Source organism: Novosphingobium sp. AAP1 (genome assembly GCF_001295765.1).
In the GTDB taxonomy this organism is placed as follows: Bacteria; Pseudomonadota; Alphaproteobacteria; order Sphingomonadales; family Sphingomonadaceae; genus Novosphingobium; species Novosphingobium capsulatum.
This window is the reverse complement of sequence record NZ_LJHO01000004.1, coordinates 398,635-455,502: the sequence shown is the minus strand read 5'-3', so window position 1 is coordinate 455,502 and position 56,868 is coordinate 398,635. Positions and strand designations below refer to the sequence as shown.

At 66.5% G+C, this 56,868-nt stretch carries 51 protein-coding genes (1 of these 51 only partly in view); 33 read left to right on the top strand and 18 right to left on the bottom strand.

Annotated elements, in window-relative coordinates; genetic code table 11:
- Window positions 1-162: 162 nt before the first annotated feature.
- A complete protein-coding gene (locus IP65_RS11740) occupies window positions 163-1,572 on the bottom strand; it encodes a short-chain fatty acyl-CoA regulator family protein (protein ID WP_054131823.1) in 1,410 nt (469 codons plus the stop codon).
- 135 nt (window positions 1,573-1,707) lie between these two features.
- Between IP65_RS11740 and IP65_RS11735 the strand changes: the two genes are divergently transcribed.
- From IP65_RS11735 to IP65_RS11710, 6 genes are all read left to right on the top strand, one after another.
- Window positions 1,708-3,234: an acyl-CoA carboxylase subunit beta gene (locus IP65_RS11735; RefSeq protein ID WP_054131822.1), complete on the top strand. Its 1,527-nt coding sequence runs from the start codon at window positions 1,708-1,710 to the stop codon at window positions 3,232-3,234.
- 16 nt (window positions 3,235-3,250) lie between these two features.
- On the top strand, window positions 3,251-3,688 hold the full coding sequence (gene mce, locus IP65_RS11730) for a methylmalonyl-CoA epimerase (protein WP_054131821.1): 438 nt from the start codon (window positions 3,251-3,253) through the stop codon (window positions 3,686-3,688).
- Window positions 3,675-5,921 carry a methylmalonyl-CoA mutase gene (gene scpA, locus IP65_RS11725; RefSeq protein WP_054131820.1) on the top strand — a complete coding sequence of 749 codons (2,247 nt, stop codon included), beginning with the start codon at window positions 3,675-3,677 and terminating at the stop codon, window positions 5,919-5,921. The genes mce and scpA overlap by 14 nt, the downstream gene beginning before the upstream one ends.
- 17 nt (window positions 5,922-5,938) lie before the next feature.
- A complete protein-coding gene (locus IP65_RS11720) occupies window positions 5,939-7,960 on the top strand; it encodes an acetyl/propionyl/methylcrotonyl-CoA carboxylase subunit alpha (RefSeq protein WP_054131819.1) in 2,022 nt (673 codons plus the stop codon).
- An 82-nt stretch (window positions 7,961-8,042) separates the two neighbouring features.
- The gene (locus IP65_RS11715; RefSeq protein ID WP_054130344.1) at window positions 8,043-8,789 is read left to right on the top strand and encodes an electron transfer flavoprotein subunit beta/FixA family protein; all 747 of its coding nucleotides are present in this window, start codon (window positions 8,043-8,045) and stop codon (window positions 8,787-8,789) included.
- A complete protein-coding gene (locus IP65_RS11710; protein WP_054131887.1) occupies window positions 8,789-9,721 on the top strand; it encodes an electron transfer flavoprotein subunit alpha/FixB family protein in 933 nt (310 codons plus the stop codon). The genes IP65_RS11715 and IP65_RS11710 overlap by 1 nt, the downstream gene beginning before the upstream one ends.
- 125 nt (window positions 9,722-9,846) lie before the next feature.
- Here the strand turns inward: IP65_RS11710 and IP65_RS11705 are convergent, their stop codons facing one another.
- Window positions 9,847-10,311 (bottom strand): GNAT family N-acetyltransferase, encoded by a 465-nt coding sequence (locus IP65_RS11705; protein ID WP_054131818.1) that lies wholly within the window; start codon window positions 10,309-10,311, stop codon window positions 9,847-9,849.
- Window positions 10,312-10,361: 50 nt separating this feature from the next.
- On the opposite strand from IP65_RS11705, the gene IP65_RS11700 reads away from it, so the two are divergent.
- On the top strand, window positions 10,362-11,303 hold the full coding sequence (locus IP65_RS11700) for an isoaspartyl peptidase/L-asparaginase family protein (protein ID WP_054131886.1): 942 nt from the start codon (window positions 10,362-10,364) through the stop codon (window positions 11,301-11,303).
- Window positions 11,304-11,309: 6 nt separating this feature from the next.
- On the opposite strand, the gene IP65_RS11695 is transcribed toward IP65_RS11700, so the two are convergent.
- The 7 genes from IP65_RS11695 to IP65_RS11665 all read right to left on the bottom strand — a co-directional run bounded on the left by IP65_RS11695 (window position 11,310) and on the right by IP65_RS11665 (window position 18,739).
- The gene (locus tag IP65_RS11695) at window positions 11,310-12,239 is read right to left on the bottom strand and encodes an RDD family protein (RefSeq protein ID WP_054131817.1); all 930 of its coding nucleotides are present in this window, start codon (window positions 12,237-12,239) and stop codon (window positions 11,310-11,312) included.
- Window positions 12,239-13,288, bottom strand: a complete 1,050-nt coding sequence (locus tag IP65_RS11690; RefSeq protein ID WP_054131816.1) for a stage II sporulation protein M — start codon at window positions 13,286-13,288, stop codon at window positions 12,239-12,241. Before IP65_RS11690 ends, IP65_RS11695 begins: the two co-directional genes overlap by 1 nt.
- On the bottom strand, window positions 13,285-14,661 hold the full coding sequence (locus IP65_RS11685; RefSeq protein ID WP_054131815.1) for a DUF58 domain-containing protein: 1,377 nt from the start codon (window positions 14,659-14,661) through the stop codon (window positions 13,285-13,287). The genes IP65_RS11690 and IP65_RS11685 overlap by 4 nt, the downstream gene beginning before the upstream one ends.
- Window positions 14,662-14,683: 22 nt before the next feature.
- Window positions 14,684-15,670: a MoxR family ATPase gene (locus IP65_RS11680; protein ID WP_054131814.1), complete on the bottom strand. Its 987-nt coding sequence runs from the start codon at window positions 15,668-15,670 to the stop codon at window positions 14,684-14,686.
- A gap of 13 nt (window positions 15,671-15,683) precedes the next feature.
- Entirely contained in the window at window positions 15,684-17,033 is a 1,350-nt protein-coding gene (locus IP65_RS11675) for a hypothetical protein (protein WP_054131813.1), read from the bottom strand.
- A complete protein-coding gene (locus tag IP65_RS11670; protein WP_231627668.1) occupies window positions 17,030-17,761 on the bottom strand; it encodes a hypothetical protein in 732 nt (243 codons plus the stop codon). Before IP65_RS11670 ends, IP65_RS11675 begins: the two co-directional genes overlap by 4 nt.
- Window positions 17,762-17,830: 69 nt before the next feature.
- Entirely contained in the window at window positions 17,831-18,739 is a 909-nt protein-coding gene (locus IP65_RS11665; protein ID WP_054131812.1) for a prephenate dehydratase, read from the bottom strand.
- Between the two features lie 225 nt (window positions 18,740-18,964).
- Here IP65_RS11665 and IP65_RS22120 point away from each other — a divergent pair, with 225 nt between their 5' ends.
- Window positions 18,965-19,915 (top strand): cytochrome c family protein, encoded by a 951-nt coding sequence (locus tag IP65_RS22120; protein WP_082350095.1) that lies wholly within the window; start codon window positions 18,965-18,967, stop codon window positions 19,913-19,915.
- 70 nt (window positions 19,916-19,985) lie between these two features.
- A complete protein-coding gene (locus tag IP65_RS11655) occupies window positions 19,986-21,341 on the top strand; it encodes an Nramp family divalent metal transporter (RefSeq protein ID WP_231627667.1) in 1,356 nt (451 codons plus the stop codon).
- A 30-nt stretch (window positions 21,342-21,371) separates the two neighbouring features.
- On the opposite strand, the gene IP65_RS11650 is transcribed toward IP65_RS11655, so the two are convergent.
- Window positions 21,372-22,571, bottom strand: a complete 1,200-nt coding sequence (locus IP65_RS11650; protein WP_054131884.1) for an LL-diaminopimelate aminotransferase — start codon at window positions 22,569-22,571, stop codon at window positions 21,372-21,374.
- A gap of 245 nt (window positions 22,572-22,816) precedes the next feature.
- Here IP65_RS11650 and IP65_RS11645 point away from each other — a divergent pair, with 245 nt between their 5' ends.
- The 3 genes from IP65_RS11645 (at window position 22,817) to clpS (ending at window position 26,719) form a co-directional block, all read left to right on the top strand.
- Window positions 22,817-24,712, top strand: a complete 1,896-nt coding sequence (locus IP65_RS11645; RefSeq protein ID WP_054131810.1) for an alpha/beta hydrolase — start codon at window positions 22,817-22,819, stop codon at window positions 24,710-24,712.
- A 219-nt stretch (window positions 24,713-24,931) separates the two neighbouring features.
- Window positions 24,932-26,011, top strand: coding sequence for a TIGR01841 family phasin (phaP, locus tag IP65_RS22175; RefSeq protein ID WP_082350094.1), 1,080 nt, complete (start codon window positions 24,932-24,934; stop codon window positions 26,009-26,011).
- Between the two features lie 381 nt (window positions 26,012-26,392).
- Complete coding sequence (gene clpS, locus IP65_RS11635) at window positions 26,393-26,719, top strand: ATP-dependent Clp protease adapter ClpS (RefSeq protein WP_028657709.1); 327 nt, start codon at window positions 26,393-26,395, stop codon at window positions 26,717-26,719.
- Window positions 26,720-26,749: 30 nt separating this feature from the next.
- Here the strand turns inward: clpS and IP65_RS11630 are convergent, their stop codons facing one another.
- Complete coding sequence (locus IP65_RS11630; RefSeq protein WP_156306549.1) at window positions 26,750-27,181, bottom strand: hypothetical protein; 432 nt, start codon at window positions 27,179-27,181, stop codon at window positions 26,750-26,752.
- Between the two features lie 471 nt (window positions 27,182-27,652).
- Between IP65_RS11630 and lptF the strand changes: the two genes are divergently transcribed.
- Window positions 27,653-28,894, top strand: a complete 1,242-nt coding sequence (gene lptF, locus IP65_RS11625; protein WP_022675681.1) for an LPS export ABC transporter permease LptF — start codon at window positions 27,653-27,655, stop codon at window positions 28,892-28,894.
- Window positions 28,884-29,984 carry an LPS export ABC transporter permease LptG gene (gene lptG / locus IP65_RS11620; protein ID WP_054131808.1) on the top strand — a complete coding sequence of 367 codons (1,101 nt, stop codon included), beginning with the start codon at window positions 28,884-28,886 and terminating at the stop codon, window positions 29,982-29,984. The genes lptF and lptG overlap by 11 nt, the downstream gene beginning before the upstream one ends.
- 64 nt (window positions 29,985-30,048) lie before the next feature.
- Here lptG and IP65_RS11615 read toward each other — a convergent pair whose 3' ends face one another.
- Window positions 30,049-31,209, bottom strand: a complete 1,161-nt coding sequence (locus tag IP65_RS11615) for a fatty acid desaturase (RefSeq protein ID WP_054131882.1) — start codon at window positions 31,207-31,209, stop codon at window positions 30,049-30,051.
- Between the two features lie 156 nt (window positions 31,210-31,365).
- Between IP65_RS11615 and IP65_RS11610 the strand changes: the two genes are divergently transcribed.
- On the top strand, window positions 31,366-32,523 hold the full coding sequence (locus tag IP65_RS11610) for an N-acetyltransferase (RefSeq protein WP_054131881.1): 1,158 nt from the start codon (window positions 31,366-31,368) through the stop codon (window positions 32,521-32,523).
- 142 nt (window positions 32,524-32,665) lie between these two features.
- Entirely contained in the window at window positions 32,666-33,115 is a 450-nt protein-coding gene (locus IP65_RS11605; RefSeq protein ID WP_054131807.1) for a response regulator, read from the top strand.
- Window positions 33,116-33,366: 251 nt separating this feature from the next.
- Here IP65_RS11605 and IP65_RS11600 read toward each other — a convergent pair whose 3' ends face one another.
- Window positions 33,367-34,059: a Crp/Fnr family transcriptional regulator gene (locus tag IP65_RS11600; protein WP_051146283.1), complete on the bottom strand. Its 693-nt coding sequence runs from the start codon at window positions 34,057-34,059 to the stop codon at window positions 33,367-33,369.
- Between the two features lie 283 nt (window positions 34,060-34,342).
- Here IP65_RS11600 and IP65_RS11595 point away from each other — a divergent pair, with 283 nt between their 5' ends.
- Window positions 34,343-34,699, top strand: a complete 357-nt coding sequence (locus IP65_RS11595) for a response regulator (RefSeq protein ID WP_054131806.1) — start codon at window positions 34,343-34,345, stop codon at window positions 34,697-34,699.
- Between the two features lie 122 nt (window positions 34,700-34,821).
- A complete protein-coding gene (locus IP65_RS11590; protein WP_022675674.1) occupies window positions 34,822-35,622 on the top strand; it encodes a response regulator in 801 nt (266 codons plus the stop codon).
- A gap of 127 nt (window positions 35,623-35,749) precedes the next feature.
- Here the strand turns inward: IP65_RS11590 and IP65_RS11585 are convergent, their stop codons facing one another.
- Window positions 35,750-37,384: a CHASE domain-containing protein gene (locus IP65_RS11585; RefSeq protein ID WP_231627672.1), complete on the bottom strand. Its 1,635-nt coding sequence runs from the start codon at window positions 37,382-37,384 to the stop codon at window positions 35,750-35,752.
- Window positions 37,385-37,746: 362 nt separating this feature from the next.
- On the opposite strand from IP65_RS11585, the gene IP65_RS22215 reads away from it, so the two are divergent.
- The 3 genes from IP65_RS22215 to IP65_RS11575 all read left to right on the top strand — a co-directional run bounded on the left by IP65_RS22215 (window position 37,747) and on the right by IP65_RS11575 (window position 40,083).
- Window positions 37,747-38,004, top strand: a complete 258-nt coding sequence (locus tag IP65_RS22215; RefSeq protein WP_369801282.1) for a NepR family anti-sigma factor — start codon at window positions 37,747-37,749, stop codon at window positions 38,002-38,004.
- On the top strand, window positions 37,997-38,623 hold the full coding sequence (locus IP65_RS11580) for a sigma-70 family RNA polymerase sigma factor (RefSeq protein ID WP_028657704.1): 627 nt from the start codon (window positions 37,997-37,999) through the stop codon (window positions 38,621-38,623). Before IP65_RS22215 ends, IP65_RS11580 begins: the two co-directional genes overlap by 8 nt.
- A gap of 188 nt (window positions 38,624-38,811) precedes the next feature.
- Window positions 38,812-40,083: an AI-2E family transporter gene (locus IP65_RS11575; protein WP_231627666.1), complete on the top strand. Its 1,272-nt coding sequence runs from the start codon at window positions 38,812-38,814 to the stop codon at window positions 40,081-40,083.
- Between the two features lie 75 nt (window positions 40,084-40,158).
- On the opposite strand, the gene IP65_RS11570 is transcribed toward IP65_RS11575, so the two are convergent.
- Entirely contained in the window at window positions 40,159-40,773 is a 615-nt protein-coding gene (locus tag IP65_RS11570) for a superoxide dismutase (RefSeq protein WP_022675669.1), read from the bottom strand.
- A 136-nt stretch (window positions 40,774-40,909) separates the two neighbouring features.
- Window positions 40,910-42,199: a dicarboxylate/amino acid:cation symporter gene (locus IP65_RS11565; protein WP_082350093.1), complete on the bottom strand. Its 1,290-nt coding sequence runs from the start codon at window positions 42,197-42,199 to the stop codon at window positions 40,910-40,912.
- A gap of 79 nt (window positions 42,200-42,278) precedes the next feature.
- Here IP65_RS11565 and glmM point away from each other — a divergent pair, with 79 nt between their 5' ends.
- The 3 genes from glmM (at window position 42,279) to IP65_RS11550 (ending at window position 45,430) form a co-directional block, all read left to right on the top strand.
- Entirely contained in the window at window positions 42,279-43,619 is a 1,341-nt protein-coding gene (gene glmM, locus IP65_RS11560) for a phosphoglucosamine mutase (RefSeq protein ID WP_028657638.1), read from the top strand.
- Between the two features lie 14 nt (window positions 43,620-43,633).
- Window positions 43,634-43,858: a DUF1272 domain-containing protein gene (locus tag IP65_RS11555; protein WP_022675443.1), complete on the top strand. Its 225-nt coding sequence runs from the start codon at window positions 43,634-43,636 to the stop codon at window positions 43,856-43,858.
- A gap of 333 nt (window positions 43,859-44,191) precedes the next feature.
- The gene (locus IP65_RS11550) at window positions 44,192-45,430 is read left to right on the top strand and encodes a DUF3422 domain-containing protein (protein ID WP_022675442.1); all 1,239 of its coding nucleotides are present in this window, start codon (window positions 44,192-44,194) and stop codon (window positions 45,428-45,430) included.
- Window positions 45,431-45,466: 36 nt separating this feature from the next.
- Here the strand turns inward: IP65_RS11550 and IP65_RS11545 are convergent, their stop codons facing one another.
- Window positions 45,467-46,627, bottom strand: coding sequence for an aminotransferase class I/II-fold pyridoxal phosphate-dependent enzyme (locus IP65_RS11545; protein ID WP_054131804.1), 1,161 nt, complete (start codon window positions 46,625-46,627; stop codon window positions 45,467-45,469).
- A gap of 171 nt (window positions 46,628-46,798) precedes the next feature.
- Between IP65_RS11545 and IP65_RS11540 the strand changes: the two genes are divergently transcribed.
- From IP65_RS11540 to IP65_RS11525, 4 genes are all read left to right on the top strand, one after another.
- Window positions 46,799-47,263: a hypothetical protein gene (locus tag IP65_RS11540; protein WP_054131803.1), complete on the top strand. Its 465-nt coding sequence runs from the start codon at window positions 46,799-46,801 to the stop codon at window positions 47,261-47,263.
- Window positions 47,264-47,364: 101 nt separating this feature from the next.
- A complete protein-coding gene (locus IP65_RS11535; protein WP_054131802.1) occupies window positions 47,365-48,522 on the top strand; it encodes a hypothetical protein in 1,158 nt (385 codons plus the stop codon).
- A gap of 166 nt (window positions 48,523-48,688) precedes the next feature.
- Window positions 48,689-51,022 carry a TonB-dependent receptor gene (locus IP65_RS11530; protein ID WP_062783587.1) on the top strand — a complete coding sequence of 778 codons (2,334 nt, stop codon included), beginning with the start codon at window positions 48,689-48,691 and terminating at the stop codon, window positions 51,020-51,022.
- A 107-nt stretch (window positions 51,023-51,129) separates the two neighbouring features.
- Window positions 51,130-52,431 (top strand): serine hydrolase, encoded by a 1,302-nt coding sequence (locus IP65_RS11525; protein ID WP_082350091.1) that lies wholly within the window; start codon window positions 51,130-51,132, stop codon window positions 52,429-52,431.
- Window positions 52,432-52,462: 31 nt separating this feature from the next.
- Here the strand turns inward: IP65_RS11525 and IP65_RS11520 are convergent, their stop codons facing one another.
- Window positions 52,463-53,785, bottom strand: a complete 1,323-nt coding sequence (locus IP65_RS11520; protein WP_054131800.1) for a sensor histidine kinase — start codon at window positions 53,783-53,785, stop codon at window positions 52,463-52,465.
- A gap of 202 nt (window positions 53,786-53,987) precedes the next feature.
- On the opposite strand from IP65_RS11520, the gene rpmH reads away from it, so the two are divergent.
- The 5 genes in view from rpmH to yihA are tightly spaced (at most 43 nt apart) and all read left to right on the top strand, a layout consistent with a single transcriptional unit that may run on beyond the window.
- Complete coding sequence (gene rpmH / locus IP65_RS11515; protein ID WP_028657364.1) at window positions 53,988-54,122, top strand: 50S ribosomal protein L34; 135 nt, start codon at window positions 53,988-53,990, stop codon at window positions 54,120-54,122.
- Between the two features lie 20 nt (window positions 54,123-54,142).
- Window positions 54,143-54,622, top strand: coding sequence for a ribonuclease P protein component (rnpA, locus tag IP65_RS11510; protein ID WP_369801279.1), 480 nt, complete (start codon window positions 54,143-54,145; stop codon window positions 54,620-54,622).
- Between the two features lie 4 nt (window positions 54,623-54,626).
- Window positions 54,627-54,836 carry a membrane protein insertion efficiency factor YidD gene (yidD, locus tag IP65_RS20860; RefSeq protein ID WP_082208922.1) on the top strand — a complete coding sequence of 70 codons (210 nt, stop codon included), beginning with the start codon at window positions 54,627-54,629 and terminating at the stop codon, window positions 54,834-54,836.
- Between the two features lie 43 nt (window positions 54,837-54,879).
- A complete protein-coding gene (gene yidC / locus IP65_RS11505; protein WP_054131799.1) occupies window positions 54,880-56,685 on the top strand; it encodes a membrane protein insertase YidC in 1,806 nt (601 codons plus the stop codon).
- Between the two features lie 35 nt (window positions 56,686-56,720).
- Window positions 56,721-56,868 carry the beginning of a ribosome biogenesis GTP-binding protein YihA/YsxC gene (yihA, locus tag IP65_RS11500; RefSeq protein ID WP_171793292.1) on the top strand. It continues 479 nt past the right edge of the window, so 148 of the gene's 627 nt are visible here — the first part of the coding sequence; it begins with the start codon at window positions 56,721-56,723; its stop codon lies off the right edge, out of view.

Sequence of the window (56,868 nt, the reverse complement as noted above, 5' to 3'; positions counted from 1 at the left end):
GGTTAACAAATACCTTCGCATGCCCTGCAGCATGGCAGAAAGCCCCCGGTTTTGCGAGGTTTTGTGACGGTAACGAAAATTAATCGACCCTAATTTGACCAACCGCCGCGCCAGGCATGGCGTCAACCAAAGGCAGCCAAGCGCCGATTCGGCCCTGCCGGACTAGCCCGTCACGATGCGATAGGGCACGCGATCGCGCTGGGCGGGATCGACGGCGATGGCCCGGTCGCTAGGCGGAAAGGCGCGCTGATCGCAGGTATCGCGCGGGCAGGTGCGGCACGATGCGCCGATCCGCGCCACCGCCTCGTCGCTCGCCAGGTTGAGCCCATCGGCATAGACGAACTCGCTGGCCAGCGCCGCTTCGCAGCCCAGCGCCACGGCATAGCGGCGCGACGGGCGGTAATAGGAACCCGATGGCTTCACCAGACCCTTGGCGATCGAGACATAGCGCACGCCATCGGGCATTTCGGCCAGTTGCACATGAATGCGATCGGGAATGGCCACCGCCTCGTGCACGATCCACAAGGGGCAGGCCCCGCCATAGCGGCCGAACTGCAGCCGCGTGGCGGAATGGCGCTTGGTCACGTTGCCGGCCATGTCCACCCGGCAGAAGAACACCGGAATGCCGCGCGCCTGCGGGCGTTGCAGCGTGGACAGGCGGTGGCACACCTGCTCGAAACTGGTGTGGAACGGCTGGCGCAGCCGATCGACATCATGGCGCAGGGCCCGCGCCGCCTGGGCAAAGGCGGTATAGGGCATGGTCAGCGCGCCAGCGGCATAGTTGCCCAGGCCCACCGCCAAAAGGTGCCGCGCCGCTTCGCTGCGCAGGGGCGCATGCGCCACGATCTGCGCGATCGCATCGGCCAGCGCAATGGCGCAGACCTGATAGGCAAGCTGGAACCGGCTGGATTCGAGCGGCTGGGTGGAATCGAGCGTGAGCGTGCGGCGCGGCGCATCATAGCGCCGCACCGGGCCGCCGCCGCGCCACACCACGCTCACCCCTTCGCCCGCCAGCCAGGCCTGCATCTGGGCAATATCGGGCGACGGCTCGCCCTGCCCGATCCGCGCCGCCAGGTCTTCGGCCCCGCGATCGAGCGCATCGACATAGTTGCCGGCATGGTGGAACCAGTCGCGCACTTCCTCCCACGGCAGGCGCCCGCCCGCAGCCAGGCTCGCGCCGATGGTCTCGTCCATCATGTCGAGCCTCTGGCGGGTTTGCGTATAGAGCCCGTGCAACTGCACCACCTGCCGCGCCAGATCGGGAAACTGCCGGGCCAGCCGCTCGATCTGTTCGCCCGGCGGGCTGGCAGAGAGATGCGGATCGGCCAGCGCCCCGCGCAGTGCCTCGGCCAGGTCATCGGCTGCGGGCGGCGCCAGGTCTGCCCAATCGACCGGGAACGTTGCCATCAACGTGTCGGTAAGCGCGGGCGTCAGCGGCCGCTCGTCGTTTTCCAGCTGCGAGAGATAGGACGCGCTGATGCCGAGCATGCCGGCCATATCGGCCTGGCGCAGGGCGCGGCGCTGGCGCAGCGCGCGCAAGGGTTGCCCGGCAAAGAGAGGACGGCGTGCCATGGTGCCATGCGGGCTATCACGCAGCCCGCGCTTTGCAAAGTATCGCTTCGCAACTTTACAGATTAACATTGGACAGCGCCCCCGCCCTGCGGCATCGCGGGGGCAATTCTGCAAACTTGCAAAGCGAGAGATGCCATGTCAGCCAACATTGCCGAGATGGAACGCCGGCGCGCCGCCGCGCGCCTGGGCGGCGGCCAGCGCCGGATCGATGCCCAGCACGCCAAGGGCAAGCTGACCGCGCGCGAGCGGCTCGACATCCTGCTCGACGAAGACAGCTTCGAAGAGATCGACGCCTATGTGGAGCACAACTGCGTCGATTTCGGCATGCCGGAAAACACCATTCCCGGCGATGGCGTGGTGACCGGATCGGGCACCATCAATGGCCGCCTGGTCTTCGTGTTTTCGCAGGACTTTACCGTGTTCGGCGGCGCGGTGTCCGAACGCCACGCGATGAAGATTTGCAAGATCATGGACATGGCGCTGAAAGTCGGCGCGCCGGTGATCGGCATCAACGATTCGGGCGGCGCGCGCATCCAGGAAGGCGTCGCCTCGCTCGGCGGCTATGCCGAGATTTTCCAGCGCAACGTGCTGGCCTCGGGCGTGGTGCCGCAGCTGTCGCTGATCATGGGGCCGTGCGCGGGCGGCGCCGTCTATTCCCCGGCGATGACCGACTTCATCTTCATGGTGAAGGATTCCAGCTACATGTTCGTCACCGGCCCCGACGTGGTCAAGACGGTGACCAACGAGATCGTCACGCAAGAGGAACTGGGCGGCGCGATCACGCATTCGACCAAGACCTCGGTGGCCGACCTGGCGCTGGAAAACGATATCGAGGCGCTGCTGACGGCGCGCGAATTCTTCGATTACCTGCCGCTCACCAACCGCACCGGCGTGCCCGAGCGGCCCACGTCCGACCCGTGGGACCGCCTGGATGAAAGCCTCGACACGCTGATCCCGGCCTCGCCCACCCAGCCTTACGACATGCGCGAGGTGATCACCAAGGTGCTGGACGAGGGCGATTTCTTTGAAATCCAGCCGGGCCACGCGGCCAATATCCTGTGCGGCTTCGGCCGGATCGAAGGGCGCACCGTGGGCGTGGTGGCCAACCAGCCGCTGGTGCTGGCCGGCGTGCTCGATATCAACTCGTCCAAGAAGGCCGCGCGCTTCGTGCGGTTCTGCGATGCGTTCGACATTCCCATCCTGACCTTTGTCGACGTGCCCGGCTTCCTGCCCGGCACCGCGCAGGAATTGGGCGGCATCATCAAGCACGGTGCCAAGCTGCTGTTCGCCTATGGCGAGGCCACCGTGCCCAAGATCACCGTGATCACGCGCAAGGCCTATGGCGGCGCCTACGACGTGATGGCGTCCAAGCACCTGCGTGGCGATTTGAACTATGCCTGGCCCACGGCCGAAATCGCGGTCATGGGCGCCAAGGGCGCAGTGGAAATCATCTTCCGCGGGCTTGGCCCCGAAGAGATCGCGGCCAAGACCAAGGAATACGAAGACCGCTTTGCCAACCCGTTCGTGGCCGCGAGCAAGGGCTTTGTCGACGAGGTGATCCACCCGCATTCCACGCGCCGGCGCATCGCGCTCGCCCTGCGCAAGCTGCGCGGCAAGAGCCTCGAAAACCCGTGGAAGAAGCACGACAACATTCCGCTGTAAGAAGGCGCGCAATCCCATGAAGCTTGGTCGTTTGAACCACGTCGGCGTGGCGGTGCCCTCGATGCACGACGCCATCGCCTATTATCGCGATGTGATGGGCGCGAGCCTGATCACCGCGCCGTTCGACATGCCCGAGCAGGGCGTGAAGGTGGCGTTCGTCAACACGCCGGGTGAAGCGGGCACTGCCGGCACGCAGATCGAACTGATCGAACCGCTGGGTGAAACCAGCCCGATCGCCGGCTTCATTGCCAAGAACCCGGCCGGCGGGCAGCACCACCTGTGCTACGAGGTGGCAGACATCGAGGCCGCGCGCGCGTGGTTCACCGCGCAGGGCAAGCGCATCCTCGGCCCTACGCGGATAGGCGCGCACGGCACCCCGATCTTTTTCCTGCACCCCAAGGACATGCTGGGCCAGCTGACCGAAATCATGGAGACGCCCCGTGGGGACCATTAAAGACTGGGAAGCCCTCGCCGCCAAGGAGGTGAAGGGCAAGGACCTCACCTGGCACACGCCCGAAGGCATCGTGGTCAAGCCGCTCTATACCGCCGATGACGTGGCGACAGACCCCGGCCTGCCCGGCTTTGCCCCGTTCACGCGCGGCGTGCGCGCCAGCATGTATGCCGGCCGCCCCTGGACGATCCGGCAATATGCCGGCTTCTCCACGGCCGAGGAATCCAACGCGTTCTATCGCCGCAACCTGGCCGCCGGGCAAAAGGGCCTGTCGGTGGCGTTCGATCTGGCCACCCATCGCGGCTATGACAGCGACCATCCGCGCGTGGTGGGTGACGTGGGCAAGGCCGGCGTGGCGATCGACAGCGTCGAGGACATGAAGATCCTGTTCGACGGCATCCCGCTCGACCAGATGTCGGTGTCGATGACGATGAACGGCGCGGTGATCCCGATCCTGGCATTCTTCATAGTCGCGGGCGAGGAACAGGGCGTTCCCACCGAAAAGCTGGACGGAACCATTCAGAACGACATTCTGAAGGAGTTCATGGTCCGCAACACCTATATCTATCCGCCCGAACCCTCGATGCGGATCATCTCGGACATCTTTGCCTTCACCTCGGCACGGATGCCCAAGTTCAATTCGATCTCGATTTCCGGCTATCACATGCAGGAAGCCGGCGCCACGCAGGTGCAGGAACTGGCCTTCACCATCGCCGATGGCATGGAATATGTGAAGTACGGCGTCGCCTCGGGTCTCGACATCGACAGGTTCTCCGGGCGGCTGTCGTTCTTCTTTGCCATCGGCATGAACTTCTTCATGGAAGTGGCCAAGCTGCGCGCCGCCCGCGTGCTGTGGCACCGCGCGATGACGCAACTGGGCGCCAAGGACGAGCGCAGCAAGATGCTGCGTACCCACTGCCAGACCTCGGGCGTCAGCCTGCAGGAGCAGGACCCCTACAACAACGTCATCCGCACCACGATCGAGGCGATGGCGGCGATGCTGGGCGGCACGCAGTCGCTGCACACCAATGCGCTCGATGAAGCGATCGCGCTGCCGACCGACTTTTCCGCGCGTATTGCCCGCAACACCCAGATCGTGATCCAGGAAGAAACGGGCATGTGCAACGTGGTCGATCCGCTCGGCGGGTCGTACTACATCGAAGCGCTTACCGCACAGCTGGTCAACCAGGCCTGGGCCATCATCGAGCGCGTCGAGGCCGAAGGTGGCATGGCCAAGGCCGTGGCCGCCGGCTGGCCCAAGGCGATGATCGAGGAAGCTGCCGCCGCCCGCCAGGCCCGCGTCGACAAGGGCGAAGATGTGATCGTCGGCGTCAACAAGTATCGCCTCGCCACCGAAGACCGCATCGAAACGCTCGAAGTGGACAACCACGCCGTGCGCGCCGGCCAGATCGCCCGCATCAACGCGGTGCGCGCCAGCCGCGACGAAGCTGCCGTGCAGGCTGCGCTCAAGGCCATTACAGAGGCGGCGCGCGCGGGGGCTTCGACAAGCTCAGCCCGAACGGATGGGGGGAAACAAGATTTCCCCATCACGGACGGTGCGGAACAGAACACCGTTCGCCCTGAGCCTGTCGAAGGGCCTATCCAAACCACCCCCGATCTCACCCACAACCTCCTCGCCCTGGCCGTCGAAGCCGCGCGCCATCGCGCCACGCTGGGCGAGATTTCCGATGCCATGGAGGCGGTGTTCGGCCGCCACGGCACCACGCCCACCCCGGTCAAGGGTGTCTATGGCGCGGCCTATGCGGCCGACAAGCGCTATGCCCAGGTGATCGAGGGCGTCGAGGCCGTGACCCGGCGCCTGGGCCGCAAGCCCCGGCTGCTGGTGGCCAAGATGGGCCAGGACGGCCACGATCGCGGCGCCAATGTCATTGCCTCGGCATTTGGCGACATGGGCTTTGACGTGACCAGCGGCCCCCTGTTCCAGACGCCGGAAGAAACCTGCGTCCTGGCGCTTGCCACCGACGTGGATGCGATCGGCGCCTCGTCCCTGGCGGCTGGGCACAAGACGCTGATCCCCGAACTCATCGCGCGCCTGCGCGAGGCCGGGCGGGGAGACATCAAGGTGGTGGCGGGCGGCGTGATCCCGCCGCAAGATTATGATTTCCTGCGCGAAGCCGGGGTTCAGGGCATCTATGGCCCGGGATCGAACGTGGTGGAATGCGCTGCCGATATGCTGCGCCTGCTGGGCCACAACATGCCGCCGCTCGACGCGTGACGGGACGGGAGAGGACGATGTTCAAGAAGATCCTTATCGCCAATCGCGGCGAAATCGCCTGCCGCGTGATCAAGACCGCGCGCCGCATGGGCATTGCCACCGTGGCCGTCTATTCCGACGCCGACGCGCGCGCGCCGTTCGTGCAGATGGCCGATGAAGCCGTGCACATCGGCCCGGCCCCGGCCGCGCAATCCTATCTGATTGCCGACAAGATCATTGCCGCATGCAAGGCCACCGGGGCCGACGCGGTGCATCCCGGCTATGGCTTCCTGTCGGAACGCACCAGCTTTGCCGAGGCACTGGCCGCCGAAAACATCGCGTTCATCGGGCCGCCCGTCGGCGCGATCGCCGCGATGGGCGACAAGATCGAATCCAAGAAGCTGGCCAAGGCCGCCGGCGTCAACGTCGTTCCCGGCTATGTCGGCGAGATTGACGATACCGACCATGCCGTGCGCATCGCCAACGACATCGGCTATCCGGTGATGATGAAGGCCTCGGCCGGCGGTGGCGGCAAGGGCATGCGCCTCGCCTTTTCCGAAAAGGACGTGCGCGAGGGCTTTGAAAGCGTGAAGCGCGAAGGGCTCAATTCCTTTGGCGACGATCGCGTGTTCATCGAAAAGTTCATCGAGAACCCGCGCCACATCGAAATCCAGATCCTGGGCGACCAGCACGGCAACATCCTCTACCTGAACGAGCGCGAATGCTCGATCCAGCGCCGCCATCAAAAGGTGGTGGAGGAAGCGCCCTCGCCCTTCGTCAGCCCGGAGATGCGCAAGGCCATGGGCGAACAGTGCGTCGCCCTGTCGCGCGCGGTGGGCTATTATTCGGCCGGCACGGTCGAACTGATCGTTTCGGGCGCGGACAAGACGGGCAAGTCGTTCTACTTCCTGGAAATGAACACGCGCCTTCAGGTGGAGCACCCGGTTACCGAGGCGATCACCGGGATCGATCTGGTCGAACAGATGATCCGCGTGGCCGCCGGGGAAAAGCTGGCCTTCACGCAAGACGATATTGGCATTGATGGCTGGGCGATCGAAAACCGCGTCTATGCCGAAGATCCCTATCGCGGCTTCCTGCCCTCCACCGGGCGCCTGGTGCGCTATCGCCCGCCGCTTGCCGGCTGGACCGACGATGGCCAGGCCAATGGCCGGCGCGGGGTGGACGGCGTGCGCGTGGACGACGGCGTCTATGAAGGCGGCGAAGTCTCGATGTTCTACGATCCGATGATCGCCAAGCTGGTCACCTGGGGCAAGACGCGCGACGAGGCCGCCGATCGCCAGGTTGCCGCGCTCGACGCGTTCGAGATCGAGGGCCTTGGTCACAACATCGATTTCGTCAGCGCGATCATGCAGCATCCGCGCTTCCGTTCGGGCGAACTCACCACTGGCTTCATTGCCGAGGAATATCCCGAAGGGTTCCACGGCGCCCCCGCCGACGAAGCCCTGCAGCGCGCGCTGGCGGGCATTGCCGCGTTCCTGGCGACGGCGCGGGCCGATCGCGCCCGGCGGGTGGATGGCCAGTTGGGCAAGCGGCTGCGGCCGCCATCGGCATGGTCGGTCACCTTGGGTGGCCAGGTTTTCGCCGTGGCGCTGGCAGGTGACGAGGTTACCGTCGATGGCACGCCGCTCGATCTGGCGATGGAATATACCCCCGGCGATACGCTGGTAGAGGCTGAGGTCGACGGCGCGGTGCTGGGCGTGAAGGTCAAGCCGACGCGCAGCGGTTTCCAACTGACCACGCGCGGCGCGATCCACAAGGTGCAGGTCCTGCCCGCCCGCGTGGCGCCCTATGCCACGCACATGATCGAAAAGGTGCCGCCCGATCTCTCGCGCTTCCTGATCTGCCCGATGCCCGGCCTGCTGGTGTCGCTCAACGTGGCCGAAGGCGACAGCGTGGAAGCGGGGCAGCCGCTTGCCGTGGTCGAGGCGATGAAGATGGAAAACATCCTGCGCGCCGAAAAGAGCGGCAAAGTCAAAGCAGTGCGTGCCAAGGCCGGCGAAAGTCTGGCGGTGGACGCGATCATCCTCGAGATGGAATGAACCGCCTGCGAGGAAGGCTAGTTGACGTTTACGTAAGCGTGAATTACAAGACGGCGAAACCGTTGGGAAAGGCGTGAGTGCAATGAAAGCCCTGGTCTGCGTGAAGCGGGTGATCGACTACAACGTGAAGCCGCGGGTGAAGGCGGATGGCACGGGTGTCGAGCTGGCGAACGTGAAGATGAGCATGAACCCGTTCGACGAGATCGCGGTCGAGGAAGCCATTCGCCTGAAGGAAAAGGGCGTGGTGAGCGAGATCGTGGCGGTGTCGGTGGGGCCGGCAAAGGCGAGCGACACGCTGCGTACGGCGCTGGCGATGGGTGCGGACCGCGCGATCCTGGTGCAGTCTGACGACGAGGTTGAGCCGCTGGCGGTGGCCAAGATCGTGACGGCGATTGCCGGCGAGGAACAGCCAGGCCTGATCATCACCGGCAAGCAGGCGATCGACGACGATTCGAACCAGGTGGGCCAGATGGTCGCCGCGCTGCTCGGCCGGCCGCAGGGCACCTTTGCCAATGAAGTCAGCGTCGAAGGCGATCACCTGATCGTCAAGCGCGAGATCGATGGCGGCCTGGAAACGGTCAAGCTGGCGCTGCCGGCAGTGGTGACCACCGACCTGCGCTTGAACGAGCCGCGCTATGCCTCGCTGCCCAATATCATGAAGGCCAAGTCCAAGCCGCTCGCCACCAAGACCCCGGCGGATCTGGGCGTCGATGTGGCACCGCGCCTCAAGACGCTGAAAGTGGCCGAGCCGCCGGTGCGCGCGGCCGGCGTCAAGGTGGCCGATGTCGATGCGCTGGTGGCCAAGCTCAAGGAACTGGGAGTCGCGTGATGGGTAAGGTTCTTCTCTGGGTCGAGCATGACGGCGCGGCCATCAAGGACGCGACGCTGAGCGCGGTAACGGCAGCGGGCCAGCTTGGCGACGTGGTCGCCCTGGTCGCGGGCGAAGGCATCGATGGCGTGGCGCAGGCCGCCGCGCAGATCGCCGGCGTGGCCGCCGTGCTCAAGGCCGATGACGCCGCCTATGCCCATGCGCTGGCCGAAAACGTCGCTCCGCTCGTCGCCGGGCTGATGGCCGACCATGACGCGTTCGTGGCGCCGGCCACGACCACCGGCAAGAACGTCGCGCCGCGCGTCGCCGCGCTGCTCGACGTGGCGCAGGTATCCGACATTCTCTCGGTCGAAGGGCCCAAGACCTTCACCCGGCCGATCTATGCCGGCAATGCCATCGCCACGGTCGAATCGGGCGATGCCAAGCTGGTGGTGACGGTGCGCGCCACCGCCTTTGCCAAGGCCGAGGCGAGCGGCGGCAGCGCCAGCGTGGACGCGGTGAGCGGCGTGGGTGACGCGGGCCTCTCCAGCTTCGTCGGCGCGGAAATCGCCAAGAGCGAGCGTCCCGAACTGACCAGCGCCAAGATCATCGTCTCGGGCGGCCGCGCCTTGAAGGACGCGGAAACCTTTGCCGCGACGATCACCCCGCTGGCCGACAAGCTGGGCGCCGCGATTGGCGCGAGCCGCGCGGCGGTGGACGCCGGCTATGTGCCCAACGATTACCAGGTCGGCCAGACCGGCAAGATCGTGGCGCCGCAGGTCTATGTCGCGGTGGGCATTTCCGGGGCGATCCAGCACCTTGCCGGGATGAAGGACTCAAAGACCATCATCGCCATCAACAAGGATGAAGACGCGCCGATCTTCCAGGTGGCCGACGTGGGCCTGGTGGCTGATCTGTTTACCGCCGTGCCGGAGCTGGTGGGCAAGCTTTGAGCCGATAGATCGCTCAAGGTTTCCACCATCCCCAAACCCCCTCCTCTGAAGAGGAGGGGGCTTTTTTATGCTCCCCTCCCGCGTGCAGGAGGGGTTGAGGGAGGGGATGTTTCAGGCAAGCTCCCTCACAAAGCCAGCGTCAGGCACTGGCTGAAATCATCCACCACATAATCGGCAAACGCCCCGCAAGGCACGAAGCCGTGGGCGCGATAGAGCGCGATGGCCGGTTCGAACGCCGCACCGCGCCCAGTTTCCAGGCTGACCCGCGCCATGCCCATTGCCCGCGCCGTCGCGAGCAGATGGCGCAGCATGGCCTTACCGATACCCTGCCCCAGCCATTGCGGCGCCACGCGCATCGATTTGAGTTCGCCGTGATCGCCTGCCAGCATCTTGAGCGCGCCCATTCCCGCCAGATCATCGCCCACCCAGGCGGAAAAGAACGTGACGCCGGGCGCGCGCAGCGCATCGAGCGGCAGGGCGTGGACCTTGCACGCCGGAGAATGGGCATGCATGCCGCCCAGGTGCAGCGCCACCAGCGCCTGGATCGCCGCACCGGAAAGATCATCCTGGCGTATCGTCACCTCAGGCATTGCGCGCGCTCCATCTGGCCAAACCGGTTGCATCTGCTATCGCCGCCAGCATGACCGAAGCAACGCATTCCTCTTCGCGCTGGAGCCTGGCCATCCATGGCGGCGCTGGCGCCATGTCTCCTGAAATCATGGACGAGGCCATGGCGGCCGACTATCGCGCGGCATTGGCCCAGGCGCTGGAAGCCGGCACGGCCGTGCTGCGCGCCGGCGGCACGGCGATCGACGCGGTCACCGCCGCAGTCTGCGCGCTGGAGGATGACGCGCATTTCAACGCCGGGCGCGGCGCGGTCTTCACCTATCACGAAACCAACGAACTCGACGCCGCGATCATGGACGGGCGCACCCGCGCGGCCGGCTCGGTCTGCGCCGTCACCCGCACGCGCAACCCGGTGCGCCTGGCGCGCACGGTGATGGAACAAGGGCCGCACGTGTTCCTGGCCGGGAGCGGAGCCGAGGAATTTGCCCGTGACCACGGCATGGAAGAGGTGGACCCGGCCTGGTTCGCCACCGACGAGCGCCGCCGCCAGTTGCACGAGTTCAAGGCCCGCAAGGACGGCTGGTTCGATGCCGATCTCAAGTTCGGCACTGTGGGCGCCGTGGCCTGCGACGCGGACGGCAACCTTGCCGCTGCCACGTCCACCGGCGGCCTGACCGGCAAGCGCTGGAACCGCATCGGCGATTCGCCGGTGATCGGCGCGGGCACCTATGCCGACAACCGCGCCTGCGCGGTGTCGTGCACCGGCACGGGTGAGGTATTCATCCGCGTGGGCGTGGGCCACGAAATCGCCGCGCGCGTGCGCCTGGCCGGCGAAAGCCTGGCCCAGGCGACGCAAGCCGTGCTGGGCGAAGTGGGCGAGATGGGCGGCGTGGGCGGCATTATCGCGGTCGACGCGCAGGGCAACCTGACGCATGCGTTCAACACCAAGGGCCTCTATCGCGGCTTTGCCGATCACACCGGCCGGGCCGAAGTGGCGATTTTCACCGGGGAATAACGCTCCTCACGAAAACTTGTCGGCCTTGCGCTGGCCAAAGCGCATGCCGCGTTCCAGGCGGGCGCGCAGCTGGGTGTAATAGGCTTCCAGAAACGCGCGCTCGTCACCCCGGCCACTGTTCCAGCCGATCTTGGCGCAGATCGCCTGCGCCACATCGACCATGGCTTCCTCGCGGTTTTCACGCAGCACGCGTTCGAGCACCTGCAGCTCGTACTCGCCATAGATCGCGAGTTCCGCCTCGCCGAATTCATAGCGGTTTTCGGTCAGCGTGCTGCGCCCCTGCGCGCCTGCCCCGGTGGACAGCGCCGCCTTCAACCGATCGCGCCCGGCTTCCACCACCCAAGTGCCGGCCACCACGTCTCCGGCGCGCAAGGCGTCGCGGTTGAAGAACGGAAAGAACGCGAAGATCAGGAACCACGCCGCCCCGGCCCAGCCGGCAACGGTGGCATCCTCTCCCTGGATCAGCGCGGTCGACACGAAGATCACCGGCAAGGTCAGCTCGATATCGCGCAGGAAATTGCGCGCCACCACCGCCTCTGTCGTCAAGCGGCCGCCATCGCGCGCTGCCACCCGCAGGCCCAGCGCGCGCTTGCCCGGCGTGGCCCCGCGCGGGCCGAGTTCGAAATAGAGAAACCAGATGTGGCGAAACAGGAACATCACCACCACCCACACCACGACCACCGCCTGGCCGACGAAATCGCCGCTGGCATTGGCCTTGAGGTTGATGGCCCGGGCCAGCGAAAACAGCAGGTACGACAGCCCGGCCATGGTCGCCACGATCAGAATCTGATCGAGCAGCAGCGCCAGGGCCCGCGCCCCGCGCGCGCCGATGGTGAAGGGCAGCGGCACGCCTTCGGGCGTCACCACCTGGCGCTGACGGCGATCAGGCGCGGGGCGGCGCTGCACCTGGGCGGACGAGCGTGGGCGCCGCGCCATCAGTTGCTCACCCGCGCCCGCGCCGGGCGATAGGCAAAGAAATAGGCGTTCCACAGCGCCAGCATCGTGCCGCCGATGATCAGCCGGGTCGTGGTCGAATAGATCAGCTGCCGGCCAAAGCCTTCAAGCAGCGCCGCCAGCACCAGCATCAGCACCACCCCCACCATGACCTGTGCGGCGCGGCGCCCCGCCACCGCTGCCGCGGTCAGGACCGGCAGATCGCCGGGAAAGGCCATGGCGCGGCCGATATGGATGCCTGCCGCGCCCGCCAGCAGGATGGCGAACAGTTCGGTCGTTCCGTGGATCGCCAGCCAGCCGATGAGGTCCAGCGTCAGGCCCTGCCCGTGATAGAGCCACAGCAGCGCGCCCAGCCCGGCCGTGTTGTGGATCAGCAGCAGGACCGACGGCACGCCAAAGGCAAAGCCCAGGGCAAAGGCGAACAGCGAAACCTGCGCGTTGTTGCTGAACAGGAACGCGGCAAACATCGACAGGCCGTTCTGGTCCTGCTGGCCGAACAGGGTGTGGCGCAAGGCCTCGCGCGTGGCGCCGGGCACCCGCACATCGTCGCCCATGCCGCCCATCAGGCTGTAGAACCAGTCGGGATTGCTCGACACCAGCAGCCAGCCCACCACCGTGCCCAGCACCATCACCGCCAGCGCGATCAGCAAGTCGCGGCCCAGTTCGCGCACCGCCGCGCTCCACCCGCCCCGGAAAAAGCGCGCGAGCCAAGCTCCCAGCCCTTCGCGCGGGCCATAGACGGCAAACCAGGCGCGCCGCGCCAGCCCTTCCAGATAGCTGATCAGCGCCTGGTCGAGCGAGGTTTCCCGCGCAATCGCCAGGCTGGAGACCACCGTGCGGTAAAGCGCGGGCAAGGCCAGCAGGTCATCGTCCGACAGCTTGCGCAGGCGCCCACCCTCGATCCGCGTGACGATCGCGTCCAGTCGCTGCCAATCGCCCTCGCGCGCCTGGCGAAAGCGATCGGAGCGCAGGGCCGCGGCTTCTACCGCGGCATCCTGCCCGGCGTTCCTGCCAAACCAGCGCGCGATCATCCCAGGCTCCCTTCGCGTTTCACGCCCAGATAGGCATCGATCAACCGCGTGCCGATCTGCTCATACGGGGCCTCGACCACGCGCACGCCCATCTGGCGCAGGCGTTGCAGCACCAGCGCGCGCTGGCGTTGCAAGGCCGTGGCCGTCACCGCGCGGGCCATGGCATCGAGCGTATCGGGGCTGGCCGTGGCCAGGCCGGCCAGTTCGGCATCGGCCATGACCACGAACAGCACGCGGTGCCGCTCCATCAGCCGGCCCAGGCTTTCGATCATCAGTTCGGCGCTGGTCGGATCGGTGAAATCGGAAAACACCACCACCAGCGAGCGGCGCTGCAACCGCGTGGCCAGCGTGGCCATGGCAAAGGTGAAATTCGGCTCTTCGCCATGATAGTCAAACCCGGCAGCGCTGCGTTGCAGGCGGGCGAAATCGCGCGTGGCGGTGACGAACGGCGAGAGCGCCAGAGGCCGCGCGGCAAAGCCATAGACCGCAACGCGATCCTGCGCTTTCAATGCCACCCAGGCCGTGGTCAGCGCAGCGGTGATCGCGCGGTCTAGCCGGGGCAGCCCGCCCAGCGGCTCGATCATCGCCTGCCCGCAATCGAACGCGAACACGATCTGGTTGTTGCGCTCGGTCTCGTATTCCTTGGCAAACAGGCGGCCATGGCGGGCCGAGCTTTTCCAGTCGATACGGCGGCGATCCATGCCCGGCTCGTAATCGGCCAGGGCCTCGAACTCGGTCCCTTCGCCGCGAATGCGCCGCGCCACCAGGCCAAAGGCGGCATCGCGCAGGAATATCTGCAAGGCCGGGCTGCGCACCGGGGCGATATCGGGCCACACCCGCAAGGCCTGATCCAGCACGCGGCGCACCTGGCGGTGGCCCAGCCCGAGTGGCCCACTCCAGCGCAGCCACAGCGTATCGATCCGCGCCGTACCCCGGCGTGACGGAAACAGGCTGCCCTGCGCAGACCAGGCACCCTCGCCGGCAGGATCGCGCACCAGCGGCAGTGCCACGCGCCCGCCGTCGGCCAGGCGCGGATCGCAGGCAATCGCCGCCATCGGCGCGCCGCTAGTGCCGGCAAGCGCGGCATGCAGAGTAAAGCGCACGTCCTGGCCCACCTCCGCATCGGCGGCCATGGCCAGGCGCGCCTCGTGCAGGCGGCCGGCCATCAGCGCATCGAGCAGGACCAGCGCGATCAGCACCGCCCCGACGGCCGGCGCCACAATCCATGCCTCTGGCGCCAGGGTGGCGAGCAGCAGGCCAGCAGGCGCGGTCAGCGCCAGCAGCAGCACCGCCCGCGCTGTGGGATAGACGGCCAGGCTCGGCCAGGCAGCAGGGCCGGAGGGGCGCAGGCGGGGAAAGCGCAGGGTGGGCATGGGGCCGCGTCAGCCGGGCCGGTCAGCGCGGCGCCGGGGTGCGCTGCACCAGATCCGCCACGATCGCTTCGGCCTGGCGCCCCTCGATCTCGGCCGCCGGGCTCAACACCATGCGATGGCGCAGCACGGCCGTGGCCAAGCTCTTGATATCGTCAGGGATGGCATAGTCGCGGCCCGCCAGCGCCGCGCGCGCCCGTGCCGCGCCCGCCAGCAAGACCGCCGCGCGGGGCGATGCCCCGGCCAGCAGATCGCCATTGTCGCGCGTGCCGCGCACCAGCGCGACGATATAATCGACCAGCGGCTCGGCCAGGGTAACGGCCTTGAGCGCGGCCTGCGCGCTCGCCACTCCGCGGGCATCGGCCACAGCCGCAACGCCCATCTGTACCGGATGAAGGCCGGTGCGCCCCTCGCCATAGCGGGTGACGATGCGCGCCTCTTCTTCGGCAGAAGGATAATCGACCAGCAGCTTGAACAGGAAGCGGTCGAGCTGCGCCTCGGGCAAGGGATACACGCCCTGGCTCTCGATCGGGTTCTGCGTGGCCACAACCATGAAGTGCGCCGGCAGCAGATGGGCGGTGCCATCCAGCGTCACGCGGCGTTCCTGCATCGCTTCGAGCAGGGCAGCCTGCGTCTTGGGCGGGGTGCGGTTGATTTCATCGGCCAGCACGATGTCGTGAAAGATCGGCCCGCGCGTGAGCGTGAACTGGCTGGTCTGGAAATTGAACAGGTTCGATCCCAGGATATCGCCCGGCATCAGATCGGGGGTGAACTGGATGCGCCCGAAATCAAGCCCCACTGCGGTGGCAAAGCTTTGCGCCACCAGCGTCTTGGCCGTGCCCGGCGGGCCTTCCAGCAAGACATGGCCGCCCGCCAGCAACGCCACCAGCAAGTGATCGACCACGCTGTCCTGGCCAACCACGGCCTTGGCCACTTGCGCGCGAATCGCATCGGCCAGCGTGCGCACGTCTTCCAGGCTGAACGCGCCGGGTTCCAAAGCTGCCTCGGTCATAGGGTTTCCTTGGTCACGCAAGATCCTTTTCCAGGGTGTGCAGCGCCTGGGCCGCGCGCACGGCATCGGCCGGGCGATGTGCGGCGGCAAGCTGGGCCGCCGCGATCGAGAAGGGCATGCTGTCGGGATGCAGCCGCGCAAGATGGGCATCGATCAGCGGATCGACCTGCTCGGCCGCCGCCCCGCGCCGCAGCCCGAGCCGCGCCACCAGCCGCTCGCGCAGGGCATCCACAAAGGGCACGGTCAACAGGTGCAGGCGCCCGGCGCGGCGAATCAGGGCCGCGCTGTTGGCCACCAGCGTGGTCTTGCCCGGCGGGATCGATGGCGGCGCGGTGCGCGGCGGGCCAAAGCGGCAGAATGCGCGCCACCCCACCGCCAGCAGCGTCAACAACAGGCCAACCGTTGCCGCCAGGAACGGCGGCTCGAACGCCAGGGTCAACAGGTTGGGACGGCCACCCAGCCCAGCGAGGCTCAGGTCGAAGGTGATCGCGCGGCTGCCCGAATCGACCGCGGCGGCATGCAGGATATCCAGCGCCAGCATGGCGGTTGGCCGGTTGGCCAAGCCGTAATTGTCCATCAGGTCAGGCTCGAACACCAGGATCACCGGGTGCAGATCCATGTTGCGTCCGCCATCTTCGCCTTCCGGGCCCGAAGGCTCGACCGTGGGCGGTTCGACATCGGCCAGCCGGTCGAGCGAGGGATAATAGCCGTTGTCATCACGATAGGCGGCCAGCGTGCGCCCGTCGGAGGTGGTGACCAGCGGGACCAGCGCCTGGCCGGTGCCCGAAACCACCAGCTTGTCATTGGGCAAGGGGCCGCTGCGGCCATCGGCGGTGCGCCAGCCGTGCCCTTGGGCACCCTTTTCGCCGTTGAGCGACACTGTCACGTCATCGGCAAAGCCGGGCCATTGCGCCAGGCTCACGCCGTTGATCCGGGTCCAGCCGCGCGGGCGCTTTTCCTTGCGGGGCAAGAGGCTGGCCTGCCACTTGGGCGTGATGATCACGGTGGGGCCGATCGTGCGGCGCTTGTCGACAATGCGGGCGATCGCCTTGCCATCGGCATCGGGCAGCGGGGTCAGCACCAAGACACCCGGCTGCTCCATCCCGCTCTCGCTGCGGGTACGCGCCACGGTGTAGCCATCTTCCTGGGCCAGCGCTGCCAGCGCGGCATAGCCGTTGAGCCCGCGCCCGCTGGCATGGCCGCCGCCATTGTTGGCCGGCGACGCGGAGTGGCCGAGAAACCACAAGAGGCCCACGAACAGCGCTGCGCCGACCAGCAGGAGGGCAAGCACGGTGCCGCGTGCAAAGGGGGCGCTGGCGCCGCCCGCGCTCGATCCGCCGGCGTGCGTGTCCGCCGTGCTCATGCCTGCGCCTCCAGCGATTGCAGGGCAAAGGCGGCATAGGCGCCGCGCGCACGCTGCCATTCACCCAGGCCCGGCGCGCGCAGGGCATAGCGCGCGCGCTCTACTTCGTCGGCCATGGTGGCAAAGGCCTGGCGCGCCTCGACCGGCAGCACGGGCAGCACGGCGATTTCGCGGGCCGTGCTCGACGGGGCCAGCCAATCGGGCCGCGCGGCGCCGATATCGGCCACGCTGCGCTGCAAGAGCAGGTGCACTGCCTCGGCATAGCGGCCCTGCGCGGCCAGGGCATCGGCATCTTCCAGCAGGGCCAGCGCGGCCTGCGGCGTCGGGCTCCATTCCGGCGCGGTCACCCCGGCGCGGGCACGGCGCGCGCGCAGCCAGGGCGCCAGCAACGACCACGCCAACCAGACCAGCGCCGCCAGCCCGACCACGCAGATCATCACCAGCAGCAGCTGTTCAGACCGGGCGAGGGCAAGGCCCAGCGGCAGGAACACATGCAGGTTGATCCATTCCAGCACCTGCGCCAGCGCATTGACCAGCATCTGCAACCAGTGCGGCGGCACATAGGGGGGATCGGCGGGAGGCGGCGGCACAGGCGCAAACTGGATATCGCCCATGCCCCGCACCGTCTGCCAGGCGTGCTCGGCACGGGCAGCATCTGCCTGCGCCGTTGTGGCGGGGCCTTGCGCGGTGGCGGTCACGGCCCTTGCGGCCGCTGCAACGGTGCTCACATCTCCGTTCGTTGCATGCCGCCGCGCGCGCCGCAAGCGCAGATTGGACCGCTTGCCCGAAGGCTGCGCCTAACCCCGGCCGCGCTCCAGCGGATAGGAGCCAAGAATGCGCAAGTCCTTGGCAAAATAGGCCAGTTCCTCAAGCGCGCGATCCACCGCCGGGTCGCCTGGCGCGCCGACGATATCGGCATAGAACATCGTGGCGGCAAAGCTGGCGCCCTTCTGGTAGCTTTCCAGCTTAGTCATGTTGACGCCGTTGGTGGCAAAGCCGCCCAGCGCCTTGTAGAGCGCGGCGGGGATGTTGCGCACCTCGAACACGAACGTCGTCAGCGCCTGGCCGGCGCGCGAATCCCCGTTGAGCGTGGCTGGATCGCGCGGCGTTTTCGACAGCAGCACGAACCGCGTGGTGTTGTCGTGCGCGTCCTCGATGTCTTCGGCCAGCAGGTCCAGCCCATAGAGTTCGGCAGCGATGCGCGGGGCGATGGCGGCAATGCCGGCCTCTGCGCTTTCGGCCACCAGCGCGGCGGCGCCGGCGGTATCGGCATAGGCCATCGGCACGATTCCCCGCTCGCGCAGGTAGAAACGGGACTGGCCCAGCGCCTGGGGATGGCTGTAGGCCGCGCCGATCTGCCCGGCGCCAGGCCGCGCCATCAGGCAGTGGTGAATGTCGAGGAAATGCTCGGCCACGATCGACAGGCCGCTTTCGGGCAGCAGGAAATGGATATCGGCCACGCGGCCATGCTGCGAATTCTCGATCGGGATGATCGCCTGGCCGGCGCGCCCGTCCTTTACCGCATCGAGTGCATCCTCGAACGAAAAGCACGGCAGCGGCAGCCCATCGGGCATCACTTCCATCGCCGCACGATGCGAATTGGCGCCTGGCGCCCCCTGAAACGCCACGGCACGGCCCGGATCGGCCGCAGCAGCGGCACTCATGCGATCGACAAGCAGGCGGGCGGGTTCAGGAAAACTTTGCATGGCTGCTGCCGTTAGGCGCAATTTCGCCCCCGGGGCAAGCGCAATCCCGCGCAAATCCTGGCTGGAATGCGCACCGCAAGGACCGGAAATTTGTTCTGGATCACAGACGCAGTTTCCCTTGCGGCTCTAATCGCACTTGCGCCGGCGCGGGGGGCTGATTATCCCACCCGCAAAAGGTGCGTATCGGCAGCGGGCCGAAAATGCGTGCGATAAATGGGGCTGGGAATGGACGACCGTTTCAATACGATCGCAGGATGGACCTTGTTTGGTGGTATCGTGGCCCTTGGCCTTTCAACGTTGTCCGCCCATTATTTTCTTGCTGACAAGCACGAACGCCCGGAAAAGATGGGCTATGCCATCGCCGGGGTAGAGCCGGAAGGCGGCGCTGCAGCGGCCGCTGTGGTCGAGCCGATCGCCAACCGCCTGGCCAAGGCCGATGCTGCCAAGGGCGAGGCGATCTTTGCCAAGTGCAAGGCCTGCCACACCATCGACCAGGGCGCGGCCAACGGCATCGGTCCCAACCTGTGGGGCGTGGTGGGCGATGCGCGTGCCGAAGGGCGCGGCGGCTATGCTTTTTCCGATTCGCTCAAGTCCAAGACCGGCAAGTGGGATTTCGCCTCGCTCGACGAATGGCTGACCAATCCCAAGAAGTTTGCTGACGGCACCAAGATGTCGTTCGCCGGCCTGTCCGATCCGATGGATCGCGCCAACGTGATTCTCTATCTCAACTCCAAGGGCTCCAACCTGCCCCTGCCCGCGCCCGAAGCGGTGCCGGCAGCTGGCGCGGCCCCGGCGGGCGCAGCCGCCCCGGCGGCGATGGTTGGCGATGCGGCCAAGGGCGAGAAGGTCTTTGCCAAGTGCATGGCCTGCCACACCATCGAGCAGGGTGGCGCCAACGGCATCGGCCCCAACCTCTATGGCGTGGCCGGTGATGCCATTGCCGAAGGCCGCGGCGGCTATGCCTTCTCCGACGCGCTCAAGGCGCACAAGGGCGTGTGGGACCAGGCCACGCTGGACCAGTGGCTGAGCGGCCCGGCCAAGTTCGCGCAGGGCACCAAGATGACCTTCGCCGGCCTCACCAGCGCGCAGGACCGCGCCGACGTGATCGCCTATCTCAACAGCAAGGGTGGCAAACTGACCCTGGGCGCAGCACCGGCGGCCGCGCCCGCCAAGTAATCGCCCTTACGCAAACGCCGACTCGGAAACCCCGCCTGCCCTGTCAGGCGGGGTTTCTTCTTTGGTGCTGATGGCTAAGGCTCGCGCCATGTCTTCGCTTGCGTCTCTGGCCAGCCGCCTTTCGCTGCCCACCACCGCCACGGCCCCGTTCTGCCCATCCGAGGTGCGCGGCACCGTCGCCGTCGCCCCACAAGGCCCGTGGTGGCGCGTGCTGTGGCAGGCGGCGGGGCCCGGCCTGCTGGTGGCCGTGGGCTATATGGACCCGGGCAACTGGGCCACCGATATCGCGGCGGGATCGCAGTTCGGCCATGGCCTGCTGTTCGTCGTCCTGGCCTGCGGGCTGGCGGCAATCGTGCTGCAATCGCTGGCGATGCGGGTGGGCCTGGCGAGCGGCCAGGATCTGGCCCAGCTGGCCCGCCGCCACTATTCCCCCGCCGCCTGCCGCGCGTTGTGGCTGCTGGCCGAACTGGCGATCATTGCCACCGACATTGCCGAAGTGCTGGGCGCGGCGCTGGCGCTGCACCTGCTGTTCCGGGTGCCGCTGTGGGTGGGCGTGCTGCTCACCGGGCTGGATACGCTGATCGTGCTTGGCCTCAAGGGCCATGGCTTTCGCCAGCTTGAGGCGATCGTGCTGGGCCTGATCGCCACGATCACGCTGTGCTTTGGCGTGCAGCTGGCGATCGTAGGGGTGGATGGTGCCGCGCTGGCCGCCGGCGCCGTGCCCGATCTGGCGCGCCTCGCTCAGCCCGGCGCGCTCGTGCTGGCGATCGGCATCCTGGGGGCGACAGTCATGCCCCACAATCTCTACCTGCATTCCAGCGTGGTGCAGACGCGGCTGGGCGATCGGTCAGAGCAGGGCACGCGCCGCGCCCTGCGCCTGGCTGGCGCCGATACAGTGGTCTCGCTGCTGCTGGCAACACTCGTCAACGTGGCGATCCTGGTGCTGGCGGCAGAAGCCTTCCACGGCCATGGCCACCGCGATGTCGGCTCGATTGAGGATGCGTGGCGGCTGCTCGCGCCGATCACCGGGGCGGGCCTGGCGCCGCTGCTGTTCGGCGTGGCGCTGCTCGCCGCCGGGCAAAGCGCCACGTTCACCGGCACGGTGGCCGGTCAGGTCGTGCTGGAGGGTTTCCTCAACCTCAAGATCCCCTGCTGGCAGCGCCGCATCCTTACCCGCGCGCTGGCGATCGTGCCGGCGCTGGCCGGGGTGCTGTGGCTGGGCCAGGGCGCGGTGGGGAAATTGCTGGTGGCCACCCAGGTCGTGCTGTCGCTGCAATTGCCGTTCGCGATCTGGCCGCTGCTGCGCTTTGCCGGCAACCGCCAGGTGATGGGCCGCTTCGCCGCGTCGCGGCTCATGCTCGCGATCGGCTGGCTGCTGTTCGCGCTGATCCTGGCGGCCAATCTCGCGCTTGTTGCCGGGCTGTGAAGGGGGCGCGTTGCCCCCTTCACCCCTGCCTTACGCGGCCGAGGCGTTGACGCCCATGCTGGTGAGGTAGCGCTTGATATTGCGCGCGGCCTGGCGCAGCCGCTGTTCGTTTTCGACCATGGCGATGCGAACAAAGCCCTCGCCGTCCTCGCCATAGCCCACGCCCGGTGCCACGGCGACTTCGGCCTGGGTCAAGAGCTGCTTGGAAAACTCCAGGCTGCCCATGTGCTTCAACGCCGGCGGCAGCGGCGCCCACGCAAACATCGAGGCCTTGGGGCTGGGAATCTCCCACCCGGCGCGGCCGAACGCCTCGACCATCACGTCGCGGCGCTTCTGGTAGAGCTTGCGGTTCTGCTCGACGATATCCTGCGGGCCGTTGAGCGCGGCGCAGGCCGCCGCCTGGATCGGCGTGAACGCGCCGTAATCGAGATAGGATTTCACGCGGGTCAGCGCGGCGATCAGGCGCTTGTTGCCCACGGCAAAACCCACGCGCCAGCCGGCCATGGAAAAGGTCTTGGACATCGAGGTGAATTCCACCGCCACGTCCTTGGCACCCGGCACTTCCAGGATCGAGCGGGTCGGCTGGCCATCGAAATAGAGTTCGGAATAAGCGAGGTCCGACAGAATCCAGACCTTGTTCTCCTTGGCCCAGGCGACCAGGCGTTCGTAGAATGCCAGGTCCACGGTTTCAGCCGTGGGATTGGACGGATAGTTGACGATCAGGATCGACGGGCGCGGCACGGTGAAGGCCATCGCGCGATCGAGCGATTCCCAATAGCGTTCGTCGGGCGTGGTCGGCACCGACCGGATCGTGGCGCCGGCGATGATGAAGCCGAAGGTGTGGATCGGGTAGGATGGATTGGGCGCCAGCACCACGTCACCAGGCGCGGTGATCGCGGTGGCCAGGCTCGCCAGGCCTTCCTTCGATCCCATCGTCATGACGACTTCGGTTTCCGGGTCCAGCTCCACATTGAAGCGGGTGGCGTAATAGTTCGCCTGCGCCTTGCGGATGCCGGGGATGCCCTTGGACGCCGAATAGCCATGGGCCGAAGGCTTTTGCGCCACTTCGCACAGCTTTTCGATCACATGCGCGGGCGGCGGCAGATCGGGGTTGCCCATGCCCAGGTCGATGATGTCCCGTCCGCTGGCGCGGGCTGCGGCCCGCATCGCGTTGACTTCGGCGATGACATAGGGCGGCAGGCGCTTGATGCGGTAGAACTCTTCTTCCACGGGCATGACTCGTAATGCTTGCCGGCAGGATTGCCGGGACCGCCCCCTTACGCCAATCGATCCGCTTCGCCAATCATGGGCTGCACCGCGCGCCTTGTTGCAGCGCCACTCTCGCGCTTTGCGACGCGAAGCGGCTTGCCGCCCGTGCCGCCCGCGCGCAAAAGGGCGAACGTCCATGGTCCGGGTATGCCACGGTGACCAGCGCCAGGTGACAGGGACCGAAAGTCACGAGGGAAAGTTCGTCCATGCGCGAAACGGGTAATGCCAAGACGCCGGTTGCCACCGACAACGCGGTATTCGAAGACCTTTTCCGCCTTCAGGCCGAGGCGATGCAGGCCCTGGCCGCGCCGTTCCTGCCCACTGCCCATGCCAAGGCCCCCGATCCGGGCGATTTCCAGCACTGGGCGATGTCGGGCGCCAAGCTGCAGAAGATGTGGCTGGATTTCATGGCCGAACAGACCGCCGTGGCAGAGCCGGCCTGGCTGCGCATGGTCGATGGCGGCCGCTGGAAGCAGATGTTCGATGAATGGGCAGGGACGATGCCGATCACCCAGGCCGAAACCCAGGCGCGGCTGTGGGACGAAAGCCTGCAATTGTGGAACCGGGTGATCGAACTCTATGCCCCGCAAGGCACCGTGCCGGCCAAGGCTCCGGCCGACGTGGCGCCCGATGCCCTGCCGCGCCGCGATCGCCGCTTTGCCGATCCGCGCTGGCGCGAACAGCCGTGGTTCGCCCTGCTCCACCAGACCTATCTGCTGCTGGCCGAACGGCTGGAAGACATGGCGCAGGAGATTTCCGGCCTGGAGCCCGAGCGCCATGGCCAGGTGCGCTTCATGACGCGGCTGATCACCGAGGCGCTGTCGCCAGCCAATTTCCCGATGACCAACCCGCTGGTGATCGAACGCACCCTGGCCACGCGGGGCGAAAACCTCGTCAAGGGGGTCGAGCATCTGCTGGCCGACCTGCGCCGCGGACAATTGAGCCACACCGATGGGGAGGCGTTCGAGGTGGGCCGCAACATCGCCAACACGGCCGGCAAGGTGGTGCACGAAACGCCGCTGTTCCAGCTTATCCACTACACCCCCACCACCGACCAGGTCGCGGCCGTGCCACTGCTGATCTTTCCGCCGTGGATCAACCGGTTCTACATTCTCGATCTCAACCCCAAGAAAAGCTTCGTGTCGTGGGCGCTGGACCAGGGGCTGAGCGTGTTCATGGTCTCGTGGAAATCGGCTGACGCCAGCATGGCCGATGTGACCATGGACGATTACGTGCGCGCCCAGATCGAAGCGATCGACGTGGTGCGCCAGCGCCTCAACGTGCCCAAGGTCCACACTATCGGCTATTGTGTGGCCGGCACCACGCTTGCTGCCACGCTGGCCGTGCTGGCCCGGCGCGGCGAGGCCGACAAGGTCGCCTCGGCCACGTTCTTTACCGCGCAGGTCGATTTCAGCGAGGCGGGAGAGCTGTGCCACTTCGTTGACGACGCGCAGTTGCGCTGGCTCGAAAGCCTGGAAACCGATGGCTATCTCGACGGGCGCTATCTCGCCGCCACGTTCAACCTGCTGCGCGGGCCAGACCTGATCTGGAACTATGTGATCAACAACTACCTGCTGGGCGAGGATTATCCGGCGTTCGACCTGCTCTACTGGAACGGTGACACCACCAACCTGCCCGCGCGCTGGCACCGCGCCTATCTGAGCGAGCTATATCGCGACAACCAGCTGGTAGTGCCCGACGCGCTGAGCGCCGATGGCACCCCGATCGACCTGCACCGCATCACCACGCCCTGCTATATCCAGGCCGGGCGGGAAGACCACATCGCCCCGGCGAACAGCGTGTGGAAGCTGACCCGGCACCTGGCCGGGCCGTGGAAATTCGTGCTGGCCGGATCGGGGCATATCGCCGGCGTGGTCAACCCGCCGGCCGCTGGCAAGTACCAGTACTGGACCAACCCGGGCGAACCCGCCAGCCTCGAGGCGTTCGTGGCTGGCGCCCAGGAAACCAAGGGCAGCTGGTGGCCGGATTGGCGCGCCTGGCTGGCCGATCTGGACGGTGACACGGTGCCGGCCAAGGGCGCCCGCGTGCCCGGCCGCAACGCAATAGAAGACGCGCCAGGGCGATATGTGCGCATGCGATGACGGCGCCGCAACAAGCCGGGCGACACGTTTAGGCAACGTTGCGCAATTACCTCCAAGATGGATATTGTGCACTGCACAAAAACCTTGACTTCCGCCAGCGCATTCCTATTTTTTGCAATGCAGCAGAGGTAAGGCCGTTCCCGGCTTGAGTCGTCGCCATGGTGCGACCCTCAGGCCAATCCGGTCCCTGCCTCGCCGCATTGCAGGAGCCGTAACGCCATGGCCGATCAAACCAAGGACGAAGGGACGCTTCCCGACGTGACGCCCAGCCCCGCCCCCCAGGCGGATGGCGCAGCGCCCGTCGTGGCTGCCGATCCCGCCCCCGCGGTCGAACCGACCGTCGCAGCGGCACACGCGACGGAGCAGGCAGAACCGACAACCGCCGCCCGTCGTGCACGCAAGCTCGTGACCCCTGCAGTGGCATCGGCAGAGCCGGCGCCCGCCACACCCCCCGCCCCTGCGGCAGAGCCCACCGTGGCTGCGCCAAAGGCCGCGGAAGCAGTGGCAGCGCCGGACGCATCGCCCGTTTCGGAGCCAGTTCCCGCCAAGGCGCGCAAGCCGCTCGCCAGCCGCGTGACCAAGCCCGAACCGGCACCGGCCGCCAAGCCGGTGAAAGCGATCGCGGCCAAGCCGCTGCCGGCCCGGACCGTTGCCGCCAAGGCGGCGCCGGCCCAGCCTGCCGAGGCCAAGCCGGCCAAGCCCGAGCCCGCCCCCGTGGCGGCGCGCGGGCCGGGCAGCGCAAAGCCGCCGGTCACGGCACCCAGACCAGGAACCGGCATCCCCCACGCGATGGTGCCGGCCCCGCTCAAGACCCGCGTGAACCATGCCGCCGCGCCCGCGGCTTCCAGGAAGGAACACCCTATCATGACCACCGCCAACGAATTTTCCGACAAGTTCCAGTCCGCTTTCAAGGACGCTTCTGACAAGGCCAAGGCCGCCTTCGAAAAGAGCCAGGCCGCCTTTGGCGATGCCGGCGAATTCGCCAAGGGCAACGTCGAAGCCGTCGTGGAATCGAGCAAGATCCTTGCTTCGGGCCTGCAGGAACTGACCAAGGGCTATGCCGCCGAAGGCAAGTCCGCGATGGAAACCCTGACCGCCGAAATCAAGGAACTGGCCAGCGCCAAGTCGCCGACCGAATTCTTCGAAAAGCACACCGCCCTGATGCGCAAGCAGTTCGACGCAGCCGTGGCGGCCAGCAGCAAGCACAGCGAAGCCGTGCTCAAGCTCGCCAACGAAGCGTTCCAGCCGATTTCCAACCGCGTCAGCCTCGCGGTCGAAAAGATGAAGGTCGCCGCCTGATCGGCACCTGATTCGCCCGGCCCAGCCTGTCTTGCCCACCAGGGCAAGGCGGCTGGATCGGGCCACTATCCTGGACAAGCACCAGCGGCATCAAGGCAGCCGACGCCCCACCATGGCGGCGTGGCTGCCTTTTTGCTTTGATGCGCGGCGCTTTCCCGGCCCCCACCGGGCCCACTGTGTATCGCAAACAGGGCGCGATTTGCCGTTTCGGTAACGTTTTTCGGGCAGGGCTGCCCGAACGCCCCCTTGTCGCGGGGCGGCTGCGATGCGATATTCAGGGTTCCGATGCACAGATCCGCTTCTCACTCGGCGTCCGCCGCCCCCCTGCCGCGCGCTGCCCGCGCCCCTCTTGGCGCACGCCCTGCGTCCGCAGCACCGCTCATGGCGGGCGACAATCGCGATACCGACGATGGCGACATGATCGGCCTGGCCACGCGCACCCGCGCCCGGCCCAAGAAGCCCAGCATGTTCAAGGTGCTGATGCTCAACGACGACTATACCCCGATGGAATTCGTGGTGATGGTCCTCAAGCGCTTCTTTCACATGGATCTGGAGCAGGCCACCCGCGTCATGCTGCACGTGCACCAACGCGGCGTGGGCGTGTGCGGCATTTTCCCTTATGAAATCGCGGAAACCAAGGTGAACCAGGTGATGGATTTCGCCCGGCAGAACCAGCACCCGCTGCAGTGCACGCTGGAAAAGGCCTGACGCCAAGGAGTCGCTGACGCCGCGTTAGCGTCAATGCAGCCGGCTTTCCTCGATCATCTCGCGCGCCAGGGCGCGCAACAGCGCGGCGAGCCAGGCCATTGCCAGTGACTTTGCCTCGCGCGAATGAGCGCCGGCGCCACTGGGCAGGACGATCTGCGCGGAAAAGCGCCCGTCTTCCAGCCGCCCTCCGCTGAAGGCCGCCGCCGGCGGGATCAGCGCCAGCGCCGCGCTTTCATAGGCACCCGAATCAGCCAGCAGGCTGACCCACAGGCTGTCATTGTCGCCAGCCAGGCCTTCGGGTGCCAGGGCGACATCGCCCAAGGCGCGCAGCGTGCGTTCAAAGCCCAGGCGCTGTTCATCGGGCGCCAGGGTTTCGCAACGATCGGCCAGCGCGGTCAATTCCTCGGGCCGGGCGCTGCACCGCGCCAGCCGCCCTTGCCACCACTGTGATCCAGACGTCACGAAATTCACGGCCTGTTCCCTTGTCCGTGGCGCCAGCCCGGCAGGAATCAACACGGCATGATGGTGCCTTGTCATCACGCCTTCCTGATCGCCCGGTCCAGCGCGGAAGCGTTTTGTCAGTTCTACATCCACAGATGTCCCGCGCCGCAGGCATTTCGGCCTCGGTGCGTTGTATTTTGGCGGAACCCACCGCAGCCATGGGCGTTCCCGATGGCCAGCGGCAACCTTTGCGCCTTGTGCCAAACGCCGCGCCAGGAGGCTCGCGTGGCAGCACTATTATCAATCAAGGGGACAGGCAATAACTTTAGTTATTAAACGTCCCTTTGTCACGGCAGGAGTAGCCAGCCCCGCTGGTGCGGCATTTTCGCCTTTCGCATCGCCGCGAAGCGGGCTAACCGACACGGACACCTGCACGGCGCCCCCGGGCGACGTTGCTTGCCCCTTGACGCCCACACGGTGAAACGCCCGAACGTGAAATTCCTCAGCGCCATCGACAGGTACATCGCCCGCCTGGTGATCGTGCCCATGCTGGCCGTGTTCGTCCTGGCAGCATCGCTGCTGGTGCTGGACAAGATGCTGCGGCTGTTTGACTTCGTCGCCACCGAGGGCGGGCCGGTCACGGTCGTGTTCAAGATGCTGATCAACCTCTTCCCGGAATATGCGAGCCTCGCCATTCCGCTGGGGCTGATGCTCGGCATCCTGTTCGCCTTCCGCAAACTGGCGACCAGTTCGGAACTCGACGTGATGCGCGCGGTGGGCCTGTCCTATACCCGCCTGCTGCGGGTGCCTTATCTCTTCACGCTGGTGCTGGCTGGGGTCAACCTGCTGATCGTGGGCTATATCCAGCCCCTGAGCCGCTACTACTACGAGGAATTGCAGTACGAGCTGGGCTCTGGCGCGCTGGGTGCCTCGATCAAGGTAGGGGAATTCAACGCGTTGCAGGATCGCACCGCACTGCGCGTCGATTCCAGCCGCGACGACGGGCGCGATCTGGAGGGTATCTTTGCCCGCCTGGTCACGCCCAAGGGCCAGACCATGACCATCTCCGCCCGCGAGGGGCAGTTCTTTGCCAACCGCGAGAACCGCGACACGATCATCCTGCGCTTGACCGACGGCCAGATCGTCCAGGATGGGCCCGACCTGGCCTCGCCGCGCGTGCTGACCTTCGCGTCACACGATCTGCCGATCGACCTGCCCAAGATCGCCCAGTTCCGCCAGCGCGGCGACAAGGACCGCGAATACATCCTGCCCGAGCTGCTCAAGATTGGCTGGAACAAGGCCTATTCGCAGGACATGCGCAACAAGAGCAAGGCCAGCCTCAACTACCGCCTGGTGGAAGTGGTGATGATGTTCCTGCTGCCGCTGCTGGCCGTGGCCCTGGCCGTCCCGCCCAAGCGCTCCACGTCGGCGCTGGGGGTGTTCCTGTCCATCGTGATGGTGGTGGCTTATCACAAGGTCAACGAATATGGGCAGGATGTCGCCAGCCTGGGCCGGCTTGATCCTGCCCTGGCGCTATGGGGACCGTTCGCGCTCTTTGCCGCACTGATCATCTGGATGTACTGGCGCCTGGCCTATGTGCCCGGTGGCCAGCCGATCGGCGCGCTCGAAACCGCCTTTGCCAAGGTTGCCAGCCGCGTGCGCAAGCTGTTCGCGCGCCGCCGCCGTGGCGACATGATCGACCCGGCAGCACAGGACGATAGCCTTGCAGCTTGATATCTTTCCATCCGCGACGATGACGCGCTACATCGGCAAGATGTTTGCCGCGCGCGTCGTCGCCGTGCTGCTGATGCTGGTCCTGGTCCTGCAGATGCTCGATCTGCTGGGCGAAAGCGGCGAGATCCTGGCCCATCCTGGCAATGGCCAGGCGCAGCTGCTCACCTATGTGGGCCTGCGCGCGCCGCAGCTGGTGGCCAAGTTCCTGCCCTATTCGGTGCTGCTGGCCACGATCATCACGCTGTTCACGCTCAACCAGAACAGCGAAGTGATTGCGATGAAGGCCTCAGGCCTGTCGGCACACCAGGTGCTGGCGCCGCTGTTCCTGGTGGCCGGCGTGATCGCGATCGGCAATTTCGCGTTCAACGAGCGGATCGTCACGCGCTCCACCGCCACGCTCAAGGCCTGGCAGGCGGCCAATTATGGCCCCCTGCCCACCGATACCCAGGTGCGCAGCAACGTCTGGCTACAGGATGGGCCCAACATTCTCTATGCCCGCACGGTGACTGGCGAGGGCAATGCCATGCGCATGACCGACGTAACCTGGCATCGCCGCGATCCCACCGGCATGGTCACCGAGATCGTCCGCTCGCCGGCCGCCACCTATGCCAATCCCGGCTGGCGCCTGACTCGGCCCACCACGTTTGACGTGCAGAGCGCGCGGCGCACCCAGGATAATGGCGATGCCGTGTTCGCCACCGGGGTTACGCCCACCCAGATCCTGATCCGCAAGGCCGATGCCGATGCCGAATCGTTGTGGCACCTGACCGGCTCGATCCAGGCGATCCGCGCTGCCGGGCACAGCACCAGCGAGCTGGAAAGCCGCTGGTGGCACAAGATTTCCGGCCCGCTGTCGGCCATGCTCATGCCGCTGCTCGGCGCGGTGGCGGGCTTTGGCCTGGCCCGCTCGGGCCAGCTGTTCATGCGCGCGGTGATCGGCATGGCGCTGGGCTTTGCCTATTTCGTGGTCGACAATGCCGCGCTCGCCATGGGCAGCTTTGGCGGATACCCGCCGCTGATCGCGGCCTGGGCGCCCTTCGTGCTCTTTTTCCTGATCGGTGAGGCCGTGCTGATCCGCACCGAGGAATGAAAAAAGCCCCGCGCCGGACAAGACCGGCGCGGGGCTTTTTCAGGGCTCGACTGCTGGTGAAACGTCAGCCCTTGGCGCGCGTGCCCATGGTCGAGCGCACCAGCCGCGCGAGCAGCGGAAACAGCCCGGCATAGTTGGCCCGCTCATAGGTCGATTCCAGCCCAAGATGGCCGCGCAGGCGACGGTGGCATTCGGCTAGCGAGTGATAGGGCATCGACGGCAGCAAGTGGTGCAGCGCGTGATAGCGCAGGCCCACCGGTGCCCACATCGCGCCCCATACGCCCGGCGGCGGCACGTTGACCGAATCGAGGTATTGCCCGGTCACGGTCATCTGCTCGCCTTCGTTCTCCCACAGGTGGGCCACCAGCGTGCGCACCTGGTTGAGCAGCGCGGCCAGCGCGATCACGCCCAGCGCGATCAGCAGCGGCAGCCAGCCATGCGTGGCCGACCAGCCCAGCACGGCCCAGGCCCACAGCGTGGCGCCCAGTTCCTGCCAGAACACCATGCGCGCCATGGCGCCTTCCGGCTTGCGCCGGCGGAAGCCGGGATTGATCGAGAGCGAAGAGGCACGCTCCCACACCAGCGTGCGCAGCGGCGGCACGATCACGCCCAGCGGCACCAGCACAGCCGAACGCAGCAAGAGGCCGACCGGCAGCAGCAGCGCGGTGGCGGTGAACAGCGGCAGCGACCAGGGCTTCATCAGCGCCAGAGGCAGGTATTCCGGGTCTTCGCTGGTGCCATAGCGGATGCGCGAATGGTGCAGCGAATGCACGCCTTCATACATGAACGAGGGCATCAGCACCGGAATGCCAACAACCAGGTTCCAGACGAAGCGGAAACCCGGCAGGGCATCGCGATGCATATGCGTCAGTTCATGGATGAACAGCAGCGCGCGATAGAGCGCCAGGGCCGAGAACACCCCGAGCGCCACGACCACGCCCCAGTTGCCGCCGCGCAGCGCGGTGGCAATCGCCAGGCCCAGCGCGCCATAGCCGAGCAGCGCCGACACCAGCATGTCGGGCCAATAGATTTCCGGCCGGGCGCGGGCGATATCCCGCGTCAATTCGGCCGCAGCGCGCAGCATCTCCTTGTCCTCGGGCGTGCCGGCAAGGCCGGGCGCGCGATGGGCAGGCGTGGACGTCGCAGCAGCGGGCGTGGCAGCTGGCGCAGCGGAGGCCGCAGCAGCAGGTGCGTCGCTCTGTTCAGCAAATTCGGTGACAAGCATGGCAAAAACGGTTCCCAAGAAACCCATGTTACACCAGGCAAAAAACCTGCCTGGCGGGTGATCGCCGGTCCGCCTGGGCTCGTCCGGCTTGACAAGTCACCGGATAGCACCGCAGGCATCCGGGACAGCGCGCGTATAACTCAAAACAAAGGCGATATCGTGGCAGGCGAAGTAGTCATCACCCCCGTTGCAAACAAGGCCGAACGGGCCGCCTTTGTCGATCTGGCCTATCGCATCAACGCATCTGACCCCAACTGGGTGCCGCCGCTGCGCATGGAAGCGATGGAACTGATCACTCCGGGCAAGAACCCGTTCTTCGAACACGCCGATGTGCAGCTGTTCCTGGCGCGGCGCGACGGGCGCATCGTTGGCCGCATTTCCGCCCATATCGATCACCTTGCCGTGGCGATGGACCCGGTACAGGGCATGGGACCGGGCACCGGCAACTGGGGCCTGCTGGAAGCGGAAGACGAAAGCACGGCCCACGCCCTGATCGCGCGGGCCGAAGAATGGCTGCGCGCCAAGGGCATGACCCGCGTGCTCGCGCCGCTGTCGATGTCGGTCTGGGAAGAGCCGGGCCAGTTGACGCTGGGCTTTGACCATCCGCCCACGGTGATGATGGGCCACCAGAGCGAACGCTATCAGCACTATATCGAAGCGCTGCCCTATACCCCGGCCAAGCAGCTGCTGACCTATGAGCTGGACATCACCAAGCAGTTTCCGCCGCTGATCCAGCGCATCGTGCAATCGGGCGAGAAGAACGCCAAGATTCGCATCCGCAATGTCGACAAGAGCAAGTTCGACAGCGAAGCGGCGATCATCCTCGACATCCTCAACGATGCCTGGTCGGACAACTGGGGCTTCGTGCCGTTTACCCAGACCGAGATCGGCTATGCCGGCAAGAAGTTCAAGCCGATCGTGCGAGAAGACCTGATCATGGTGGCCGAGTACGAGGGCGAGCCGGTGGCCTTCATGATGACGCTGCCCGATCTCAACGAAGTGATGAAGCCGATGGGCGGCAAGCTGTTTCCGTTCAACTGGATCAAGCTGCTGCGCTGGCTGAACAAGCCGCGTTGCCGCACCATGCGCGTGCCGCTGATGGGCGTGCGCAAGAAGCTGCAATCCTCGCGCCTCGCGAGCCAGCTGGCCTTCATGATGATCGAATACATCCGGCGCAACTCGGTGCAGCACTATGGTGCCTCACGCGGAGAAATCGGCTGGATCCTGGATGACAACCAGGGGATGATCGCCATTGCCGACGCGATCGATAGCCACGTCAACAAGCGCTATACGATCTACGAACGCGCGCTTTGATCCACCGCCCGCGCCTGCGGAACGCGCGGGCGCAACAGGCGTTGTTCCCGGCGGGTTAGCCTTGCATAGGCCAAGGCAAGCCCCACTTGGGCGCCGGCCCTTGCACCCGCGTGCAAGGCGGCCGGAGAAGGGAAAGCAGGCCATGCAATTGTTCGGTCATCCCGGCGCGCCATCCGGCCCGGCCGGCGGCGGGTTGGGCAATGCCCTGGTGGTCGAGGATGAGGCCATCGTGGCGCTGGCCATGGCCGACAGCCTGGCCCAGGCCGGGGCGGATACCGTGGCCACCTGCCACACCACCGCCCAGGCCCTGATCGAGATGCAGCGCCTGCGTCCCTCCATCCTCGTGCTCGACGTGCACCTGGCCGATCGTGACGACGGCTGGGCCCTGGCGGAACTGGCCATGGCGATCAGCCCGAATCCACCGCTGATCATCTTTTCCACCGGCACGCCGGAAAGCATCCCACCGCACATCGCCGAACTCGGCCACGTGCTGGCCAAGCCCTTTCCACCCGATGCCCTGGCCAGCCTGGTGCAGCGCCATGGCCGTCAGGCCGGCCTGCTCGGCCGCCTGCGCAATGCTTTGACGCGCTGATCACGGTCAGGGGTTACAGCCACCGGGCGCACCGCGTGTGTCGCTGTGCATACACGCCCACGAAAAAGGCCTCCGCCGGGGATTGGCGGAGGCCTTCGGGATCGTATCACCAGCCGCTTGGACGGGAGGGGGGGTCTCGGCGGTGACATGCCTTTAACGGGGCGCCCCGAAATCGGTTCCCACCTCGCCGAAAAAAATCGGCATTATTTTGCAATTTCGCCCCAATCCCCCAAACCCTCCAGCCAAGCACCTTAGATGTAAGGTCTTTTTGGCAAGCCCTGGGGATCGAAACCGACCATCGCCCGCACATTGTCCAGGCGGGGAATGTGGATGCCCGTGCCCATCCAATCCACCTGGCCAGCCTTGCGCAGCGCCTGCAACGTGCGGTTGGTATGCACCAGCGACAGGCCCAGCATATCAGCCACCTGGCCCTGCGTGATCGGCACGCGCAACGTGGCAGACGGGCCGATCTGCGGCGCGATGCCGGTCTGCAAGCCGCGCTCCACCAGCCACAACGCCAGATAGGCCACACGCTCGCGCGCCGGGCGCTGGCCCAGCGCCACCAGGTGCTGCTCCAACGCATCTTCCTCGCGCGCCGAAAGCCAGATCACGTCATAGGCAAAGCGGGGTTGCGCCGTGACCAGTTCCATGAAGCGATCGCGCGGGAACATGCACAGCCGCGTATCGGTGAGCGCGGTGACGCCATGGCTCATCTCGCCATCGAATGCGGCCTGCAGACCGACCAGATCGCCCGGAAACATGATGTTGACCACCTGCCGGCGCCCATCCTCGAGCAGGCGATAGCGCATCAACACGCCTTCCAGCACGGTGAACAGCCGATCGCCCGGCGCACCCTGGCGCAGCACTTCCTCGCCGCGCGCCACGCTGCGTTCGCCACTGCGATGGCGCTCGATCCATTCGCGCTGCGCCGTATCGGGGGCCACCAGCCCGGGCCGATCGCGCAGCGGACAGGTACGGCACGGTTGATTCAATTGCCGGATATCTACGGCACCCTGGCCGCCGCCGGCGCTTCCGCCTCCTCTGTGCACGCTGTCTTACACTCCTGCCTACCCGGCAACGGCCACCCTGTTGGGCGCCATGATCGGGCATGTCCGGCCCCACGGCTATGTCAAATGACATAAACGAGTTCCCGGTTCCCGGATAGAGCGCGCCGCCGCAGGCCAGCCAAGCCCCCCACCCGCTGCCTGCGCGCCGGAGCGCGTTGCAATGATTGCCGATTACATTCTGGTGCTGGAAGACAACGTGCTGGTTGCGATGGAAATCGAGGACGAGCTGACCGAACGCGGATTTCGCGTGGCCGTGGCCGTGGACATTGCCGAAGCCGAAGCCCTGGTCGCGCAAGAGACGCCGCGGGCTGCCCTGCTCGACCTGCGCCTGCCCGATGGCCATTCCACGCCGCTGGCGCTGCACCTCGTCGCACAAGATTGTACCGTGGCGCTGATTTCCGGGGCAGATTCGGGCATGATCCCGGCCTCGCTGGCGGGCGTGCCGCGCTTTCCCAAGCCGGTCGGCGTTTGGGAACTGGCCGATTGGGCCACCGGTGTGTTCGATCCGCAAAAGTGAGCGGCACAGCGGCGTGCCCATCTGCATGCCGCACCCGTCGATGCAAAAACGCATCTTGGTTCGGGAACCGAAACCAGCGTAAGGCATTGAGGGGTGCATTGCGTATCCAGGAAGGGGTTTAAATGTCGCTGGGCGCCAAAGTAGCTACCAATCTTCCCTATCTGCGCCGCTATGCCCGGGCTTTGACCGGAAGCCAGCAGACCGGCGATGCCTTTGTGCGTGCCACGCTGGAAGCGGCTCTTGCCGATGCAGACCTGCGCAGTGCCATCGGCGAAGGCCGCGTGGCGCTCTATCGAGCCTTCAACAAGGTCTGGTCGAGTGCGTTCGTCGATACCCTGGATCATTCCGGTGGTAGCGATCTGGGCCTGCACGAAACCGCCGCGCAGGAACGCCTGGCGCACATCACGCCGGCCAACCGCCAGGCGCTGCTGCTGGTCACGCTCGAAGACTTCTCGGTTGCCGAAGTGGCCGAAATTCTCGACCGCACGCCGGCCGATGTCGAAGCCCTGGTGCAGGAAGCGATCGAGGAAATCGACCGCGAGTCCTCGACCAGCGTGCTGATCATCGAAGACGAGCCGCTGATCTCGATGCAGCTGGAAGACCTCGTCCGCTCGCTGGGCCACGACGTGTGCGGCATGGCCGCCACCCGCACCCAGGCGCGCGACATTGCCAGCCGCGAAACGCCGGGCCTGGTGCTCGCCGATATCCAGCTGGCCGATGGTTCTTCGGGCCTCGACGCGGTGGACGATATCCTCAAGCTGGTCGATGTGCCGGTGATTTTCATCACCGCCTATCCCGAACGCCTGCTGACCGGTGACCGGCCCGAGCCGACCTACCTCATCACCAAGCCGTTCCAGGAAGCGACCGTGCGCGCCGCGATCAGCCAGGCGCTGTTCTTCGGCTCCAGCCGCCCCCTCTCTTGATTTAGCGGCCACCCCGCCAGGGGTGCTCTAACAGTTCCCTCGGGAAAGGCCGGACCCAGTTGGTCCGGCCTTTTTCGCGTGCCGTGTCTGTCCCTGCGCCTGCGGGCGGCGGCGGTAATGGATCAGCTTAAGCCGGCCGGCCCTCGCGGATGGCAAAAGAGCCACGCTCGCGCACGGGAATGATCAGGGTGCAGCGCACACCGTCGGCTTCGAACCGCAGGTCCACCGGATTGCGCAGTTCGTGGGCGACGATCTTTTCGATCAGGTCGGTGCCAAAGCCGCGCTTGCGGCCCGCCTTGGGATCGATCGCCGGTCCGCCATGCTCCCGCCAGGAAATGCGCGCGGTGGTTTCGCCCGCCAGTTCCCAGCGCACCTCGACCCGGCCCCCCGGCACGCTGAGCGCGCCATACTTGGCCGCGTTGGTCGCCAGTTCGTGAATCGCCAGGCCCAAAGACAAAGCATCGTTGGGCGCCAGTTGCACATCGGGCCCGCCCATGTCGACATGGTGGTCGGCGCCCTGCGCATAGGGAGCCAGTTCGGCGCGGATCACCAAGTCTACCGGCGTGGCGCCCCAATCCGACTGGGTCAGCAGATCGTGCGTGGCCGAAAGCGCGCGGATGCGCCCTTCCAGGCTTTCGACAAAGCTGTCGAGATCGCGCGCGCGGCGGCGAGTCAGCGCGATGATCGACAGCACGTTGGCCAGCGTGTTCTTCACGCGGTGGTTCAATTCGCGCGTCAGCGAATCGCGGATAGAGGATTGCTGTTCGAACCAGGCCAGGGCCACACGGTCTTCGGCCACCTGCTGGCTGACCAGCCGCGCAAGGACCAGCAGCAGCGTTGCCACCAGCAGGCCGAACAGCAGGGTCATGACCGACAGCATGCTCAGGACCATGGCCGGCGGCGCTTCCACCACCAGCAGCCAGCGCCGGCCCGCCACATCGACCCAGCGGCGCACCACCCGCCCTGACCGCGCGGCCGGGCTTTCCTGGGCAAGCAGGTCGGCATTGGTTTCGGTGCCATCGTAGAGGCGCACGCCCAGCGGGGTATCAGGATCGGTTGGCAGCGAGGTCCGCAGGAATTCATCGGCGGCAAACGGCGTGAACACGAACCCGCGCAGGGTACGGCTGCCGTCATCGCGGCTGGCGCCGAACACCGGCATGTACATGACAAAGCCAACCTGGTCGCTGACATGGCCGGCGTGAACCAGCTTGAGCTTGCCCGACACGATCGGCCGCTCTTCCAGCTCGGCGCGATCCATGGCGATGCGGCGCACCGGATCGCTGGCCATGTCAAAGCCGATCGACTGGCGGTTGCGCGCGGTTTCGGGCACCAGGTACATGACTGGCACGGCATAGCCACGCTTGGCGAAATCGGCCGGCCGCACCGCAAACGGCGGCGTTGGCAGCATCGGCGCACCGTCTGCATGGCCGCCGCCGCTGCGCATCACGCGCTCGACCATGGGCACGTCTTCGCTCGCCACGCGCATGCCCCAGCCAATGCCGTTGACGCCGCTGGCGCTGCCTTCCATCTGCAACTGGCCGACGAAAGAGCGGAACAGCGAGGCTTCGACCGAGCGGCGCGTGGCAAACAGGGCGGCGGCTGAACGCAGATAGGCGGCGTTGCCGTTGGCACGCCGTTCAAGCCCGGACGAGACCTCCTGGGCCACCTTGTCCAGCTGGGCAATCTCGCGCTGACGGTCCGCGCGCTCGATCGCGAAAACGCTGAGCGCGGTCACGGCCATGGTCAGCGTGAAGATTCCCACCGGCAAGGCCCGCGGAAAGCGCTCGTACCATCTTGGGGCCAGATTTTTCTGGGAGAGCAGTTTCTCCACGTGCCCGTGCGATCCCTTTACCTTGCCATACCCAAAACGTGCGGCGTGCGCCTGCTTAGCCCATGCCGCCTGATCATGCCCGATGCAACGCACGGCGCAAGCACCTGTGCCCGCAACTGGCCGACAATTATGTGGTTTTCACAGCGCAGGACGCCGCGCCGGGCTTCCGGCACGGTCTTGGTGATTTTGGCGGGAACCGATTGCGAGCGGTTTCGTTCCACATGCGCAACAACCCAAGACCGATAACCCAAGACATCGGGCACCTGTGATTCTGGCGGCCCCATGGTCTATGCATGGACAAACGGCCAGCCGCGCCAGGCACATCCGATCCGTTCATCCGCAAGACCCATGGGGGGAGGCGAAGCCGAAAGCGAATGTCGAAAGATAAACCTATGAAAAACCCGGGGACCCGACGTCGCACCAGCGCGCGGGCGAACTCGCCCGAGTGGGCGGACGGTTTGCGCCGACTCTACGATTCCGTCGTAGAAGAACCCTTGCCCGACAGCTTCGCGCAGTTGCTCGACAAGCTGGACGGCGATGCGCATGGCTGATGCCCCACGCCCGTCGGCAGACACCAAGGGCGATACCGCTGCCTCCGCCCGCAACGCCGTTGCTTTCAAACGCGAATTGACCGGTGTCATTCCGCACCTGCGCGCCTTTGCGCGTGGTCTGTGCGGCCGTCCCGACCTGGCCGACGACTTGGTGCAGGAAACCCTGCTCAAGGCCTGGGCCGCGCAGGAAAGGTTCGAGCCGGGCACCTCGATGCGCGCCTGGACCTTCGTGATCCTGCGCAATGCCTATCTCACCGACATGCGCCGCAACCGCTTTCGCGCGGAGTATGACGAGACGGTGGCCGAACGCGTGCTGGTCGCGCCCGCCGGGCAGGAAAGCCCGCTGCACCTGTCGGACATGCACCGCGCACTGCTCACCCTCCCGCCCGAGCGGCGCGAGGCCCTGCTGCTCGTCGGCGCCGGTGGTTTCTCCTACGAAGAAGCCGCGCAGATTTGCCAATGCGCCGTGGGCACGATCAAGAGCCGCGTCGGCCGCGCCCGCGCCGCCCTTGCGCAGATGATCGATACCGGGCAGCTGCCGCGTCGCAGCACGGGTGATGCCGTGGCACACGATGCGATCATGCACGAGCTTGATACCACGGTTCAGTCTGGCCACTGACGGTTACGCTGGCGGTTCTGGCCCCGGCCCGCGATCGGGCTGGGGCCGCCCCTGCCTTGGCTTGGGCAGCACCGCACCAGTCACGCGGCAAAGCGCGGCCGCATTAACGCCAGCCCCTTGATTGCGCCCCGGCGCAAGCCCAAGACGGCAAAAGGCGAATCACCGCCAGATTCAGGCCGTGCCCCCCCTTGTCCAGCAGCGATTCCATCAACGATCCCGATCCCCTCTCCGCCGCGCCGCCTGCCGCGCCGGATGCGCTTCTGCACGCCGAGCCGGGGGTGCAGACGCAGCAAGCCCGCCTGCAATCGGCCATCCTGCTGTTGCTGGGGCTGGGGCTGTTCTTTGGCCTGCCATTCGTGCTGTCGATCGGATCAGTCGTGTTCCTGCCCCCGGTCACCGCGATCGTGCTGACGATCGTGCTGGCCCCGGCGGCGGATCGCCTGGTGCGGCTGGGCCTGCCCAACATGCTTGCTTCGTTTCTGGCCCTGCTGCTGCTGATCGCGGTGGTGGTCGTCGCGCTGTCGCTGATCCTGCAGCCGGCCTACGACATGGTGGACCAGGTGCCGGCCATGGCGCGCCGCGTCTCGCTGCGCTTTGCCGAACTGCGCAGCAACCTGGCGTGGATGAATGACATCAACCGCCAGATCGCGCGCCTCACCGGCTCGACCGCCACGCGCGAAGTGGTGGTGGCAACGCCTTCGGTGATCGAGCAGGTGGCCTTCGCCACGCCCAGCGTGCTGATCGAAGTGCTGCTGACCTTCCTGCTGACCTTTTTCATGATCGAATCGCGCATCCGCACCAAGCGGCGCCTGCTGTTCGATCGCCACAGCTTTGGCGCCTCGGTCCGCATCGCCCGGGTGATCCGCGCGGTGCAGGATCGCGTCGCCTCGTACATTCTCACCGTCGCGCAGATCAACCTGGGCGTGGGCACGATCGTGGCCGCAGGATCGTGGGCATTCGGCTTTTCTGCGCCGATCATGTGGGGCGGGCTCGCCTTCGTGCTCAATTTCCTGCCCTATGTCGGGCCACTGGTCATGGTCGCGCTGCTCACCCTGGTCGGTGTCGGCACGGCCAGCACAGTGGCGCTGGGCCTGCTGCCGGCGCTTGCGTTCCTCGGCCTGCATGCGGTGGAGGCCAACTTCGTCACGCCCTCGATCCTGGGCGCGCGGCTCACGCTCAATCCGGTCTCGATCCTGATCTCGATCAGCTATTTCTCGTGGATCTGGGGCACGCTGGGGGCGCTGCTGTCAGTGCCGATCCTGCTGACGCTGACGGCCTTGGTCGATCACCTGGGCCGGCCGAACCTGGTCGGCTTCCTGTTTGGCGAGCCGCTGTTCCAGCCGGGCCTGATCGCGCAGGATGAATTGCGCCATCCCGAAGACTATGCCGGGCACGAGGGTGATATGGCCAGCGACGAGACCGGCCGCCCGTTGCACCCGCGCACGCCACAAGGCGCCTGACCCAACCGCGCCGCATACAAAAAAGGGCAGGCCGCGCGGCCTGCCCTTTCTCATGTCGTCATCGCGGTGCGATGATCAGGCCGGATAGGCCCAGAGCGAACCGCGGCCGAGGTTTTCGGCGGCAAAGCCCCAGTTCAGGTGCTTTTCGATCACGCCCTTGAGATAGTCGGGACGCAGGTTCTTGTAATCGACGTAATAGGCGTGTTCCCACAGGTCGATCACCAGCAGCGGGTTGCCGCCCAGGTCGGAATAGGTGGCAGCGTCGTGAGTCTGTTCGACCACCAGCTTGCCATCCTTGGCCACCAGCCACACCCAGCCCGAGGCAAAGTGCGCGGCGCCCTGCGCGGCCAGTTCGGCCTTGAGCGCATCGAGCGAGCCGAACGAGGCTTCGATCGCGGCGGCCAGGTCACCGGTGGGTTCGCTGGTTTCGGGGGTCAGGCTGTGCCAGTAGAAACCGTGGTTCCAGGTCTGGGCAGAGTTGTTGAACAGGCCCTTGTCACCCTTGGCTTGCGCGGCAGCGACGATGTCTTCCAGGCTCTTGTCGGCCAGATCGGTGCCGTCGATGGCGGCATTGGTCTTGTCGACATAGGCCTTGTGATGCTTGCCGTGGTGGGTCTGCAGGGTCACTGCCGAGATCGTGGGGTCCAGCGCGCTGTCGGCATAGGGCAGCGGGAGAAGGGAAATCGCCATGGTCGCTCCGTTTCGTCAGGGAAAATCGGCAATGCCAAACCAACGCCTCAGGCGGGCATCGGTTGCCATTGCGGCCTATGGCATTTGGCAGCGATTTCCAGTGAATTTTTCTGATCGTGCTGCAAGCGCAAACTGATCAATCCTCGTGCGCGGCCACGGCGGCCGTCACCGCCACGTCCATCGTCACATTGCCCAGCGTGCGCATCAGATCGGGCAGCATTTCCACCGCCACCAGCAGCGCAAGCGGCTCTACCGGCACGCCCATGGCCAGCGCGATCGGGCCGATCGAGGTGACGAAGCTGATCGTGCCCGGCAGGCTTACCGCGCCAAAGCTCATCACGCTGGCCACGGCAAAGCCGGCCAGCATGTGCCAGCCATCCACCGGCACGCCAAACCAGTGCGCAACATAGATCGCCACGGCAAAGTTCATGGCCGGCCCGGTGCCGCGAAACAGCGCCACGGCCAGCGGCAAGACCAGTTCGCTGGTCGCATCGCGCAGGCCCAGGGTGCGGCAGGCGTTGAGCATGGCCGGCAGCGAGGCGAGCGAGGACTGCGTGGACAGCGCCAGCGCCTGCGCCGGCAGCATCGCGCGGGCAAAGCGGATCAGCGGCAGGCGCCCGCCCAGCACCGCCAGCGGATAGGCCGCGAGGAACACCACCGTGCCGGTCAGCGCCACGATCATCACATAGTGCGCCAGCGCGCCGATCGCGGCAGTGCCGCTCTTGGCCGCCACCACCAGGCTGAGCGCGAAAACGCCCACCGGCCCGCACCACAGCACCCAGCCGATCACCACCAGCATCGCCCCGGCAATGCCTTCGAAAAAGACCGTCAGGATTTGCCGTTGGGCACTGCGCAGCCGCGTCGCGGCCATGGCGAACACCCCGGTGAACAGGATCACCGGCAGGACCGCATCGGCCGCTGCGGACGTGAACACGTTGACCGGCACCATCGAGGTGATGAAATCGCCGAACGCCGGCATGGTCGTGGCCGTGCCCGCGGCCGCCGCGCCGACATTGGCGCGCAGCGCCGCGCCCGCGCCTTGCGGGATCGGCACCAGCGCCAACAGCGTGGGCGTGAACAGCCCGGCCATGGCCGATCCGCCCACCAGCACGACCATGAACCAGGCCAGCGCGCGCCGGGCCATGGCCCCGGCGCGGGCCGCCGCTACGGTCTGCACCACGCCGGTGAACAGCAGCGCGACCACCAGCGGCATGATCGTGGCCCGCAGCGCGCGCAGCCACAGATCGCCGACCGGCCCGGCCACGGCCAGGATCGGCGGCAGCGCGGCCGGCGCGGCAAAGGCGAGCGCCAGGCCCAGCGCCAGCCCGCCGACCAGCCCCAGGAAGATCCACAGCGCCGGAACATGGGCCATGGGCGGAAGCCCCCCTTCGGGAGCGGATGACGGATCGGTAATCGCTTGGTTCATGCCATGGTGAGAATAATGGTGTAGGAGGCACATGCAATGGCGCCTTGGTGGCGCCAGGCAAAGGGACAAGATCTTCGCGATGGGACGAAAATTCTTCGGCACCGATGGCATCCGGGGCCGGACCAATGCCGGGGTGATGACCGCGGCAACCGCCATGAAAGTGGGCCAGGCCGCCGGCACCTATTTCCAGCGGGGCGATCATCGCCATCGCGTGGTGATCGGCAAGGACACCCGCCTGTCGGGCTATATGCTGGAAAACGCGATGACCGCCGGGTTCACCAGCGTGGGCATGGACGTGGTCCTGCTTGGCCCGATGCCGACGCCCGCTGTCGCCATGCTCACGCGCGAAATGCGCGCCGATGTCGGCGTGATGATCTCGGCCAGCCACAACCCGTTCGAAGACAACGGCATCAAGCTGTTCGGCCCGGATGGCTTCAAGCTTTCCGATGAAGACGAACTGGCGATCGAGGCCATGCTGGAGGATGAGCTAGACCTGGCGCCGGCCAGCGAAGTGGGCCGTGCCCGCCGCATCGAGGATGCGCGTGGCCGCTATATCCACGCGGTCAAGGCCTCGCTGCCGCATAACCTGCGCCTCGACGGGCTGCGCATCGTGGTCGATTGCGCCAATGGCGCGGCCTATACCGTGGCGCCCTCGGCGCTGTGGGAACTCGGCGCCGAAGTGATCGCCATCGGGGTGGAGCCCAATGGCAAGAACATCAACCTCAATGTCGGGTCCACCCATCTCGACGCGATAAAGGCCAAGGTGCGCGAAGTGCGGGCCGATATCGGCATCGCGCTCGATGGCGATGCCGACCGCCTGATCGTGGTCGATGAAAAGGGCCAGACGGTCGATGGTGACCAGATCATGGCGCTGATCGGTAGCCAACTCGCCGCACGCGGCGCGCTGACCGGCGGCGGCGTGGTTGCCACCGTGATGTCGAACCTGGGCCTCGAACGCTTCCTGCGCAGCAAGGGCCTGGACCTGGTGCGCACCGCCGTGGGCGATCGCCACGTGCTGGAAAAGATGCGCGAGGGCGGGTTCAACGTGGGTGGCGAACAGTCCGGCCACATGATCCTGACCGACCATGCCACCACCGGCGATGGCACGATCGCGGCGTTGCAGGTCTTGGCCGCGCTGGTTTCCAGCGGCAAGCCGGCCAGCCAGACGCTGCACCTGTTCGATCCCGTGCCGCAACTGCTCAAGAACGTGCGCTTTGCCGGCGGCAAGCCGCTCGAGGCCGAAAGTGTGCAGGAAGCCATCGCCCAGGCCGAGGCGCGGCTCGCTGGCCGCGGCCGCCTGGTGATCCGCCCATCAGGCACGGAGCCGGTGATCCGCGTCATGGCCGAGGCCGACGATGCCGAGGAAGTAGCAGAAGTGGTCGACGCCATCTGCAACGCCGTGCGCAAGGCTGCGGCCTGAGCGGAGAACCAGACATGCTTGCCATGCACCCCGATTGCCAGAACTGCGGCACCGAGCTTCCCGCCGAAGCGCCCGGCGCTTTCATCTGCTCGATGGAATGCACGTTCTGCGCCGAATGCGCCGAAGACCTCGATGACCGCTGCCCCAATTGCCAGGGCGAACTGATGGACCGCCCGACGCGGGCCAAGGCGCTCCACGCCAAGTACCCGCCCGCGCGCGAGCGGCGCTATAAGCCTTAGACCCTAGGCCGTAAACTCATAAATGGCACCCCCGAGGCGCCAAAATGGCGAACATATCGGGCCAAAGTGACCGCCGCGAAGGCTGGTAGCCTTTGCAAGGGCACTTTGGGCTGAGATGGAAGCCATTTTGGCGCCGCTCCGCGGTTTGACCCAAAGGCCCCCTCGCAGCGTCGAAAGCACTTGAAATATTGCCGATATTCCTGCGCGCTCTCTCCTCGCGACGGGGCCTTTGGCCTCAAACCTCGGGGGCGCCATTTATGAGTTTACGGCCTAGCATACTTGCACGCCCCCTCCCCTGCGCGCATGATCGCGCCAGGGAAGAGGGCAACAGCCATGCACGAACACGAATGGCGTCGGCAGATCGTGAACGAGATGCATCTGCGTCGCTGGCCCGTGCTGCGCGCGCCGATGCAGGTGGTGCAGCAGGTGCGGCTGGTGGACGATGCCGCCCGCGATGCCGAATGGGCAGCCTGGGCAGCCATGCCCGAAGGTGGCGAGGTGCGCCGCGCCGATCGTCGCCACGTTTCGGGCACCCTGGCCGGTGGCGTGTCGTTCACCTGGGAACGGCATAGCGAGGCCAGCACCCAGACGCTGTTTGCCCCATGCGACGTCGATCTTGCCGATGCGACTGCCTGGATGGAAAGCCTGCCCGGCGCGACGGTGCGCGCCACGCGGCTGGTGATCGTGGCAGACGAAGCCGATGCCGCCCAGGTGATGCCGGCCATGGGCCTGGTGCACGATGACCTGGTCTCGTGCCACGTGGCCGGCCCGATGCGCATCTGGTCAGACTTTCACATCGGCGAGGATGGCTATGGCCGCATGCTGGTGGCCGCATGCGGGTTGGAAGGGGGCGACCTGACCCGCGCGGTGCAGCGGTTGCAGGAATTGAGCAGCTATCGCAACCTGGCGCTGCTCGGCCTGCCGGTGGCGCGCGCGGCCTGGCCCCGGCTGGACCAGGCCGAAGCAGACCTGCGCCGCCTGGGCGAGGCGCTGACCCGCGACGATGTGCGCGACGATGACCTGATGGACCAGCTTTCCGGCCTGTCGCTGGCGATCGCCGCTGTGGCCAGTGCCACCGACTACCGCATGAGCGCCACTGCCGCCTATGCCCTGCTGGTGGAAGAACGGCTGGCCGATCTAGCGCCGCGGCCGATTCCCGGCTTTCTCTCGCTGGGCGAATTTACCCAGCGCCGCTTCCTGCCGGCGGTGCGCACTTGCGCCGCGTTTTCCCGTCGCGAACGCCAGGTGGCGGCGCGCGCCGGGCAGTTTACCGCCCTGCTGCGCGCCCGGATCGAAACCCGCATCGAAAACCAGAACGGCGCGCTGCTCGCCTCGCTCGAACGCAGTGCGGTCCGCCAGTTGCGCCTGCAACACCTCGTCGAAGGGCTGTCGGTGGTGGGGATCAGTTATTATGCCACGGCGCTGATCGGCCATGTGTTGGAAGGCGGGGAAAGCCTGGTACACTTCGATGCGCGCCTGGCGGTGGGGGTAATCACCCCGCTGGTGATGCTGGCGACCTGGCTGGCACTGCGCCATGCCCGCCGCCAGGTACTCGATCACCCCTCACCGTGATATTTTCACTACCCGTGATATTATCGATATTACGGGTCAGACCGCTGCTTCGGCCATCCGCGCGGCAAACCACGGCTTCATCCGCGCCAGCGCGTCTTCCACCTCGGCGGTGGAAACGGCGAAGCTGATGCGGAAGAAGCGGCGCCCTTCGACCGGATCGAAATCGATGCCCGGTGCCGTGGCCACGCCGGTATCTTCCAGCAGCTTGAGACAGAACGCCATCGAATCGTCGGTCAGGTGGCCGATATCGGCCCAGACATAGAATGCGCCATCGGGCGGCGCGATGCGGGCCAGGCCCAGCGCCGGCAGGGCATCGAGCACGAGTTGGCGGTTGCGCGCATAGGCCGCGACATGGCCCTGTAACTCGTCCTGGCATTCGAACGCCACCAGGCCGGCATTCTGGCTGAGCACCGGCGGGGTAAGGAACAGGTTGCCCATCCGCGCACGGGCCTGGTCGACCAGCGCGGGCGGCACCACCAGCCAGCCAAGGCGCCAGCCTGGCATCGAGAAGTACTTGGAAAAGCTGTTGATGATCACCGCCTCGGGATCGACGGCAAGCAGGGTCTGCGCCTGCGCACCGTCATAGGTGAGGCCGTGATAGATCTCGTCGCTGATCACCGCGATGCCGCGTGTCTGGCAGACCTTGATGATGGCCGCCAGTTCATCGGGTGCGATCACCGTGCCAGTGGGATTGGCCGGGCTGGCCAGGATCAACCCGTCGGGGGCCGGCTCCATGGCCGCCAGGGCAGCGGCGGTGACGTTGAAGCGTTCCTGCGGGCCACAGACCAGTTCGACCGGCTCCATGTGCAGCGCACGCAAGGTATTGCGATAGGCGACATAGCCGGGCCGGGCGATCGCCACCCGCGCGCCGGGGGCAAAGCGCAGGGTCAGCGCCATGACCAGTGCCGGCGAGGCACCACAGGTCAGCACCACCTGCGACGGATCGACCGTGACGCCGGCGGTGTCGTGGTAATGCCGGGCAATGCGCTCTTTCAGCGCCTGGCTTTCCCAATAGCCCTGCGCCTGCGTGTCGAGCACGTGATGGGCACGGGCAATCGCGGCGGCGGGCGCGCTGGTGGAGGGCTGGCCGAATTCCATGTGGATCACCGGCCGGCCGGCCGCAGCCGCGTCGGCGGCGATACGGTGCGCCAGGGTGGAAACGGCAATGGCGTGAAAGGGTTCGATCTGTGCAGTCATGGGGGCCGTGCGGGTAACACGATTCAGGCGGCGGGTATATCCACCCATGGTGATGGCTGCGCCTACGGGACTGACAGGCGGATGAACCAGCCGTAATCTGCCCGCCATCGGCGGTTTGGCGGGCATCAGGCACCTGCCTTGCCGGTAACACCACGCAACAGGCGATGATCGATGGCACACTCTGGGCAACACCGAGACGCCGCCACGGCGGGGCAGAGCCAGGACAACGGCATGCCCGCCGGGCCGGCCACGCCGGTCAACGCCGCGCAGACCACCGACCTTGCCGGAAACCCGCTGGACACGGCCAATGCCAGCGGCCCTTGCACCACGGCCCAGGCACGCGCCAGCCTGGCACAATGCCGAACCGCCACCGGCAGCGGCATTCCTGCCGCGCCGCTGGCGCTGGTCGCGCTGGCCTGCGCCCTGCTGGCGGCCGGCGTGTGGACCTTGACCGGGCAGGAAATCCGCAAATGGATCGATGGCCAGGGATGGGATTGGCAGGCCGCCTCGCAGCGCACGGGCAGCCATGGCCGCGCCGCCCGTGCGCTGCGACGGCGGCGGCGCCTGGCGCTTGCCATGATCGTCGTTGCGCTGGCGCTTGGCATCGTCGGCCTGGTCGCCGCGCCGCAGGGCTGAACGCCCCGCCGCCACGGGCCTGGTAGGCAACAGCGACCCTTTGCCTTGGCAGCGGGCATGGGGTACAGCAACATCCTGACATAGCCCGGACCAGGCTGCCCATGACGCATTCGGACTCTTCGCTGCTGCTCGACCTCTACGGCTCGGTAGAGCATGAGGCGCGCTGGCAGGTCGTGCTCGATACGTTGCGCGATCGCATGGGCCTGGAAAGCGTGGTGGCGCAGGTGCTGTCTTCGGCCCGCTCCTGCCTGCAACAGGTCTGGACGGCGCGGGATTCGGTATCGTTGCGCCATGCGGCCATTCACGATTCCTGGGCCAATTCCGGCGCCAATCCCCGCTTTCATCGCCAACGCGCGCTGCGCCATCCCGATACCGGGATCGGCAGTGATTTCCAAAGCCTGGATCATTCCGAAAACGAACATCGCGCCATGCGCGAAGGGTTGGCGCGCTGCGGATTGGGGCCGGCATTCTGGGTCGATTTCGGCCTCAGCCCGAACAGCCATTTCTCGCTGGTGTTCCATCGCAAGCCCGGTGATGACCGCGACGTCAACGCCGGCGAGGTGGAATTCCTGCAGCAGTTGCAGCCCCACCTCAGCCAGGCGGTCAGCCTGTGGCTCAAAACCTCGGAAAACGCGGCGCGGGTGCGCACGCTGGAACAGGCGATCAGCGCCACCGACCTGGCCATGACCAGCTGCGATCGCACGCTGCGCATGGCATGGAGCAATCCGGTGGCCGAGACGCTCCTCGCCTATAACCGGCACCTGGGCGTGCGCAACGGCATGCTGACCGCGCACAACGCGCAAGCCAATGCCGCGCTCAAGGCGCTGGTTGCCGATGCCGCCACCGGCCATGCCGATGTGCTGGCATTGGGCAGCCCGGGAGACGATCCGCTGCATGTGCGGGCCGTGTCTGGTGCCAACCAGGCCGGCATCGGTGCGGCCGCGCGCGATGAAGTGCTGCTGCTGATCGCGGCGCCGGAACGCCGCGTCCAGATCGTGCCATCAGCCCTGGCGCGCCTGTTCCGCCTGACGGGAGCAGAAGCGCAACTGGCCGCGGCCCTGGCCGCGGGCGACACGGTCAGCGAATATGCCGCCCGCCGCGGTATTACCACCGGCACTGCGCGCATCCAGCTCAAGCAGCTGTTCGGCAAGACCGGCACCGGGCGCCAGGCCGATCTCGTTCGCCTGATCCTGCATTCGCTCTCGGCCCAGGGCAACGGCACCCTGCCCCCGGCACCCGTTCCGCCACGTCCAAACTGAGATCGCAGACTATATCCCATATGGGAGGTGCAGGGCCGCAACCTCTGGCCCCATCATCCCCCGCGACAAGGCGGAACGGACGCGTTCCAAACCGCCGCAGCATGAGGGATAGAAGATGCAGCCCAGACATTTCCATTCGTTCGCAGGCGCTCCCGTGGCCCTGGCCATGGCCCTGGCCTGGAGCAGCGGGCCGGCACTGGCGCAGGATGGCAGCGGCACGCCGGCAACTGCAACAAGCGCCGATGCCGCCCCCGGCGAAATCGTGGTCACGGCCACCCGCCGCGCCGAATCGCTGAGCAAAGTGCCGCAATCGGTCACCGCGCTCAGCCAGGCCTCGCTCGATGCGCGCGGCATCAAGGACATTTCGGGCGTCGTGCGGCAGACGCCGGGCATCCAGTTCGATCCCAACGGTTTCGGCAACCAGACCAACATCGCCATTCGCGGCATCAGTTCCACCGTGGGGGCGGCCACCACCGGCGTCTATATCGACGATACCCCTATCCAGAGCCGCGTCGTGGGCTATTCAACCACCAACGCCTTTCCCGCGGTGTTCGATCTGGCGCGCGTGGAAGTGCTGCGCGGGCCGCAGGGCACGCTGTTCGGCGCCGGTTCGGAAGGCGGCACGGTCCGCTTCATCACCACCCAGCCCAGCCTTACCGACACGCATATCTATGGTCGCGCCGAAGCCTCGGCCACGCAGGGCGGCGCCGCCTCGGGCGAGCTCGGCGTGTCGATTTCAGCGCCGCTGGTGCGCGACAAGCTCGGTCTGGCAGCCAGCGTGTGGTATCGCCACGATGGCGGGTGGATCGATCGGCAGGATGCCAATCCCATCCTGACCAACGCGCCCTATCTCAAGAACGTCAATTCCAGCTGGACCCAGGTGGCGCGCTTTGCGCTGAAGTGGGCGCCGGTCGATGGCGTGGAAATCACGCCCTCGCTCTATTATCAAAAGCGCGTCAACAACGACACCAGCCCATGGTGGGAAAACAACGGCCTCGCTCCCAGCGATCCGGGCTACAAGGCGCTGTCCAACCCCAGCAAGGGCCAGTACGTCAGCGGGGCGCCCAATGGCTCGCCCGATCGCGATCGCTTCTATCTGCCCGCGCTCAACATCAGCGCCGATCTCGGCGGCGCGCAGCTGATCAGCAACACCTCTTACTATGTGCGCGATCAAAGTGGCGAGATCGACTATTCCACGATCTGGCCGGCGGTCTTTGCCGGCACGCCCTGGGTCGGCACCGATCACAAGGCGCTGGCCTATATGCGCAACGACCAGCGCACGTTCACCCAGGAAGTGCGCCTGCAATCCACCAACGCCAACGCGCGCTTCACCTGGGTGATCGGCGGCTTTTATGCCAAGTCGGTCCAGCATTTCGCCGAACAGGTCTATGACCCCAACTTTGCCGACATTTTTGGCGGCGTGCCGCCCGAAGTGGTGCTTGGCGTGCCGCTGGTCGATGGGCTCTATTCGCTGGCGGGGAGCGGACGCGGCGCCGACGAACAGCTGGCCGGTTTTGCCGAAGGGTCGCTCAAGCTGACCGACACTCTCAAGGTAACCGCCGGGGTGCGCGTGGCGCACACCAAGTTCGAAGGCAATTCGCTGTTCCAGGGTCCGGTCTCGGGCTATCAGTTGCAGGACCAGCAGTCGGTCAGCGAAAACCCGGTCACGCCCAAGTTCGCGCTCAACTGGCAGGCCACGCCAACCACGCTGATTTATGCCACGGCGGCCAAGGGCTATCGCATCGGCGGCACCAATGCGCCGGTGCCGCTCAGCCAGTGCGGGACGGACCTTGCCAACTATGGCTTTGCCAATGTGCCCAGCACCTACAAGTCCGACAGCCTGTGGAGTTATGAAGCCGGCGCCAAGACGCGCGTGGGCGGCGTGAGCCTGGCAGCCAGCGCCTACCACGTGGATTGGAGCAACATTCAGCAGAACGTCTATCTCCAGCATTGCGGCGCGCAGTTCACTGCCAACCTGGGCAAGGCGCGCAGCCAGGGCTTCGACATCCAGGCGACGGCCCGGATCAGCCCCGCGTTCACCCTGGATGGAACGCTGGCCTATACCGACGCGCACCTGACCCAGAATGTCAGCGGCCAGCCCAATCCCCAGGCCGGCCAGCTGATCGCCGCAGTGGGTGATCACCTGGAAACCCATCCGTGGACGGCCACGATCGGCGCCAATTATGAAGCGCCGGTCGGCAGCGCCACGGCCTATCTGCGCGCCGACTATTCGTACAAGAGCAAGGCCAGGATGTCGGCCGTCACCGACAGCAGCACCAGCAGCTATGATCCCGGCGCCTATGCCCTGCCCCAGGTGCACTATGCCAGCCTGCGCGCCGGGCTGCGCAAGGGCGCCTATGATCTCTCGCTGTTTGTCGACAACCTGACCAACGAAACCACGATCCTGTCACGCTCGATCGAGGTGAGCGGCGTTGGCACCTATCGCAACCTGTCACAGCGCCCGCGCACGTTCGGCCTCACCCTGCTGATGCGCCAGTAATGCCGGGTGCCCCGCCATGGGGCACCCCCTGCACTGGGCCGGAAGCACCCTGATGCTTCCGGCCACTTTTCCCCTTGTTCCTTCCCTGCTGCAAAGGCTGCTTCCCCATGGTTTTCCCCCGCAAGAAGGCCGCGCTCGCGCTGGCCAGCGCCACCCTCGCCCTGGCCCAGGCATTCGCCACGCCCGCCCTGGCGCAAACCGCGCCGCCCCATGTCCTGCCCAATGGCCAGGTACCGCCCAACCTGGCCGCCGCGCGCACCCACATGCTCGAAGCGCCGGAAAACATGCTGACCTTCCACACCATGGATCAGCTGTTCCAGACCCGCCCGGTGCCGCGTTCCGGCCCGATCGCCGCGCTGCCCCGCGTGGACCAGGCCCTGCCCGATGCCGTGCTCGGCACCACGAAAATGACCGAGGACCAGTGGGAAGACCGCACTTTCACCAATGCCCTGCTGGTGATGCGCGACGGCAAGATCGTGCACGAAAGCTATCGCAACAACACCGATGCCAGCACGCACTACATCTCGTTCTCGATGGCCAAGTCGATCACCTCGATCATGGTCGGCATCGCGGTCAACCAGGGCTTCATCAAGTCGATCGACCAGCCCGCCACCGACTATGTCCCCGAACTCAAGGGGTCGGGCTATGACGGGGTAACGATCCGCCAGTTGCTCCAGATGCGCTCGGGCGTGGATTACGAGGAACGCTATGACTTTGGCGCAACGCCCAGCGTGGCCGCCAAGATCTTCCTCAACGCCATCGTCGCCAACACCGAACGCTTTGCCGACACCGCGCCGCGCTTGGGCCGCAAATGGAAGCCGGGCAGCCACTTCAACTATTCCACGCTCGATACCAGCGTGCTGGGCTGGATTCTCGAACGCGCGACCAAGCAGCCGCTGGCCACCTACATGACCAACAACCTGTGGCAGCCGATGGGCATGGAATCCTATGGCTTCTGGCTGGCCGATGGCGCGCCGGGCGTGGGGCGCGAGTTGAACGGCATGGGCTATAACGCCACGCTGCGCGATTTTGCCCGCCTGGGGCAGATGATGCTGGACGAGGGCAAGTTCAACGGCCGCCAAATCCTGCCGGCGGACTGGGTCCACCAGGCAACCGCGATGGTGCCCAATGCCGATCCCGGCACGCCGCCCCCACCGGCCAGCGTGACCGATCCCTTCGCCCGCTCCGGCTATGGCTTCCAGTGGTGGAAGATCGACGATACCGGCGCCTATACCGCGCTCGGCCTCCAGGGGCAGTTCATCTACGTCCACCCCGCCACGCGCACGGTGATCGTCAAGCTCAGCTTCTTTCCGCCCGAGGGATCGGACCTGGGCAATCGCGCGCTGGAAGAGACGCTGGCCTATTTCAAGACGCTGGTGAACTGGTCCGCCAGCGCGCCCAAGCCGTAAGGCCAGGCGCCCAAGGGATGATCCGGCGGGATCATGCGTGGGGGAACGTAATCTCCACCATGATCCCCTCGGGCGAAAAGCGCCGCACGATGCGCCCGTCAAGCTGGCGTTCGGAACTGCGGATCAGCGCCGAGCCAAAGCCTTCGCGCGCCGGCACGCCGTCTTCGGGCAGCACCAGCGGCGCGGCGGCGCGTTCCTGCCACACCAGGCGCACGGTCTTGTCTGCCGCATGGTGTTCCCAGCGCACCTCGAGCAGACCGCCCGGGGCCGACCACGCGCCATACTTGACGGCATTGGTCACCAACTCGTGCAGCACCAGGCCCAGCGGCACGGCGTGGCGGCCCGACACAACCAGTGTCCCGCCCGAAAGGTTGCAGCGTTCGCTGTCAGAGCGGTAGGGCGCGATCGCCTTGGTCACCAGATCGGCCAGGTCCACCTCGCCATCGCCATCGTGGCGCCCCTGCGTCACATCGTGCGCGGTGACCAGGGCGTGGATGCGCTTGGCAATGCGGTCCACCGCCGGGGCCGCGGCGGTATCGCCCCGGGCCGACATCTTCACGATCGCCAGGATCACCGCGAACAGGTTCTTGACGCGGTGATTGAGTTCGCGCGCCAGCAGATCGGCGCGGTCGCGCGCCTCGGCAATGAGTGCGGCATTGGCAGCGGCTGCCTGCGCCTGGGCAGTGCGGATCACCTGCCACAGCCCCAGGATCAGCGCGATGGTGATGATCACCGCCAGCACGCCCAGCGAGGGTATGACGCGCGCCTCGGCCATGGCGGCACTGTCGGTCGCGGCATCCAGCCGCGCGCGCTCGGTGCGTTCCAGCCGGCCCACGGCCTGGCGCAGGGCCTCCATCGCCAGTTGCCCCTCGTCCGACAGGGTGCGCACGCGCGCTTCGACCAGTTCGCCGCGCCGCACCAGCTCCACCGTGCCCGCCATTTCGGCCCACTTGGCATCGCCCAGGCGCTCGATCTCATCCACCAGGGCGGCCTGCTGCGGATCGATGCCCTGGCCCAGGCGGCGGCGCAGCGCGCGGATTTCCGCCTCATAGGCGGCATGGCCCTGCGTATAAGGCACCAGATAGCGGCGGTCATAGGTGATGTAATAGCCGCGCTGCCCGGTTTCGCCGTTGAGCGTGGCCGCCACGATGCCATCGAGCGCGGCCAGCACCGCGCTGGTGCGCGCCGCCTGCTCGCGCTGCACGCGCTCGGCATCGACCGTGGTAAAGATCAGGGCAAAGGTACCCAGCAGCGCCAGGGCCAGCACGGCAAACAGCGCCAGTGTCAGCCAGGCCGGCTTGCGGCGCCATATGCGGCCCCAGCTTTGGGCCTGCCCGGTTTCGTCGGCAACCATGCCTTTGCCCTAGAACCTTGTGGGAATTTCGCCAATGGCATTTTCATTGCGGGTTTGCGCCCGCGTGGCACAATCGCGCCTCGGCAAATGCTTGACGGATGGCGCGCCCTCGCTTATCGGCGCACCCCTGATTTCGGCTCGGCGTCGGTTGCGGCGGCGTGCCTGTTATACCGATTCGCCAGACAAGAAGAAGAGCTGAACCATGAAGCGCACTTTCCAGCCCAGCAACCTCGTGCGTGCCCGCCGCCACGGCTTCCGCGCCCGCATGGCCACCGTCGGTGGTCGCAAGGTGCTGCGCGCTCGTCGCGCCCGCGGCCGCAAGAACCTCTCGGCCTGATCGCGCGCCCTTCGGGCACCATGTCGGTTGAGACCGGGGCCGATCCGGCCCGCTCTCCTCGGCGCAGTGCCCGCTTGGCGACGATGGCCCGGCGTGCGGATTTTCTCGCCGCCAATCGCGGAATCCGGGTCGCAAGGCCCGGATTCGTGCTTTTGGTGAACCCCTTGTCGCGCGCCGATGGCTCGCTGCGATTCGGGGTGACCGTCACCAAGAAGATCGGCAACGCCGTGGCGCGCAACCGCATGAAGCGGCGCTTTCGCGCGCTGCTCCGCGAACTGCTGCCCGCCCACGGCATTGCCGGCGCCGATCATGTGCTGATCGGCCGCGAAAACGGGGTGGAGCGCGATTTCGCCCTGCTGCGCAGCGAACTGGGCCAGGCCCTGTCGCGCGCTGCTGCCGGCAAGGGCGATCCGCCCCGCAAGCCTGGCGGCAAATCGGGCGGAAAGCCCGGCACCAGGCGCGGCCCACCGCGCGAACCCAAGCCCGCCTACGGCCGCTGAGCCCATGAAGCGCCTGCTCATCCTCATCGCCCGGGGCTGGCAGCTTGGCCCATCCCGCGTCTTGCCACCTTCGTGCCGCTTTGCCCCCTCGTGCTCGCAATATGCGATCGAGGCGTGGACCAAGCATGGTGCGATTAAGGGTAGCTGGCTTGCCGCCTTGCGGCTATTGCGCTGCCATCCCTGGGGTGGCTGCGGGTACGATCCCGTCCCCTGAACACCCCTTCCCAAACAGCTTGATTCAACGAACGCGAGGCACAGTGGAGAAACAGCGCAACCTGATCCTGGCGGTGGTCCTGATGGGCCTGCTGCTGATCGGCTGGGATTATGGCATCGCCTATTTCTATCCGCAGCCCAAGGGCAAGCCGGCCGCCATGGCGAGCCAGGCGCCCGTGGCCGCGCCCGCCAGCAGCGGCCCGCCGGCCAAGCCCACCCGCGAAGGCGGGCTGCAGGCCCCGGCCGATGTGGCGCTGGAGCAAAAGGATCTGGCCCAGGAACTGGCCGCCGGCAACCGCGTGCCGATCGATGCGCCGGGCCTCAAGGGCTCGATCAACCTGGTCGGCGGCGTGGTCGATGACCTGACGCTGGTGCGCCATCGCGAAACGATCGACAAGAACAGCCCGCCGGTGCGCCTGTTCTCGCCCGCCGGCACCCCGGCGCAGCATTTTGCCCAGGTCGGCTGGCTGGGGCAGAACGGCGTGGCCGCGCCCAACGGGCAGACCGTGTTCACCGCGCAAGGTACCAAGCTGACGCCGGCCACCCCGGTCACGCTGACCTGGCGCAACCCCACCGGGCAAACCTTCAGCCTGCGCTACGCGATCGACCAGAATTACATGCTGACCGTGACGCAGAGCGTGACCAACGCCGCGCCCACGGCTGCCTCGGTCGCGCCGTTTGCCCGCATCAACCGCACCGACAAGACGATGAGCCAGGATACCTGGCAGGTCCATTCCGGCCCGATCGGCGCGTTCGATGGCTCGGTCAATTTCTCCAACAACTACACCGATGTCGCCAAGGTCGGTTCGATCACGCCGGCAGGCGCTGCCAACTGGATCGGCTTTACCGATATCTACTGGCTTTCGGCGCTGATCCCGGCCGATGGCGCGGCCAAGCCCGCCGCCGATTTCCGCGCACTGGGCAACAACCTGTTTGCCGCTGACCTGATCTGGCCGGCCGCCAGCGTGGCTCCTGGCCAGACGCAGAGCCAGACCCTGCGCCTGTTTGCCGGCGCCAAGGAAAACAACGTCCTGGAAGCTTATGAAAACCAGGGCGTGACGCATCTGTCGCTGTCGATCGACTGGGGCTGGTTCCGCTGGTTCGAAAAGCCGATCTTCTGGCTGCTCGATTCGCTGTTCCATGGCGTCAAGAACTTCGGCCTGGCCATCATCCTGCTCACCCTGCTGGTGCGCGGCATGATGTTCCCGGTGGCGCAGCGCCAGTTCGCCTCGATGGCGGCGATGCGCGCGCTCCAGCCCAAGATGAAGGCGATCCAGGAACGCTACAAGGACGACAAGGCCCAGGCCCAGCAGGAAATCATGAAGCTCTACAAGGAAGAGCGCGTGAACCCGCTGGCCGGCTGCCTGCCGATCTTCCTGCAGATCCCGGTGTTCTTCGCCCTGTACAAGGTGCTGGTGCTGACCATCGAAATGCGCCACCAGCCCTTCGTGCTGTGGATCAAGGACTTGTCCGCGCCCGATCCGCTCCACGTGCTCAACCTGTTCGGCCTCTTGCCGTTCACCCCGCCCGCCTATCTCGGCATCGGCGTGCTGGCGATCATCCTGGGCGTGACGATGTGGGCGCAGTTCAAGCTGCAACCGGCCGCGATGGACCCGGCACAGCAGCAGATCATGGGCCTGATGCCGTGGATGATGATGTTCGTCATGGCGCCGTTTGCCTCGGGCCTGCTGCTCTACTGGATCACCTCGAACCTGCTCACCATCGGCCAGCAGCGCTATCTCTATAGCCGCCATCCGCAGCTCAAGGCGCAGGCGACCAAGGATCAGCAGAACCTCGATCGCGCCGCCGCGCGCGATGCCACCATTACAGCAAAGCCGAAAAAGAAGTGAGCGTCACCGGTCCCGACGAGGAAGGCCTGCGCCTGATGGCCCTGGAAGAGCGCGCCCGCGCGCTCTTTTCCGGCCGCGTGGAATTCCTCAAATCCGCCCCTGAACTGAAATTCCTGCCTGAGCCGGACTTTCCCGAGATCGCCTTTTGCGGCCGCTCCAACGTCGGCAAGTCCTCGCTGCTCA

Bases quoted from the DNA above. Each gene is read 5' to 3' on its own strand.
- IP65_RS11740 (WP_054131823.1), bottom strand. From the start codon at position 1,572: ATGGCACGCCGTCCTCTCTTTGCCGGGCAACCCTTGCGCGCGCTGCGC.
- IP65_RS11735 (WP_054131822.1), top strand. From the start codon at position 1,708: ATGTCAGCCAACATTGCCGAGATGGAACGCCGGCGCGCCGCCGCGCGC.
- mce (WP_054131821.1), top strand. From the start codon at position 3,251: ATGAAGCTTGGTCGTTTGAACCACGTCGGCGTGGCGGTGCCCTCGATG.
- IP65_RS11720 (WP_054131819.1), top strand. From the start codon at position 5,939: ATGTTCAAGAAGATCCTTATCGCCAATCGCGGCGAAATCGCCTGCCGC.
- IP65_RS11715 (WP_054130344.1), top strand. From the start codon at position 8,043: ATGAAAGCCCTGGTCTGCGTGAAGCGGGTGATCGACTACAACGTGAAG.
- IP65_RS11710 (WP_054131887.1), top strand. From the start codon at position 8,789: ATGGGTAAGGTTCTTCTCTGGGTCGAGCATGACGGCGCGGCCATCAAG.
- IP65_RS11705 (WP_054131818.1), bottom strand. From the start codon at position 10,311: ATGCCTGAGGTGACGATACGCCAGGATGATCTTTCCGGTGCGGCGATC.
- IP65_RS11700 (WP_054131886.1), top strand. From the start codon at position 10,362: ATGACCGAAGCAACGCATTCCTCTTCGCGCTGGAGCCTGGCCATCCAT.
- IP65_RS11695 (WP_054131817.1), bottom strand. From the start codon at position 12,239: ATGGCGCGGCGCCCACGCTCGTCCGCCCAGGTGCAGCGCCGCCCCGCG.
- IP65_RS11690 (WP_054131816.1), bottom strand. From the start codon at position 13,288: ATGATCGCGCGCTGGTTTGGCAGGAACGCCGGGCAGGATGCCGCGGTA.
- IP65_RS11685 (WP_054131815.1), bottom strand. From the start codon at position 14,661: ATGCCCACCCTGCGCTTTCCCCGCCTGCGCCCCTCCGGCCCTGCTGCC.
- IP65_RS11680 (WP_054131814.1), bottom strand. From the start codon at position 15,670: ATGACCGAGGCAGCTTTGGAACCCGGCGCGTTCAGCCTGGAAGACGTG.
- IP65_RS11675 (WP_054131813.1), bottom strand. From the start codon at position 17,033: ATGAGCACGGCGGACACGCACGCCGGCGGATCGAGCGCGGGCGGCGCC.
- IP65_RS11665 (WP_054131812.1), bottom strand. From the start codon at position 18,739: ATGCAAAGTTTTCCTGAACCCGCCCGCCTGCTTGTCGATCGCATGAGT.
- IP65_RS22120 (WP_082350095.1), top strand. From the start codon at position 18,965: ATGGACGACCGTTTCAATACGATCGCAGGATGGACCTTGTTTGGTGGT.
- IP65_RS11655 (WP_231627667.1), top strand. From the start codon at position 19,986: ATGGCTAAGGCTCGCGCCATGTCTTCGCTTGCGTCTCTGGCCAGCCGC.
- IP65_RS11645 (WP_054131810.1), top strand. From the start codon at position 22,817: ATGCGCGAAACGGGTAATGCCAAGACGCCGGTTGCCACCGACAACGCG.
- phaP (WP_082350094.1), top strand. From the start codon at position 24,932: ATGGCCGATCAAACCAAGGACGAAGGGACGCTTCCCGACGTGACGCCC.
- clpS (WP_028657709.1), top strand. From the start codon at position 26,393: ATGGCGGGCGACAATCGCGATACCGACGATGGCGACATGATCGGCCTG.
- IP65_RS11615 (WP_054131882.1), bottom strand. From the start codon at position 31,209: ATGCTTGTCACCGAATTTGCTGAACAGAGCGACGCACCTGCTGCTGCG.
- IP65_RS11605 (WP_054131807.1), top strand. From the start codon at position 32,666: ATGCAATTGTTCGGTCATCCCGGCGCGCCATCCGGCCCGGCCGGCGGC.
- IP65_RS11595 (WP_054131806.1), top strand. From the start codon at position 34,343: ATGATTGCCGATTACATTCTGGTGCTGGAAGACAACGTGCTGGTTGCG.
- IP65_RS11590 (WP_022675674.1), top strand. From the start codon at position 34,822: ATGTCGCTGGGCGCCAAAGTAGCTACCAATCTTCCCTATCTGCGCCGC.
- IP65_RS22215 (WP_369801282.1), top strand. From the start codon at position 37,747: ATGGACAAACGGCCAGCCGCGCCAGGCACATCCGATCCGTTCATCCGC.
- IP65_RS11580 (WP_028657704.1), top strand. From the start codon at position 37,997: ATGGCTGATGCCCCACGCCCGTCGGCAGACACCAAGGGCGATACCGCT.
- IP65_RS11570 (WP_022675669.1), bottom strand. From the start codon at position 40,773: ATGGCGATTTCCCTTCTCCCGCTGCCCTATGCCGACAGCGCGCTGGAC.
- IP65_RS11565 (WP_082350093.1), bottom strand. From the start codon at position 42,199: ATGAACCAAGCGATTACCGATCCGTCATCCGCTCCCGAAGGGGGGCTT.
- glmM (WP_028657638.1), top strand. From the start codon at position 42,279: ATGGGACGAAAATTCTTCGGCACCGATGGCATCCGGGGCCGGACCAAT.
- IP65_RS11555 (WP_022675443.1), top strand. From the start codon at position 43,634: ATGCTTGCCATGCACCCCGATTGCCAGAACTGCGGCACCGAGCTTCCC.
- IP65_RS11550 (WP_022675442.1), top strand. From the start codon at position 44,192: ATGCACGAACACGAATGGCGTCGGCAGATCGTGAACGAGATGCATCTG.
- IP65_RS11545 (WP_054131804.1), bottom strand. From the start codon at position 46,627: ATGACTGCACAGATCGAACCCTTTCACGCCATTGCCGTTTCCACCCTG.
- IP65_RS11540 (WP_054131803.1), top strand. From the start codon at position 46,799: ATGGCACACTCTGGGCAACACCGAGACGCCGCCACGGCGGGGCAGAGC.
- IP65_RS11535 (WP_054131802.1), top strand. From the start codon at position 47,365: ATGACGCATTCGGACTCTTCGCTGCTGCTCGACCTCTACGGCTCGGTA.
- IP65_RS11530 (WP_062783587.1), top strand. From the start codon at position 48,689: ATGGCCCTGGCCTGGAGCAGCGGGCCGGCACTGGCGCAGGATGGCAGC.
- IP65_RS11525 (WP_082350091.1), top strand. From the start codon at position 51,130: ATGGTTTTCCCCCGCAAGAAGGCCGCGCTCGCGCTGGCCAGCGCCACC.
- IP65_RS11520 (WP_054131800.1), bottom strand. From the start codon at position 53,785: ATGGTTGCCGACGAAACCGGGCAGGCCCAAAGCTGGGGCCGCATATGG.
- rpmH (WP_028657364.1), top strand. From the start codon at position 53,988: ATGAAGCGCACTTTCCAGCCCAGCAACCTCGTGCGTGCCCGCCGCCAC.
- rnpA (WP_369801279.1), top strand. From the start codon at position 54,143: ATGTCGGTTGAGACCGGGGCCGATCCGGCCCGCTCTCCTCGGCGCAGT.
- yidD (WP_082208922.1), top strand. From the start codon at position 54,627: ATGAAGCGCCTGCTCATCCTCATCGCCCGGGGCTGGCAGCTTGGCCCA.